This is a genomic window from Streptomyces hyderabadensis, from assembly GCF_020404845.1.
Taxonomy (GTDB): Bacteria; Actinomycetota; Actinomycetes; order Streptomycetales; family Streptomycetaceae; genus Streptomyces; species Streptomyces hyderabadensis.
Map to the genome: position 1 here is coordinate 1 of NZ_JAIOJZ010000034.1, position 56,969 is coordinate 56,969.

49 protein-coding genes (1 of these 49 running past the window's edge) are annotated in these 56,969 nt (G+C 73.1%); 25 read left to right on the forward strand and 24 right to left on the reverse strand.

The features are described 5' to 3' along the window. The first annotated feature begins 127 nt into the window (after positions 1 to 127). Entirely contained in the window at positions 128 to 1,549 is a 1,422-nt protein-coding gene (locus K7854_RS24225) for a condensation domain-containing protein (RefSeq protein ID WP_226028667.1), read from the forward strand. On the opposite strand, the gene K7854_RS24230 is transcribed toward K7854_RS24225, so the two are convergent. The 9 genes from K7854_RS24230 to hemL all read right to left on the reverse strand — a co-directional run bounded on the left by K7854_RS24230 (position 1,536) and on the right by hemL (position 14,202). Continuing rightward, positions 1,536 to 3,815, reverse strand: coding sequence for a protein kinase domain-containing protein (locus tag K7854_RS24230; protein ID WP_226028668.1), 2,280 nt, complete (start codon positions 3,813 to 3,815; stop codon positions 1,536 to 1,538). The genes K7854_RS24225 and K7854_RS24230 overlap by 14 nt on opposite strands. A gap of 58 nt (positions 3,816 to 3,873) precedes the next feature. Continuing rightward, a complete protein-coding gene (locus tag K7854_RS24235; RefSeq protein ID WP_226028669.1) occupies positions 3,874 to 5,970 on the reverse strand; it encodes a serine/threonine-protein kinase in 2,097 nt (698 codons plus the stop codon). 218 nt (positions 5,971 to 6,188) lie between these two features. Further along, positions 6,189 to 7,313, reverse strand: a complete 1,125-nt coding sequence (gene ccsB, locus K7854_RS24240) for a c-type cytochrome biogenesis protein CcsB (RefSeq protein ID WP_226028670.1) — start codon at positions 7,311 to 7,313, stop codon at positions 6,189 to 6,191. After that, positions 7,310 to 9,145 (reverse strand): cytochrome c biogenesis protein ResB, encoded by a 1,836-nt coding sequence (gene resB / locus K7854_RS24245; RefSeq protein WP_226028671.1) that lies wholly within the window; start codon positions 9,143 to 9,145, stop codon positions 7,310 to 7,312. Before resB ends, ccsB begins: the two co-directional genes overlap by 4 nt. A gap of 3 nt (positions 9,146 to 9,148) precedes the next feature. Next, on the reverse strand, positions 9,149 to 9,919 hold the full coding sequence (locus tag K7854_RS24250; RefSeq protein WP_226028672.1) for a cytochrome c biogenesis CcdA family protein: 771 nt from the start codon (positions 9,917 to 9,919) through the stop codon (positions 9,149 to 9,151). Between the two features lies 1 nt (position 9,920). After that, positions 9,921 to 10,613 (reverse strand): TlpA family protein disulfide reductase, encoded by a 693-nt coding sequence (locus tag K7854_RS24255; RefSeq protein WP_226028673.1) that lies wholly within the window; start codon positions 10,611 to 10,613, stop codon positions 9,921 to 9,923. Positions 10,614 to 10,702: 89 nt separating this feature from the next. After that, entirely contained in the window at positions 10,703 to 12,001 is a 1,299-nt protein-coding gene (locus K7854_RS24260) for a polysaccharide deacetylase family protein (protein WP_226028674.1), read from the reverse strand. 177 nt (positions 12,002 to 12,178) lie between these two features. Then, positions 12,179 to 12,889 carry a histidine phosphatase family protein gene (locus K7854_RS24265; RefSeq protein WP_226028675.1) on the reverse strand — a complete coding sequence of 237 codons (711 nt, stop codon included), beginning with the start codon at positions 12,887 to 12,889 and terminating at the stop codon, positions 12,179 to 12,181. Beyond that, entirely contained in the window at positions 12,886 to 14,202 is a 1,317-nt protein-coding gene (gene hemL, locus K7854_RS24270) for a glutamate-1-semialdehyde 2,1-aminomutase (protein ID WP_226028676.1), read from the reverse strand. The genes K7854_RS24265 and hemL overlap by 4 nt, the downstream gene beginning before the upstream one ends. Positions 14,203 to 14,520: 318 nt before the next feature. Here hemL and K7854_RS24275 point away from each other — a divergent pair, with 318 nt between their 5' ends. Then, a complete protein-coding gene (locus tag K7854_RS24275) occupies positions 14,521 to 15,147 on the forward strand; it encodes a hypothetical protein (RefSeq protein WP_226028677.1) in 627 nt (208 codons plus the stop codon). 293 nt (positions 15,148 to 15,440) lie between these two features. On the opposite strand, the gene K7854_RS24280 is transcribed toward K7854_RS24275, so the two are convergent. Beyond that, positions 15,441 to 16,352, reverse strand: coding sequence for an SDR family oxidoreductase (locus tag K7854_RS24280; protein ID WP_226028678.1), 912 nt, complete (start codon positions 16,350 to 16,352; stop codon positions 15,441 to 15,443). Between the two features lie 176 nt (positions 16,353 to 16,528). On the opposite strand from K7854_RS24280, the gene K7854_RS24285 reads away from it, so the two are divergent. Then, on the forward strand, positions 16,529 to 17,371 hold the full coding sequence (locus tag K7854_RS24285) for a MerR family transcriptional regulator (RefSeq protein WP_226028679.1): 843 nt from the start codon (positions 16,529 to 16,531) through the stop codon (positions 17,369 to 17,371). Between the two features lie 25 nt (positions 17,372 to 17,396). Here the strand turns inward: K7854_RS24285 and K7854_RS24290 are convergent, their stop codons facing one another. Beyond that, the gene (locus K7854_RS24290; RefSeq protein WP_226028680.1) at positions 17,397 to 18,797 is read right to left on the reverse strand and encodes an NAD(P)-binding domain-containing protein; all 1,401 of its coding nucleotides are present in this window, start codon (positions 18,795 to 18,797) and stop codon (positions 17,397 to 17,399) included. Between the two features lie 115 nt (positions 18,798 to 18,912). Here K7854_RS24290 and K7854_RS24295 point away from each other — a divergent pair, with 115 nt between their 5' ends. After that, positions 18,913 to 19,293: an ArsR/SmtB family transcription factor gene (locus K7854_RS24295; protein ID WP_226028681.1), complete on the forward strand. Its 381-nt coding sequence runs from the start codon at positions 18,913 to 18,915 to the stop codon at positions 19,291 to 19,293. 1 nt (position 19,294) lies between these two features. Here the strand turns inward: K7854_RS24295 and arsB are convergent, their stop codons facing one another. Together arsB and K7854_RS24305 are read right to left on the reverse strand one after the other, a co-directional pair. Continuing rightward, complete coding sequence (gene arsB / locus K7854_RS24300) at positions 19,295 to 20,428, reverse strand: ACR3 family arsenite efflux transporter (protein ID WP_226028682.1); 1,134 nt, start codon at positions 20,426 to 20,428, stop codon at positions 19,295 to 19,297. Then, positions 20,425 to 20,733, reverse strand: coding sequence for an ArsR/SmtB family transcription factor (locus K7854_RS24305; RefSeq protein WP_226028683.1), 309 nt, complete (start codon positions 20,731 to 20,733; stop codon positions 20,425 to 20,427). Before K7854_RS24305 ends, arsB begins: the two co-directional genes overlap by 4 nt. A gap of 75 nt (positions 20,734 to 20,808) precedes the next feature. Here K7854_RS24305 and K7854_RS24310 point away from each other — a divergent pair, with 75 nt between their 5' ends. The 3 genes from K7854_RS24310 (at position 20,809) to K7854_RS24320 (ending at position 23,319) form a co-directional block, all read left to right on the forward strand. Continuing rightward, positions 20,809 to 21,267: an arsenate reductase ArsC gene (locus K7854_RS24310; protein WP_226028684.1), complete on the forward strand. Its 459-nt coding sequence runs from the start codon at positions 20,809 to 20,811 to the stop codon at positions 21,265 to 21,267. A gap of 223 nt (positions 21,268 to 21,490) precedes the next feature. Then, the gene (locus K7854_RS24315) at positions 21,491 to 22,741 is read left to right on the forward strand and encodes a cation:proton antiporter (protein ID WP_226028685.1); all 1,251 of its coding nucleotides are present in this window, start codon (positions 21,491 to 21,493) and stop codon (positions 22,739 to 22,741) included. Between the two features lie 119 nt (positions 22,742 to 22,860). Next, positions 22,861 to 23,319 (forward strand): DUF4396 domain-containing protein, encoded by a 459-nt coding sequence (locus tag K7854_RS24320; protein ID WP_226028686.1) that lies wholly within the window; start codon positions 22,861 to 22,863, stop codon positions 23,317 to 23,319. A 27-nt stretch (positions 23,320 to 23,346) separates the two neighbouring features. On the opposite strand, the gene K7854_RS24325 is transcribed toward K7854_RS24320, so the two are convergent. After that, entirely contained in the window at positions 23,347 to 23,757 is a 411-nt protein-coding gene (locus K7854_RS24325) for a four-helix bundle copper-binding protein (protein ID WP_226028687.1), read from the reverse strand. A 142-nt stretch (positions 23,758 to 23,899) separates the two neighbouring features. On the opposite strand from K7854_RS24325, the gene K7854_RS24330 reads away from it, so the two are divergent. Next, positions 23,900 to 24,580, forward strand: coding sequence for a precorrin-8X methylmutase (locus K7854_RS24330; RefSeq protein WP_226028688.1), 681 nt, complete (start codon positions 23,900 to 23,902; stop codon positions 24,578 to 24,580). Between the two features lie 27 nt (positions 24,581 to 24,607). On the opposite strand, the gene K7854_RS24335 is transcribed toward K7854_RS24330, so the two are convergent. Beyond that, positions 24,608 to 25,375, reverse strand: coding sequence for a cobalt-precorrin-6A reductase (locus K7854_RS24335; protein WP_226028689.1), 768 nt, complete (start codon positions 25,373 to 25,375; stop codon positions 24,608 to 24,610). A gap of 143 nt (positions 25,376 to 25,518) precedes the next feature. Here K7854_RS24335 and K7854_RS24340 point away from each other — a divergent pair, with 143 nt between their 5' ends. The 4 genes from K7854_RS24340 (at position 25,519) to K7854_RS24355 (ending at position 31,165) form a co-directional block, all read left to right on the forward strand. Then, the gene (locus K7854_RS24340) at positions 25,519 to 27,615 is read left to right on the forward strand and encodes an ATP-binding SpoIIE family protein phosphatase (RefSeq protein WP_226028690.1); all 2,097 of its coding nucleotides are present in this window, start codon (positions 25,519 to 25,521) and stop codon (positions 27,613 to 27,615) included. A gap of 489 nt (positions 27,616 to 28,104) precedes the next feature. Continuing rightward, positions 28,105 to 28,821 (forward strand): hypothetical protein, encoded by a 717-nt coding sequence (locus tag K7854_RS24345; protein WP_226028691.1) that lies wholly within the window; start codon positions 28,105 to 28,107, stop codon positions 28,819 to 28,821. Between the two features lie 8 nt (positions 28,822 to 28,829). Further along, positions 28,830 to 30,422, forward strand: a complete 1,593-nt coding sequence (locus tag K7854_RS24350) for an AbeC-like domain-containing protein (RefSeq protein ID WP_226028692.1) — start codon at positions 28,830 to 28,832, stop codon at positions 30,420 to 30,422. Then, positions 30,419 to 31,165 carry a TIR domain-containing protein gene (locus tag K7854_RS24355; protein ID WP_226028693.1) on the forward strand — a complete coding sequence of 249 codons (747 nt, stop codon included), beginning with the start codon at positions 30,419 to 30,421 and terminating at the stop codon, positions 31,163 to 31,165. Before K7854_RS24350 ends, K7854_RS24355 begins: the two co-directional genes overlap by 4 nt. A 138-nt stretch (positions 31,166 to 31,303) precedes the next feature. Here K7854_RS24355 and K7854_RS24360 read toward each other — a convergent pair whose 3' ends face one another. Then, the gene (locus tag K7854_RS24360) at positions 31,304 to 32,140 is read right to left on the reverse strand and encodes a macro domain-containing protein (protein WP_226028694.1); all 837 of its coding nucleotides are present in this window, start codon (positions 32,138 to 32,140) and stop codon (positions 31,304 to 31,306) included. Between the two features lie 209 nt (positions 32,141 to 32,349). On the opposite strand from K7854_RS24360, the gene K7854_RS24365 reads away from it, so the two are divergent. Beyond that, positions 32,350 to 33,801 (forward strand): AfsR/SARP family transcriptional regulator, encoded by a 1,452-nt coding sequence (locus K7854_RS24365; RefSeq protein ID WP_226028695.1) that lies wholly within the window; start codon positions 32,350 to 32,352, stop codon positions 33,799 to 33,801. Between the two features lie 450 nt (positions 33,802 to 34,251). On the opposite strand, the gene K7854_RS24370 is transcribed toward K7854_RS24365, so the two are convergent. Next, positions 34,252 to 34,902, reverse strand: coding sequence for a CE1759 family FMN reductase (locus K7854_RS24370; protein ID WP_226028696.1), 651 nt, complete (start codon positions 34,900 to 34,902; stop codon positions 34,252 to 34,254). Continuing rightward, positions 34,899 to 36,002, reverse strand: coding sequence for an LLM class flavin-dependent oxidoreductase (locus K7854_RS24375; RefSeq protein WP_226028697.1), 1,104 nt, complete (start codon positions 36,000 to 36,002; stop codon positions 34,899 to 34,901). The genes K7854_RS24370 and K7854_RS24375 overlap by 4 nt, the downstream gene beginning before the upstream one ends. A gap of 118 nt (positions 36,003 to 36,120) precedes the next feature. On the opposite strand from K7854_RS24375, the gene K7854_RS24380 reads away from it, so the two are divergent. The 3 genes from K7854_RS24380 to K7854_RS24390 all read left to right on the forward strand — a co-directional run bounded on the left by K7854_RS24380 (position 36,121) and on the right by K7854_RS24390 (position 38,235). Continuing rightward, positions 36,121 to 36,459, forward strand: a complete 339-nt coding sequence (locus K7854_RS24380) for a YnfA family protein (protein WP_226028698.1) — start codon at positions 36,121 to 36,123, stop codon at positions 36,457 to 36,459. Positions 36,460 to 36,538: 79 nt separating this feature from the next. After that, positions 36,539 to 37,318, forward strand: a complete 780-nt coding sequence (locus K7854_RS24385) for an SDR family NAD(P)-dependent oxidoreductase (protein WP_226028699.1) — start codon at positions 36,539 to 36,541, stop codon at positions 37,316 to 37,318. Positions 37,319 to 37,428: 110 nt separating this feature from the next. After that, positions 37,429 to 38,235 carry an SAM-dependent methyltransferase gene (locus tag K7854_RS24390; RefSeq protein ID WP_226028700.1) on the forward strand — a complete coding sequence of 269 codons (807 nt, stop codon included), beginning with the start codon at positions 37,429 to 37,431 and terminating at the stop codon, positions 38,233 to 38,235. Positions 38,236 to 38,256: 21 nt separating this feature from the next. On the opposite strand, the gene K7854_RS24395 is transcribed toward K7854_RS24390, so the two are convergent. Beyond that, positions 38,257 to 39,450 (reverse strand): RtcB family protein, encoded by a 1,194-nt coding sequence (locus tag K7854_RS24395; RefSeq protein WP_226028701.1) that lies wholly within the window; start codon positions 39,448 to 39,450, stop codon positions 38,257 to 38,259. Between the two features lie 204 nt (positions 39,451 to 39,654). Here K7854_RS24395 and K7854_RS24400 point away from each other — a divergent pair, with 204 nt between their 5' ends. From K7854_RS24400 to K7854_RS24410, 3 genes are all read left to right on the forward strand, one after another. Beyond that, positions 39,655 to 40,530: a DUF3558 domain-containing protein gene (locus K7854_RS24400; RefSeq protein WP_226028702.1), complete on the forward strand. Its 876-nt coding sequence runs from the start codon at positions 39,655 to 39,657 to the stop codon at positions 40,528 to 40,530. A 132-nt stretch (positions 40,531 to 40,662) separates the two neighbouring features. Beyond that, positions 40,663 to 41,538, forward strand: coding sequence for a DUF3558 family protein (locus K7854_RS24405; protein ID WP_226028703.1), 876 nt, complete (start codon positions 40,663 to 40,665; stop codon positions 41,536 to 41,538). A gap of 88 nt (positions 41,539 to 41,626) precedes the next feature. Beyond that, positions 41,627 to 42,898, forward strand: a complete 1,272-nt coding sequence (locus K7854_RS24410) for a DUF2637 domain-containing protein (protein WP_226028704.1) — start codon at positions 41,627 to 41,629, stop codon at positions 42,896 to 42,898. 68 nt (positions 42,899 to 42,966) lie between these two features. Here the strand turns inward: K7854_RS24410 and lysS are convergent, their stop codons facing one another. Beyond that, on the reverse strand, positions 42,967 to 44,715 hold the full coding sequence (gene lysS, locus K7854_RS24415; protein WP_226028705.1) for a lysine--tRNA ligase: 1,749 nt from the start codon (positions 44,713 to 44,715) through the stop codon (positions 42,967 to 42,969). 173 nt (positions 44,716 to 44,888) lie between these two features. Here lysS and argS point away from each other — a divergent pair, with 173 nt between their 5' ends. Then, the gene (argS, locus tag K7854_RS24420) at positions 44,889 to 46,649 is read left to right on the forward strand and encodes an arginine--tRNA ligase (protein WP_226028706.1); all 1,761 of its coding nucleotides are present in this window, start codon (positions 44,889 to 44,891) and stop codon (positions 46,647 to 46,649) included. Between the two features lie 83 nt (positions 46,650 to 46,732). Here the strand turns inward: argS and K7854_RS24425 are convergent, their stop codons facing one another. Beyond that, positions 46,733 to 47,182: a peptidoglycan-binding domain-containing protein gene (locus K7854_RS24425; protein WP_226028707.1), complete on the reverse strand. Its 450-nt coding sequence runs from the start codon at positions 47,180 to 47,182 to the stop codon at positions 46,733 to 46,735. Between the two features lie 286 nt (positions 47,183 to 47,468). On the opposite strand from K7854_RS24425, the gene K7854_RS24430 reads away from it, so the two are divergent. From K7854_RS24430 to K7854_RS24445, 4 genes are all read left to right on the forward strand, one after another. Beyond that, positions 47,469 to 48,305 (forward strand): peptidoglycan-binding protein, encoded by an 837-nt coding sequence (locus tag K7854_RS24430; RefSeq protein ID WP_226028708.1) that lies wholly within the window; start codon positions 47,469 to 47,471, stop codon positions 48,303 to 48,305. After that, positions 48,302 to 49,183, forward strand: coding sequence for a helix-turn-helix domain-containing protein (locus tag K7854_RS24435; RefSeq protein ID WP_226028709.1), 882 nt, complete (start codon positions 48,302 to 48,304; stop codon positions 49,181 to 49,183). Before K7854_RS24430 ends, K7854_RS24435 begins: the two co-directional genes overlap by 4 nt. Before the next feature lie 120 nt (positions 49,184 to 49,303). Further along, a complete protein-coding gene (locus tag K7854_RS24440; RefSeq protein WP_226028710.1) occupies positions 49,304 to 49,888 on the forward strand; it encodes an ArsR/SmtB family transcription factor in 585 nt (194 codons plus the stop codon). Then, on the forward strand, positions 49,885 to 52,452 hold the full coding sequence (locus tag K7854_RS24445; protein ID WP_226028711.1) for an FtsX-like permease family protein: 2,568 nt from the start codon (positions 49,885 to 49,887) through the stop codon (positions 52,450 to 52,452). Before K7854_RS24440 ends, K7854_RS24445 begins: the two co-directional genes overlap by 4 nt. A 197-nt stretch (positions 52,453 to 52,649) precedes the next feature. Here K7854_RS24445 and K7854_RS24450 read toward each other — a convergent pair whose 3' ends face one another. The 3 genes from K7854_RS24450 to K7854_RS24460 form a co-directional block, all read right to left on the reverse strand. Then, on the reverse strand, positions 52,650 to 53,879 hold the full coding sequence (locus tag K7854_RS24450) for an aminotransferase-like domain-containing protein (RefSeq protein ID WP_226028712.1): 1,230 nt from the start codon (positions 53,877 to 53,879) through the stop codon (positions 52,650 to 52,652). A gap of 98 nt (positions 53,880 to 53,977) precedes the next feature. Then, positions 53,978 to 54,880, reverse strand: coding sequence for an SAM-dependent methyltransferase (locus K7854_RS24455; RefSeq protein ID WP_226028713.1), 903 nt, complete (start codon positions 54,878 to 54,880; stop codon positions 53,978 to 53,980). A gap of 108 nt (positions 54,881 to 54,988) precedes the next feature. Beyond that, positions 54,989 to 56,299, reverse strand: coding sequence for a helix-turn-helix domain-containing protein (locus K7854_RS24460; RefSeq protein ID WP_226028714.1), 1,311 nt, complete (start codon positions 56,297 to 56,299; stop codon positions 54,989 to 54,991). Between the two features lie 212 nt (positions 56,300 to 56,511). Here K7854_RS24460 and K7854_RS24465 point away from each other — a divergent pair, with 212 nt between their 5' ends. Beyond that, on the forward strand, positions 56,512 to 56,969 hold the 5' portion of the coding sequence (locus K7854_RS24465; RefSeq protein ID WP_226028715.1) for a DUF4232 domain-containing protein. 262 nt of this gene lie beyond the right edge of the window; 458 of the gene's 720 nt are visible here — the first part of the coding sequence; its start codon is at positions 56,512 to 56,514; its stop codon lies beyond the right edge, outside the window.

A 56,969-nucleotide genomic window follows, 5' to 3' on the forward strand; every position in this document is an offset into this window, starting at 1 on the left:
CGGTGGGGGCGTATCGGCGTTCGAGAGGCCATCCGTTCCGTTGAACAGTGCCGACACAGCGGGTACGCGGCCGCGCGGACGGCATTCCCTTGGTCGGGTCTGTACATCTGCGAACGGAGACCCCCTCGTGCGAATGACCGACATCCACCGCTGCGAGATCCGGCCCGGGCGCCTCGTCGAGTGGACGCTCAGTCCCGCGACGCTCGACATCGCGGCGGCGCTGCCCGAGGACGCGCGACCGCCCGCGTACATCCAGGAGTCGCACATCCGGACGGCCCGGTCGGTGCGCGAGGACGGCCTGTTCGTGCCCACCTGGCTCGGCGCGGCCTTCGACCTCCCGGGCCCGGTCGACCTCGACGTGCTCCAGGAGGCGCTGCGCGCCTGGACCCTGCGGCACGAGACGCTGCGCAGCGGCTTCCGGTGGAGCGGCGAGGGCGGCGACACGATGCGCCGGTTCACCCTCGACGCGGACGCCGTGGCCCTGCACCGCGAGGACATCGGCGACTTCCCGGACGCGACGGACCTCGCCCGGCACCTCCAGGACCGCTTCGACCGGGTCGCGGACGCGCTGCGCTGGCCCAACCTCATCTACACGGCGGTGGTCCGCGACGACGGCGTCAGCGTCTACATGGCCTTCGACCACAGCAACGTCGACGCGTACTCCATCTACCGCATCCCCGCCGAGGTCGGCGAGCTGTACGCCGCGGGCGTCGCGGGGCGGACCGTGCCGCGGCCCCGGGTCGGCTCCTACGTCGACTTCTGCGCGGCCGAGCGGGCGGACGCGGACCGGATCGACGGCGACCACGACATCGTGGCCCGCTGGCGGGAGTTCATCCGGCGCTGCGACGGACGGCTGCCGTCCTTCCCCGTCGACCTCGGGGTCCGGCCCGGCGGCAGGCTGCCCGAACAGCGGATGCTGCGCGAGCCGTTGGTGGACGCGGCCGACGCCGCCGCGTTCGAGGCGTACTGCCGTCCCTACGGCGGCAGCCTGGTCGGCGTGCTGGCCGCGACCGCGCTGATCGTGCACGAGATCGGCGGCGAACCCGTCTACCGCACCGTCGTGCCCTTCCACACCCGGTCGCGGTCGCAGTGGGCGGAGTCCGTCGGCTGGTACGTGGGCGGCGCGCCGATCGAGGTCCCGGTGGACCGGGCCCACGACTTCCCCAGCGCCCTCGGCACCGTCCGCGCCGAACTCCAGGCCAACCGGCGGCTGTCCCGCATGCCGATCGACCGGGTGCTGCGCCTGCTCGGCACCGACTTCCGGCCGACCTCGCCCGACCTGTACTCGATCGTGTCGTACGTCGACGCCCGCGACGTCCCGGGCGCGGGCCGCTGGCCGGACCAGTCGGCGTACGCGCTGCTCCGGGTCTCCTACGGCGACCAGGTGTGCGCCTGGGTGACCCGGCTGCCGGAGGGCCTGTGGTTCGCCAGCCGCTATCCGGACACCGACGTCGCCCACAAGAACCTGCGGCTGTACGTCGAACGGCTGCGGGACGTCGTCACGGGCGTCGCCCGCGGGGACTTCGGGCCGCCGCTCACCGCTCGGTGAGGGAGATCCGGCCCGCGTGCAGGCGCCCGTCGCCGCCGTCGAAGTACACCCGGTCCCCGTCGAGGGCCGCGTCGGGATCACCGGACGACAGCCGGGTCTTCGCCGTCGCTCCGGTACGGGCGTCCGCGGCGTGCAGGGCGCCGGCCTTGGTACTGAAGAGCACCGAGCCGTCCAGCAGACCGTGCAGTTCGGGATCGCGTTCGGTCTGCTCGCTCCACCGCCGCTTCCCGGAGTCGGCGTCAACCGCGTGCACGGCCCCGGTTTCGGAGTCGCTGGTGACACCGCCGAGCCCGCCGTACACGACGCCGTCCGAGACCACGAGGGGGTCGAGCCACTGCCGCAGGGACTCGGTGTCCGCGTCGTAGATCCACCGTCGTGTGCCCCGCCGGGCGTCGACGGCGTGGAGGACACCGCGGTCGTCACCGAAGTAGACCGTGCCGTCCGCGACCTCGACCGCCGACAGCTCGCCCGGGTACGGCCGACTCGTTCTGGAGCTGTAGCGCCACAGCTGCTCCCCCGTCTCCGCGTCCCAGGCGTAGAAGTAGGTGTCGTCCGGCTCCCGGACCCCGCCGTAGACGACGCCGTCCGCGACCGCGAGCGCGTCGGACAGGATCTGGTCGATCCTGTGGGTCCACTTCAGCCGCCCGGTGGCGGTGTCCACCGCCGACACGGAGTATCTGACGGGGAGTTCACTCCCCTCGGCCAGGTCGTACATGGCGCTCGCGTACACGGTGCCGTCGGCCACCACGACCCGCATGTAGAGGTCGAAATCCGCTCCGGGTGGCGTCTGCGTCTGCGCGTCCACCATCCAGACTCGCTTGCCGCTGTCCATGTCGATGCCCTGGATCGTGCCCTCCTCGTTGCTGGAGATCACCGCCAGCCCGTCGACGACGCCCGCGAAGGACGACGAGCCCGGACTGGGGTACGTCCACACGGGGTTGCCGTCCGCGGTCCTCACGGCGTGCAGCCGGCCGTCGTCGCCCTCGCCGACCAGCTTTCCGCGGGCGACCTCCGACTGTCGGAGGTCCAAGTCCGACGGCCACAGCTCCCGCACCGCCAGCTGTTTCGCGGCGGCCGTGGGGCTGCCGCTGCTCTCGGTGCCGTTGCCGCGGCCCGACGAGCCGGAGAAGGCACGCGGCAGCAGCAGGCCGGCGACGACGGCCAGGACGACGAAGGCGCCGGCCGCGGCGAGGACCGCCGTACGCCGCCGGGCCGTCCCCCGCGGCCGGGTGTCGGACGAGGGGGCCGGGGGCGGTGTGCCGAGCCGGGCCGTGGCGACGGCGGTCGGCGCCGGCCCCACCGTGACGGTCGGCAGGTCGGCGTCCGGGGGCGGCGCTGCGGTCGCCTGAGCAGGCGCCTGGGGCAGCGGCTCGGCACCCGGGGCGGCGACGTCGGCGGCGACTGGCGCGGGCAGCCAGGTACCGGCGGTGAACGTGCCCCTGGTGCCGTCGGCCGCCTCCCAGCGGCCCAGTTCCGCGACGAGTTCGGGCACCCCGGGCCGCTGCCGCGGGTCCTTGGCCAGGCACCGGGCGACGACCTCGGCGAGTCCGTCCGGCACCCGCCCCAGGTCGGGTTCCTCGTGCACGACGCGGTAGTTGACGCCGTGCGCGGGCCCGCCGCCGAACGGGCCGGTCCCGGTCGCCGCGTACGCCAGCAGCGCGCCCAGCGCGAACACGTCCCCGGGCGGCCCCACCTCGCGGCCGACCAGCTGCTCGGGCGGAAGGTAGCCGGGGCTGCCGACCACGGCGCCCGTGGTCGTGAGCTTGGTGTCGTCGGCGGCCACCGAAATGCCGAAGTCGATCACCCGGGGTCCGTCCGGCGCCAGGAGCACGTTCGACGGCTTCAGGTCGCGGTGCACCACGTCGGCCCGGTGGATCGCGTCCAGGGCCTCCGCCAGCCCGGACCCCAGGGCCCGCACGGACCGCTCGGGCCAGACTCCGTGCGCCGCGACCGCCGTGCCCAGCGCGACGCCCGGCACGTAGGCGGTGGCCAGCCACGGCAGGTCCGCGTCCGGGTCCGCGTCGACCACGGGTGCGGTGAACGGGCCCGAGACCCGCTGGGCCGCCGCCACCTCCCGCCCGAACCGCCTGCGGAAGGCGGGGTCCTCGGCCAGTTCCTCGTGCACCACCTTCACGGCGGCCGCCCGGCCGCCCGGCGAACCGGCCAGGTACACCCGGCCCATTCCGCCCGAGCCGAGCCGGGCGACGATCCGGTACGGGCCGACCCGCTCGGGATCGCCCGTCTGCAGCGGTAGGTACGCCTGCACTCCGCCATTCCTCCCTCGTGCCGGTCTCCGCGCGCCGTCCGTGCGTGCGGGGTCGGGATCAGGTCGCGGCCCGGTAGGCGGTCAGCCGGCCGTCGATCTCGGTCACCACGACGTCTCCGATGACCCGGACGTCCGTCTCGTCGCCCCCGCCCAGCGACTCCCGCCAACCGGGCTCGCCGCTGCCGGTGTCCAGGGCGGTCAGTCCGCCGTCCGAGGCGTGGACGAGGAGGGTGTCGTCCACGACGTCCAGGGACGTCACCTCGTCGGCCTCCTGTTTCCGCCGCCACCGCTGCGATCCGGTGTCCGCGTCGAAGGCGGAGATGTAGGCGTCGTTCTCGAAGTACACCGTGCCGTCGGCCACTTGAGGCATGCCGGCACCCTCGCCGAGCCTGCCGTCCCACAGCTCGCCCTGGAACGTGCGGCGCCACTCCTCCTCGCCCGAGCGCGCGTCGACGGCGTAGAGCGAGCCGTCCAGGGTGCCGAAGTAGACCTTGCCGCCCGCCACCACGAGGCCGGTCTCCGCGTCGCTCGCGGCCTGGTGGGTCCACTTCTGCTTGCGGGTCCGGAGATCGACGGCGATCAGTTTCTTCCCGCTGTGCACGAGGAGGACCTCGTCGGTGACGGCGATGTTGCTGCCGTCGGCGTTGACCCCGAATCCGTAGTCCCACAGCTTGTCCCCGGTACGGGTGTCGAGGACGTAGAAGAAGGAGACCATGTCCGCGTAGGCCACGTCGCCCACCACCACCGGCGACGGATGGAAGGTGTCGTCCATGTACCGCCAGCGGTGGTCGCCGTCGTCCGCGTCCACCGCGTACAGGTGGTCGTTGCTGCCGTAGAACAGGAGGCCGCCCGAGACGCCGGTGATCCGGATGTCGTTGCCCACGTTCTTCAGGTGGCCCGTGTCCTGGCTGACGTCGTCGACCCGTACCCGGCGGTCCCAGCGCCGCGAGCCGTCGGTGACGTCCAGGGCGGTGATCCGGTGGTTCTTCTCGTGCTCCAGGTAGAGCAGCTCCTGCGAGGACGCGGACAGCCGCTGTCCGTCGGCCAGGCTGTACGTCCAGAGCTGCTCCAGGTTGGGCGGCCGGGTGGGCCCGTCGTCGTCGGCGGCCACCCTCCACAGCACGGCGCCGGCCGCAGTGACGGCCAGTGCGGTCGCGGTGGCGAGCACCGTCCGCAGGCGGCGGCGCCGGGTGCCGGGCGGTGCCGGGGCGGGAGCGGTCTGTGTGGTGGCGTCCCCCGGGCGGGGCAGGGGCTCGGTGGGGGTATCGGCCCGCAGCCGGGCGGCCGAGTCGGCGACCGGGCCCGGCAGCCACCCGGCGGTCGTCACGTCCCCGTCCGGTGCGGGGGTCTCCGGCTCGCCCAGTTCGTCCAGCAGCCGGGCCACCGTGGGCCGCTGCGCCGGGTCCTTCGCGAGGCACCGGGCCACCACGTCCGCGAGCGCGGGGGCCAGGGCCCGCAGGTCGGGGTCCTCGTGCACGACCCGGTAGTTGACGGCGTGCGACGCGCCGCCGCCGAACGGGCCCACGCCGGCCGCCGCGTACGCCAGCACCGCCCCCAGGGCGAACACGTCACCGGCCGGTCCCGAGCCCTCGTGGCGCAGCTGCTCGGGAGGGATGAAGCCGGGGGTGCCGATCACCGTGCCGGTCTGGGTGAGCGCGGTGTCGTCGGCCGCCGCCGAGATGCCGAAGTCGATGACCCTGGGGCCGTCCGGTGCCAGCAGGACGTTGGACGGCTTCAGGTCCCGGTGCACCAGGTCCGCGGCGTGCACCGCGGCCAGTGCCTCCGCCAGGGCGGCGCCGAGGCCGCGAACCGCCACCTCCGGCCACACCCCGTGCCGGGCCACCGCCTCCTGGAGCGAGAGGCCGGGCACGTACTCGGTGGCCAGCCAGGCGGGGTCGCCCTCCGGATCGGCGTCCACCACCGCGGCGGTGAAGAATCCCGTCACCCGCCGCGCCGCCGCCACCTCCCGCACGAAGCGCCGCCTGAACCCCTCGTCCCGCAGCAGCGCCTCCCGCACCACCTTCACCGCCACCGCACGCCCGCCGGGCGAACGGGCCAGGTACACCCGGCCCATGCCGCCCTGGCCCAGCCTGGCCAGCAGCCGGTACCGCCCCACCCGTACCGGGTCCCCCGCCGTCAGTGGTACCGACGCCACCGCCCCGCCCTCCCCACGCCCGCGACCCCGCGGCCCGCCGCCTCAACGGGCCCTCCCCGCATCGGACTCCGGGTAACACCCCCACGGTTCCCACTCGGCCCACCGGCCATCCCCCGTACGGCGGACTCTCCCCGGAACCGTCACGTCCCCGGACGCCACGGCGAAAGGCCGGTTCCGGTGACCTGGGTCACGGGAACCGGCCTTCGGCCGTGCCTTGTTCAGAAGCCCACCGACTGGAGGGCGCCCAGGCCCACGTCGGCGTAGGAGTGCTTGCCGGAGACGAAGATGTTGACGCCGTAGTAGTTGAACAGCCAGCAGGCGAAGGCGACCAGGGCCAGGTAGGCGGCCTTGCGGCCCTTCCAGCCGGCCGTGGCGCGGGCGTGCAGGTAGCCGGCGTAGGCGACCCAGGTGATGAAGGACCAGGTCTCCTTGGGGTCCCAGCCCCAATAGCGGCCCCAGGCGTCGCCCGCCCAGATCGCGCCCGCGATGATCGTGAAGGTCCACAGCGGGAAGACGGCGGCGTTGACGCGGTAGGCGAACTTGTCCAGGGAGGCGGCGGCGGGCAGCCGGTCCAGGACGGAGCTGGCGAAGCGGCCGGGCGTGCCGCCGGAGGCGAGCTTGTTCTCGAAGCTGTCCTTGAAGAGGTACAGGATGGTGGCGACCGCACCGACGTAGAACACCGCGCCGCAGAAGATCGCCGTCGAGACGTGGATGTACAGCCAGTACGAGTGCAGGGCGGGCACCAGCTGGTCGCTCGCCGTGTAGAGGACGGTGACGGCGAGGCCGAGGTCGAGCAGGACCGTGGTGGTCAGGGGCAGGCCCAGCCAGCGGACGTTCTTCTTCAGGGCGAGCAGCGCGAGGTACACGCCGACGGCGACCGTGGTGAACGTGATGTTGAACTCGTACATGTTGCCCCACGGCGCCCGCTCCACCGACAGGGCGCGGGTGAGGACGCCGCCCGCCTCGACGGCGAAGGCGAGCACCGTGAGCGAGATGGCGACCCGGCCGTACAGGTCGCCCTTCTCGGTGCCGCCGTGCGCGCCGGGGCCGTCGGGCACGTCGCGGGTGCCGGTCGCGGACCGTACGACGACCTCGGGGCGCTCCAGTACGGCGGTGCCGCCGGCCTTCTTCACGGTGACGGCCGGACCCGACCTGGCGCCGGCCTTGGCCCCGGCCTTGTCGGTGGTGAGCGCGGCGGCCGTGCGGCCGACCTTGCTGCGGCTGCCGAAGAGCCACTCGGCGATGTACGCGAAGAAGGCCAGCGTGTAGACGGCCATCGAGGAGTAGATCAGCGTGTTGCTGACGTTCGCGAGATGCTCGTTGGTTGCGGCGGCGAGATTCACTTCTCAGCCCCTTCGGCAGGTACGACGTGGGTGTCGGGGGAATCGGGGGTGTCGTCGTTCTCGGGCGCGTCGGGCTCGTCGGTCGCCGCGGGGGTCTGGTCGTACAGGACCCCGGCGAGGTCGCCCAGTTCCTCGGGGACCTTCGCGGACTCGCTGCGGCCGAGGCCGGCCATCTCCACGACGGTGACGCCGTCGGCGCCGCGCACGGCCCGCACCCAGACCCGGCGGCGCCGGATGAACAGCGAGCCGGCCAGGCCGAGGATGGCGATGACGGCACCGCCGAGCGCCCAGCCGCTGCCGGGCTGCCGGGTGACCTGGAAGCCGGCCCACTCCTGGACGCCGTTGAAGGTGACCGAGCCGGCGCCGTTCGGGAGGGTCATGGTGTCGCCGACCTTGAGCTGCTGCTTGAACAGCTTTCCGTCGGAGCCCTTGAACTCCTCCAGGTTGGTCTTGTCGAGCTGGTAGACGCTCTGCGGGATGCCGGCGTCGACGCCGAGGTCGCCGTGGTAGGCGGAGAGCGCGAGCATCGGGTTGAGCAGCGCCGGGAAGCTGGAGAGCATCGTGCTGCCCTTGCCGCCGTAGGTCGGCAGGAAGAACGCGTTGAAGCCGAGCTGCTCCTTCTCGCCCTTGGCGTTGCGGTAGCCGTCCATGACCTTGACGGCGCCGGAGGAGGTGACGTTGGCGTCCAGCGGCAGCAGGGCGACCGCCTGCTTGTCCATCACCACGTCGCCCTTGGCGTCCTTGACGGTGAGGATGGGGGCGTAGCCGTGGCTGACGAGGTAGACCTTGGATCCGTCGATCTCCAGCGGCTTGTTGACCTCGATGGTCTTCGACTTCTCGGCGCCGTCGGCACCCTCGCTGTAAGTGACCTTGGCCTCGTAGACGCGCGGGGTGCCGCGGTTGGGGCCGGTCGCCTCGTAGGTGCCGTGGAAGTCCTTCAGGGTGAAGCTGAAGGGGGCCAGGTCGTGGGCGGCGTCGAAGAGGTTCCCGGACTTGAAGTCGTCGTACTGGGTGAGGGTGTTGGAGAAGCCGTCGCCCTCCAGGACCAGCTTGTTGCCCTCGTACTTGAACAGCTGGCCCCAGGCGAAGGCGATCAGCATCACGATCAGCGCGATGTGGAAGGCGAGGTTGCCGACCTCGCGCAGGTAGCCCTTCTCGGCCGCGACGGCGTCGCCGACGGCGTCCGCGCGGAAGCGGCGCTTCTTGAGCAGCTTCAGCGCGGCCTCGCGGACCTCCTCGGGCTCGGCACCGGTGCGCCAGGTGGTGTAGGCGGGCAGCCGGTCCAGGCGCCGGGGCGCGCGGGGCGGGCGGCCGCGGAGCTGGCCGACGAACTGCCAGGTGCGCGGGACGATGCAGCCGATGAGGGAAACGAACAGCAGGATGTAGATCGCGGAGAACCACACCGAGCTGTAGACGTGGAAGAGGCCGAGCTTGTCGTAGACCGGCCCGAGGATGTCGTGGTTGTCCCGGAACTCCTCGACCTTCAGGGCGTCGACGCCGTCCTGCGGGATCAGCGACCCGGGGATCGCGCCCAGGGACAGCAGCAGGAGCAGGAGCAGGGCGACCCGCATCGAGGTGAGCTGGCGCCAGAACCAGCGGGCCCAGCCGACCACGCCGAGCGAGGGGAGGTTGGGCGCCTCTTCCTTGGGGGCCGTGGACAGCTGGGAGCCGGCGGCGCCGAGGTCCTGGTCGTCGCCGGTCGGCTTGTCCGCCGGGGTCTTGGCTGTCGTGGCCTTGCCCGTCTTGGTCTTGCCTGTCTTGGTCTTGTCCGTCTTGGTCTTGCCTGTCTTGGTCTTGTCCGTCGGGGTCTTGCCCGTCGTGGTGTTGCTCATCGGTCAGATCCCCACAGTGAAGCCGTTGGACCAGGTCTGCATGTCCTGCACGATGCTGTCCCACGCGCCGGTCAGCAGCAGCAGGCCGGTCGCGATCATCATGACGCCGCCGATCCGCATCACCCAGACATAGTGGCGCTTGATCCAGCCGAAGGCGCCGAGCGCCTTGCGGAAGGCGACCGCGGCGAGCACGAAGGGCACGCCGAGGCCGACGCAGTACGCGACGGTCAGTATGGCGCCGCGGCCGGCCGTGCCCTGGTCGGCGGAGAGCGCGAGGACGGACGCGAGGGTCGGACCGATGCAGGGCGTCCAGCCGATGCCGAACAGCGCGCCCAGCAGCGGCGCGCCGACCAGGCCGGTCACGGGCCGCTTGTGGAAGCGGAACTCGCGCTGGGTGAACCAGGGCATGAGGCCGACGAAGAAGACGCCCATGAGGATCATGAGCACGCCGAGCACCTTGGTCAGGGCGCCGCGTTCCTCCTGGAGCGTGGAGCCGAAGTACCCGAAGAGCGCCCCGCTGGAGACGAAGACGGCGGTGAAGCCGAGGACGAAGAGGGAGGCTCCGGCGACCATCCGGCCGCGCCGGGCCTCGCCGAGGTCCGTGCCGGTGACGCCGGTCACGTAGGAGAGGTAGCCGGGGACGAGCGGCAGGACGCAGGGCGAGAAGAAGGAGACCAGGCCGCCGAGCAACGCGATGGGGAGGGCCACGAGGAGGGCGCCGTTCAGCACCGTGCCGTTGTAGCCCTCGGCGGCGAGGGTGGTCACTGCGGACACGTCACTTCTCCGGCTTGCCGGAGTCCGCGGACCCCTCGTCGAGGTACGGGGCGAGCATCTTGCGCAGCTTCTCCTCGCTGAGCGCCTGGAGGGTGCGCGCGGCGACCTTGCCCTCCCGGTCGATGACGAGCGTGGAGGGCACGGCCTGGGGGTTGAGGGTGCCCTTCTCGAAGCGGAGCATCAGCCTGCCCGCCGGGTCGTACAGGCTCGGGTAGGTGACGCCGTAGTCCTTCTCGAAGGCGCGGGCCGGGCCGGTGGAGGTGTCGCGGGTGTTGATGCCGACGAACTGGACGCCCTGGTCCTTGACGTCCTGGTAGACCTTCTCGAAGTTCTTGGCCTCGGCGCGGCAGGGCGGGCACCACGAGCCCCAGACGTTGAGGACGACGACCTTGCCCTTGTAGTCGGCGACGTCGACCTGTCCGCCGTCGACGGTCTTGCCGGACAGCTCGGGGGCGTCGGCGCGCTGCCCCTTCTTCGCGGTGGCGATGCCGTCGGAGCCGGTGATGAAGCCGGTCTGGCCGCCGCCGCCCGAGGTGCCGCCGGAGCTGCACGCGGACACCAGCAGCGCCGCGGCGGCCGCGCCGACGGCGGCCCGGGCGGCCCGGCTACGGACCCGGGCGCGGGCGTCGGCCGTGCGGTCGGCGGTGCGGTTCGAGCGGTTCGAGCGCAGGGGGGCGCGGCTGGCGGCACTCATGTGAAAAGTTTCGCATGTCCGTTCCGAGGATCTTGCGCACCCCCCTCGCGGTCGGAAACCCGCATTTCAGGCGCCGTTTCGGGGGCGTTTCAGGCGGCGTTCGCGGGGGCGCCCGAGGAGGCCGGGGTGTCCTTGAGGAAGGCGTTCCAGCCGCCGGCCGGCCGCTGCCCCACCTCGACGGTCCGCAGCTTGGCGAGCACCTCGGGCTTCTGCACGTCCAGCCAGTCGGTGAACTGGCGGAAGGAGACCAGCCGGATGTCCTCGCCCTTCTCCTTCTCCCGCGCGACGTGCTTGAGGACGTTCTCCACGGCGTCCATGTAGATGCCGCCGTTCCACTCCTCGAAGTGGTTGCCGATGAAGAAGGGTGCCCGGTTCGTCTCGTACGCCCGCTTGAAGCCGGATATGTACGCCTTGGTGGCCTGTTCGCGCCAGCCCGGGTAGTTGTGCGCGGGAGCCTTGGTCGAGTTGACCGACTGGTTGGCCAGGATGTTGTAGTCCATGGACAGGACCTCGAAGGAGTGGCCGGGGAACGGTATCTGCTGCAGCGGGAAGTCCCAGATCCCGTCCTTCTTCACCGGCCACACCTGACGGCCGCCCGGCGAGGAGGCGTCGTAGCGCCAGCCCAGCTCGCGGGCGGTGGGCAGCAGGTTGTCCTGGCCGAGCAGACAGGGCGTGCGGCCGCCGACGAGTTCCTTGTCGTAGTCGAAGGGCAGGGCGGGCAGGTCGGTCCAGCCGCTGTTGGTCTTCCACTCCTTGACGAAGGACTTCGCCTGGTCGATCTCGCTGCGCCACTGCGCGGGCGTCCAGTTGCCGACGCTGCCGCCGCCCGCGCAGAAGTGGCCGTTGAAGTGGGTGCCTATCTCGTGCCCGTCCAGCCAGGCGCGGCGGACGTTCTCGAGGGTGTCCTTGATGTGGGCGTCGGTGAGGTAGCCGATGTCGGAGGCGCCGCGCGGGTTGTTCGGCGGGTCGTAGCGGCGCTTCTTCGACTCGGGCAGCAGGTACAGGCCCGAGAGGAAGAAGGTCATGTGCGCGCCGTGCTCCTGGGCGAGGTCCAGGAAGCGCGGGAAGAGCCCGTTGCCGACCTCGCCCGCCCCGTCCCAGGAGAAGACGACGAACTGCGGGGGCGTCTGGCCGGGCTCCAGCGGCACGGGGGCCTCGGGCTGGTGCGGCTGCTTGCCGGTGTACGACGTGGAGCCGTCGCCGATGGGCTTCGCCGGGGGCTTGCTGCTGCCGGAGGGCGACGGTTTGCCGGCGCCTCCGGCCTGGTGCGAGCCGTCCGACGAGGGGTGGGAACCGGTGCCGCAGCCCGCGAGCCCGACCGCCGCCGCGGCCCCCGCGCCGAGTCCGAGCATCCCCCTGCGGGTGAGAGTGCGGTTGGAAGTGCGCATCGCAACCTCGTTCGTCGCGTCCTTGGTGGTCACTGGGTGAGAGGACGCGACGAACGAGCGGGTTCCGGAAATTTGTGCGGGTTGGGTAACAGTGGACAGCGGACCCACAGGAACGGTTCCGCAGTCACCAGCGGGAACGGTTCCGCGGGAACGGACCCGCGCGAGGCGGTACGTCCGTCAGGCCCCGTACGCCTTCCCCTGCCCCTTCACCGGCTTGGCCCCCGCGAGGAGGTGGGCCGGGACGAGGTCGCGGGCGGGCTCGGTGTAGCCGACGGACACGATCCGGTCGCCCCGGTAGGTGAACGTGGTCAGGGACGCCAGCGTGCACTGCCGCTTGCGCGGGTCGTGCCACAGCCGCCGCCGCTCGACGTAGGACCGCAGGATCCAGATCGGCAGCTGGTGGCTGACGACCACGGCCTCGTGCCCGCGGGCGCGGTCCCGGGCCGCGTCGATCGCGCCCTTCATCCGCACCACCTGGTCGACGTACGGCTCGCCCCAGGACGGCTTGAACGGGTTGACCACGTGCTTCCAGTTGGCGGGGCGGCGCAGGGCGCCGTCGCCGATGCCGAAGGTCTTGCCCTGGAAGACGTTGGCGGCCTCGATGAGCCGCGCGTCGGTGTCGAGGTCGAGCCCGTGCGTCTTGGCGATCGGGGTCGCCGTCTCCTGGGCCCGCTCCAGCGGGGAGGCGACGACGTAGGTCACGTCGCGGGGCGCGAGGTGCTCGGCGACCCGCTCGGCCATGCGCCGGCCCAGCTCGGAGAGGTGGTAACCGGGCAGCCGCCCGTACAGGACACCGGTGGGGTTCTCCACCTCGCCGTGCCGCATGACGTGCACGACGGTCAGCTCTTCGTCGCGGGACTCGCGGGTCTGGTTGCCGTGGTCGCTCATGCCGTCGCCTCCGCGGCCGCGCGGGCCGCCGCCGGGAGGGCGTCGGCGATGCGCTGGACGGCCCGCTCGTCGTGGGCGGTGGACACGAACCAGGACTCGAAGGAGGACGGCGGCAGGTAGACGCCGTTGGAGAGGAGGGAGTGGAAGAAGGCGGTGAACCGGAAGGACTCCTGCGCCTTGGCGTCCTCGTAGTTCCGCACCGGACCGTCGGTGAAGAACACGGAGAACATGTTGGAGGCGGTCTGGAGGGTGTGCGCGACGCCCTCCTTGCCGAGCGCCTCGGTCACCAGGCCCTGGATCTGCGCGGACACGGCGTTGACGGTGTCGTACGCCGCGTCGTCGAGGAGCCGCAGCTGGGCGAGCCCGGCGGCGGTGGCGACGGGGTTCCCGGAGAGGGTGCCTGCCTGGTAGACGGGGCCCGCCGGGGCGAGGTGCGCCATGACGTCCGCCCGCCCCCCGAACGCGGCGGCGGGGAACCCGCCCCCCATCACCTTCCCGAAGGTCATGAGGTCGGGCACGACCCCCTCCACCCCGTACCACCCGGCGCGGCTGGTCCGGAACCCGGTCATGACCTCGTCGGAGACGAACAGCGCGCCGTTGGCGGCGCAGGCGTCCTTGAGCCCCTGGTTGAACCCGGGCAGCGGCGGCACGACGCCCATGTTGCCGGGCGAGGCCTCGGTGATCACGCAGGCGATCTCGCCGGGGTGGGCGGCGAAGGCGGCGTGCACGGCCTCCAGGTCGTTGTACGGCAGCACGATCGTGTCGCTCGCCTGCGCGCCGGTGACACCGGGGGTGTCGGGCAGCGCGAAGGTGGCGACGCCGGAGCCCGCGGCGGCCAGCAGCGAGTCGACGTGACCGTGGTAACACCCGGCGAACTTGATCACCTTGGTGCGCTGCGTGAAGCCGCGGGCGAGCCGGATGGCGGACATCGTGGCCTCGGTCCCGCTCGACACGAGCCGGACCTCCTCCAGCGGCGCGACCCGCTCGACCATCGCCTCGGCGAGCGCGACCTCACCCTCGGCGGGCGTACCGAAGGACGTGCCGCGGGCCACCGCCTCCTGCACGGCGGCGACCACCGCGGGGTGCGCGTGCCCGAGGATCATCGGCCCCCAGGAGCAGACGAGGTCGACGTACTCGCGCCCGTCCGCGTCCGTCAGGTACGGCCCGGTGCCGGACACCATGAACCGGGGCGTGCCGCCGACGGCGCGGAAGGCACGCACCGGGGAGTTCACGCCGCCGGGCGTGACGGCCGCGGCGCGGTCGAACAGAGCCTGCGAGGCCGGTGCTTCGTATGGATATGCCAGTTCGCTCATGACCTGCGACTTCTCCGACCTTCTCGACCTTCTCCGACGTATCGGACCCTGCGCGGCGTCAGGTTGCCCAGGGTGACTTCGTCAAGGGTAGACAACCGCCCCGAACGCCGTGCCGTCTGCCAGACTGGAGCCCATCCACGCAGCTCACCGGGACGGCGCGGGCACGGCATCCGGCCGTCCCGCGAACGCACGACGGACATATGACGTACATATGTTTCACCGCACGTTTCGGCGAGCGGCCGTGGGGGAGGTCACTGACACGATGATCGGGTTGCGCGGCGGGGGCCACGCGTCCTAGAAAAGCAGTCGGGTGGAGATATGCATCGCGGTGGCGGACTGGGCGAGGGGACCGACGACCTGGGTCCTCGACGTGCCCGGCGGGGAAGGCACCGACGCGAGGCGGAGGAAGCGTCCGAAGCACGTCAGACACACGGCACGCCGAGCGAGCCCGACCGGCTCTCGGGGCGGACCGGCCGGCTGGGGGCGGGGAGCAGGAATGGTGGTCGGGTGGGGGTGACCTACAAGTACTTCGGCGCGCCCGACGGCGCGACCGCGGCCCGCGTCCCGATCTCGATGCGCCCCGAGGAGCTGGGCGGCGACGAGCTCGGGATGAACGGCATGTTCACCAAGATCAAGCCGGAGACCATGGCCGCCATGGTCCTCACCGGCATCGAGGGCGTCCCCCTGCACAAGGTGCCCCCGCTGGAACTGGTCGTCCTGCACCCCGACTACGCGGTCGTGAAGCTCCCGATGACCGTCGTCGACCCGCTGCGCGGAATCGGCGAGGAAGCGGTCGGCGCGGCCGCCTTCATCTGGTCCACGGTCCCGGACCGCGGCGGCCCCCGGGACGCGTTCAACGTGTACCAGCTGCTGCACGAGTGGCAGGACTTCTCGCATCGGCTGCATGAGGCGGGGCATCAGCCGTACTGCCTGGTGTGGCCCTGAGCCGGGGGGTTCCGCGGACTGTACGCTGGCTGCCTGCAGTCGGCCGTGTCAGTACAGGACCCTCAGTCCGATGACGCAGCCACGATGCTCGCAGCACGAGCAGTTTGAGCGCGGTCACCGACCCGGCGCCGGAGAGCATGGCGTACGTGACCGTCAGCACGGCTCCGATGCCCGCCCACACGGCGTTCCCGGTGCCCACCGGCAGAGTGCGCAGCGCATAGGCCCGGCCGATCACGCCGGCGGCCGGGTCGGCGAGGAACACCGGCGTCGGCGCGAGCCGAACGGCGGGCCGGTCAGTGCGTGGTGGTGATGCCGCCGGTGACGGCGATGATCTCGCCGACGGTGAAGCTGGAGTCGGCGTCGGAGGCCAGGTGCACGTACACCGGCGCGATCTCCTCCGGCTGGGCGACGCGTCCGAGCGGGCCCTCCGTGCCGAGGTGGGCGAGTCCTTCCTGCGGCATGTTCGGGTCGGCGACGTTCAGCACCGTCCAGGTGGGCCCGGGCGCGACCACGTTCGCGCGGATGCCGTCCTTGGCGAGGTGCACGGCGATGGACTGGGTGAAGTTGATCAGCGCTGCCTTGGACGCCGCATAGTCGATCATGGTGTCGCTGCCCCGGAGGGCTTCCTCCGAGGCGGTGGCGATGACCGCGTCGCCCGCCTTCAGATGCGGGCGCGCGGCCTGCACCAGGTGGTAGTAGGCGTACACGTTGACCTTGAACGACCTGTCCCAGTCCTCGAAGCTGAGCTGTGAGAGGTCGGTCTGGCTGTTCAGGTGCGCCGCGTTGTTCACCAGGATGTTCAGGCCGCCCAGCTCCCGCACCGTCCGCTCGACCGTCTCCCGGCAGAAGGCGGCGTCGGCGAGGTCGCCGGGCAGGAGCAGGCACCTCTGCCCGACGGCCTGCACGGCGTCGCGGGTCTCCGCGGCGTCCGGCTGCTCCTCGGGGAGGTACACGACGGCCACGTCCGCGCCCTCGCGGGCGTACAGCAGCGCGACGGCACGGCCGATGCCCGAGTCACCGCCGGTGATGAGCGCGACCTTGCCGCGGAGCTTGTCCGCCGCGCGGTAACGCTTCGCCTCGTAGCGCGGCCGGGGGCGCATGTCGCGCTCCAGGCCCGGGGCCTGCTGCCGCTGCTTGGGGTAGGGCGGCTTCGGCTCCGCGCCGTGCTGCGAGCCGGGGCCTTCGGTCCTGCCGTTGTCCTGCATGTTCGTGAGCCTCCTGGGGATGTGAGTCACGCTCGGCGGTCAGGTATCCCACGGGAGTTCCCGCACACCCGCCCGGGCTCGATCACGGATGCGGGGTGCGGGTGGTGGCAGTTGCACATGCCGTAGCGGCATGTGGTGTCGTCGGGGATACCACCGCACGAAGGGCGCTGTCTGCGATGTACCCCTCTGTCACGCCGCCGCGCGACGTCAGGATCGGCGATGCCGCCGCCTTCGCGGGAACCACCCCGCGGGCCATCCGTCACTACCACCAGATCGGTCTGCTGCCGGAGCCCGGGCGCGGCACGGACGGGCGCCGCCGCTACGGCTACGACGACATGATCCGGCTGTTGTGGATCCGCAAGATGTCCGAGGCCGGGATCGGGCTGAACGACATGCAGGCGGCCTTCGACGAAGCCGGCGACGTCGAGGACGTGCTGGGCCGGCTGGAGGAGACCCTGGCCGCCCGGGAGGCCGAGATCAAGCGGCAGCGGGCGGCGGTCCAGCGCCTGCGGGCCGTGGGCAGCCCGCTGGGCCTGCTCTCCCCGCTGGTCACCGACCGGCTCGGCCACCTGCCCGCCGGTGCGCTGCGCCCGTCCGACCTGGAGGCCCTGCTGGTCACGGAACGGATCTTCGGGCCGCTGGGGGCCGCGATCCAGGCCGGTGTGTTCGTCACCCTGGCGACCCATCCCGGCCTGCGGGCCGAGGCGGACCGCCTCGACGCGGCGGACGCCGCCCTCGACGACACCGTCGACCCCTTCGACCCGCGGGTCGAGGAACTCGCCGCGCGGCACTGCGCCCACCACAAGGCCCTGCTCCGGGCCATGGAGGCGGCCGGGCTGGACGAGGCCGACGAGAGGCTCTTCGAGACGTACGACGCCGAGGAGAGCGGAGAGGGGGGCGTCCGGACGAGTGCCTTCGAAGCGGTGACCAAGATGCCCTACGGGTTCTCCGCGGCACGGACGCGGTGCGTGGAACTCACCGCACGGCTCCTTGCCGGGGAGACCACCGCGGGCGACTGATCTACGACGTGGCGGCGGGACCCGCTCACGAACCGCAGCAGCCGCCGTCCGCCGGGGCCTGCCCGGCGGCCGCGTCCGGTGTCGTCGGCGCGGTGAGCCGGACGGGCCGGGGTTCCGGTGCGGCGCAGCAGCCGTCGGTGCCGGTCTGCCCGGGACCGGGCACGTCGAACAGGCCCGCGCCGCCGCAGACCCCGGTTTCGGGGAGGGTGAGTTCGACGCGGTCCGCGGAGTCGGGGTCGCCGGCGATCGCGGCGGCGACGGAACGGACCTGTTCGTAGCCGGTCATGGCCAGGAAGGTCGGGGCGCGGCCGTAGGACTTCATGCCGACCAGGTAGACGCCCTGGTCGGGGTGGGACAGCTCGCGGTGGCCGTGCGGGTACACGGTGCCGCAGGAGTGCTGGTTGGGGTCGATCAGCGGGGCGAGGGCGACGGGGGCCTGGAGGCGCTCGTCGAGGTTCAGGCGGATCTCGGAGAGGAAGGACAGGTCGGGGCGGAAGCCGGTCAGGACGACGGCCTCGTCCACCGGGTCGAGGCGGCGGCCGTCCTCGCCCACCAGCACCAGGCGGCCGTCGCCGTCGTGTTCGAACGCCTCGGTGCGGAAGCCGGTCACCGCCTCGGCGTGCCCCGCGTCGACGGCGGCCTTCGCCGCGAGGCCCAGGGCGCCGCGGGCGGGCAGCTGGTCGGCGGTGCCGCCGCCGTAGGTGGACGCGGAGACGCCCCGGCGCAGGATCCACGTGCTCTTCGTCCCCGCGCCGTCGGCGGACTCGGCCAGCTCGGCGAGGTACGCGAGGGCGGTGAAGGCGGAGGCGCCCGAGCCGATCACGGCGGTGCGCCGGCCCGCGTAACGGGCGCGGACGGCCGGGTCCGTCAGGTCCGGGACGCGGTACGTGATCCGCTCGGCCGCGGCCTTCTCGCCGAGGGCGGGCAGGCCGCTGCCGCCGGCCGGGGACGGGACGGCCCAGGTGCCGGAGGCGTCGATCACGGCGCGGGCCAGGTGCCGCTGCTCGCGGCCGTCGGCGTACTCGACGTGGACGACGAAGGGCTGCCGCCCGCGGTCGGCGTCGACGATCCGGTCGCGGCCGGCCCGGGAGACGCCGGTGACCGTGGCGCCGGTGCGGACCCGGTCGCCGAGGGCGTCCGCGAGGGGCTGCAGGTACTGCTCGGCCCAGTCACCGCCGGACGGGTACGTCGCCGGGTCGGGCCGGGTCCAGCCGGTGGGGGCCAGGAGCTTCTCGGCGGCCGGGTCGACTACCTCGCCCCAGGTGGAGAAGAGGCGTACGTGCGCCCACTCGCGGACGGCCGCGCCGGGACGCCCGCCCGCTTCCAGGACGAGGGGTTCGATGCCGCGCCCGACGAGGTGGGCGGCGGCGGCGAGGCCGACCGGACCGGCTCCGACGACGATGACGGGCAGTTGTGGGGTGCTCATCGTGCTCGGTCTCCTCAGGAGCGAAGGGGCGGCGCCCGAACCTTGATTCGACGCCTGTCAATACAGCGACACCACGGAGATTGCCACTCGTATCGACGAGTGTCAACATAGACGCATGTCGAAATCAGAGGCCGTGGAGCTGCCCCTCCGCCGGGACGGCGACGCCGTGCCCTGCTGCCCGCCGATCACCGCCGGAGAGCTGTCCCAGGCGGACGCGGAGCGGACGGCCGCCATGTTCAAGGCGCTCTCCGACCCGGTGCGGCTGCGGCTGTTCTCCAAGGTCGCCTCGCACCCGGGCGGTGAGGCCTGCGTGTGCGACATCGCCGACGTCGGCGTCTCCCAGCCGACCGTCTCGCACCACCTGAAGAAGCTGCGCGAGGCCGGGCTGCTGACCTCGGAGCGGCGCGGCACCTGGGTCTACTACCGGGTCGCGCCGTCCGTGGTGGCGGCCATGGCCGCCATGCTCGACCTGCGCGCGCCCGGCCCGCGGGCGTGAATCAGCCGCCCGGCGCGCGTCCGCCCCGCGCGCGTCCGCCCGGCCGGGCGGCCGTGAACCTCCGGCGCCACGCCAGGGAGACGTACACCAGCGCCACCAGCACCGGCACCTCGATGAGCGGGCCGACGACGCCGGAGAGGGCCTGTCCCGAGGTGACTCCGAAGGTCGCGATGGCGACCGCGATGGCCAGCTCGAAGTTGTTGCCGGCCGCCGTGAAGGCGAGCGTGGCGGTGCGGTCGTAGGCGAGGCCGATGGCCTTGCCCAGGGCGAAGGTGCCGAACCACATCACCGCGAAGTAGACCAGCAGCGGCAGCGCGATGCGGGCCACGTCGAGCGGTCGCGAGGTGATCGTCCTCCCCTGGAGGGCGAAGAGGACGACGATCGTGAAGAGCAGGCCGTACAGCGCCCAGGGGCCGATCCTGGGCAGGAACGTCCGCTCGTAGCCCGCGCGGCCCATCCGCCGCTCGCCGGCACGGCGGGTGAGGAAGCCCGCGAGCAGCGGGACGCCGAGGAAGACGACCACGTTGAGGGCGATCTTCCCCATCGAGATGTCCAGCCGCTCCCCGTCGCCGAGGCCGAGCCACCCGGGCAGCAGGTCGAGGTAGAACCAGCCGAGCAGGCCGAACGCGACGACCTGGAAGACGCTGTTGAGGGCGACGAGCACGGCGGCGGCCTCGCGGTCGCCGCAGGCGAGGTCGTTCCAGATGATCACCATGGCGATGCAGCGGGCCAGGCCGACGATGATCAGGCCGGTGCGGTACTCGGGCAGGTCGGGCAGGAAGACCCACGCCAGGGCGAACATCACCGCGGGACCCACGACCCAGTTGACGGCCAGTGAGGACACCATGAGCCTCTTGTCGCCGGTGACGGCGTCGAGCCGGTCGTAGCGGACCTTGGCCAGGACCGGGTACATCATGATCAGCAGGCCGAGCGCGATCGGCAGGGAGATCCCGCCGACCTCCACCTTCGCCAGCACGTCGTTCAGCCCCGGAACGGCCCGCCCGAGCCCGAGACCGACCGCCATGGCGGCGAGGATCCACCCGGCCAGGTACCGGTCGAGGGCGGAGAGCTTCCTGACGATCGAGCCGTCGCCGCCCTGGAGCCGCGCGGAGGTGCTGGAATCGGCCGAGGTCACGGGCACGCCCTCTTGTTCCCGGCGGCGGTACGGGCGGCGGCCGCGAGTCCGGCGAACTGCCCGGACAGGCCGGCCAGCACCTCCGGCTTCAGCCGGTAGTAGGTGTAGCGGCCGCACGGCTCGGTCTCCACCAGCCCGGCCTCGCGCAGCACCCTCATGTGGTTGGACAGGTTGGTCTGCCTGGCGCCGGTCTCCTCGACCAGGTGGGTGGTGCACAGCGTCTCGCGCGCCAGCAGGGTCACGATCCGCAGCCGGAGCGGATCGCCCAGCGCCCGGATCACATCAGGATCGACTGAAGTCAGCATGGGCTGATACTTTCACAGCACCGTTCGCCGTTGTCGGCGCACACCGATCCCACGACCGCGAGACGAGAACGCCCGATGCCCGAGTCCTCCGGCGAGAAGCCGTCCGTCCTGTTCGTCTGCGTGCACAACGCCGGCCGCTCCCAGATGGCCGCCGCCTGGCTCACCCACCTGGCCGGCGACCGCGTCGAGGTCCGCTCCGCCGGCTCCGACCCGGGTGCCGAGGTCAACCCGGCCGCCGTCGCGGCGATGGCCGAGGTCGGCATCGACATCTCCGCCGAGATCCCGAAGGTGCTCACCGCCGACGCGGTCCGCGAGTCGGACGTCTGCGTCACCATGGGCTGCGGCGACACCTGCCCGGTCTTCCCCGGCAAGCGCTACCTCGACTGGCCCCTGGCCGACCCGGCGGGCCTGGGCGTCGAGGCCGTCCGGCCCGTCCGCGACGAGATCCGGGCCCTGGTCGAGGCCCTCCTCGCCGAGATCGACGCCGGGGTGCCCTCGAAGACCCGGCCGCAGGGGCACGCAGGACGCCGCTGACCCTTGCCCCCGGCGACGGAGCCCGCGCCCACGGCACCGCCCCGCTCCTCCGTCCGGCGTACGCCCGGTAGTCCCGGTCCGCCGCGCGGGCGAGAGTGGCGGCAGGGGCCGGGTGCGGGGGCCGGCGGTCACGGGACGCCGTTCGCGAGGGAGCGTCGATGGCACGGAAGTCGGGGCACCGAGGGGGGCGTCGGGCCGTGGTCCGGCGGCCGGGGGGCGACGCGTGAGTCACCCGGGGACCCTCGTCCTGATCATGGCGGCCGCGGTCCTGGCGCCGCTCCTCGTCCACGCCACGGGGCGGCGGGTCCGGATCCCGCTGGTCATCTTCGAGATCGCCCTCGGGATCCTCATCGGTCCGGACGTGCTCGGCTGGGCCCGTACCGAGGGCGTCGTCGACACGCTCGCCGACCTCGGCCTGTCCATGCTGATCTTCCTGGCCGGCTACGAGATCGACTTCGCCGCCGTCCGCGGTGACACCCTGCGCCGCTCCCTGTGGTCCTGGCCGCTCGCCCTCGTCGCCGGGATCGCGCTGGCGCTGCTCGTCAGCGGCGGCGACGTCTTCGAGGCGTTCGTCGTCGGCACCGCCCTGACCAGCACCACGCTGGGCACCGTACTGCCGATGCTGCGCGACAGCGGTGAACTGCGCAGCCGGTTCGGGACGGTGATCTCGGCGTTCGGCGCGGTCGGCGAGTTCGGGCCGGTGATCGCCGTGGCGCTGCTGCTCAGCGGACGCCGGCCGGCCGAGTCGGCGGCGCTGCTGGCCGCGTTCGGGGCGATCACGGCCGCCGCCGTGTTCTGGGCGCTGCGCCCGAGGCCGCCCTGGTTCGCCCGGCTGACCGAGCTGACCCTGCACAGCAGCGGCCAGTTCGCGGTCCGGTTCGTGATGCTGCTGCTCGCCTGCATGCTGGGCCTCGCGGAGGTCTTCGGCCTCGACGTGCTGCTGGGCGCGTTCGCCGCCGGTGTCCTGACCCGGCTCGTCCTGCACCGGGCCGCGCCCGCGAGCAGCGGGGAGGTGCTCGGCAAGGTGGAGGCCATGGGCTTCGGCTTCCTCGTGCCCCTCTTCTACGTCGTCACCGGCATCGAGTTCGACCTGGACGCGCTGCTGCACGACCCGGGCGCACTGCTGCTGGTGCCGGGGTTCCTGCTGCTGTTCCTGCTGGTGCACGGCGGCCCGGTGTATCTGCTCGCGCCCAGGGACCTCGGCCGCCGGGACCGGGTGGCGCTGGCCCTGTTCGCCTCGACGTGCCTGCCGCTGGTCGTCGCCATCACGACCATCGGCGTCGACCAGAAGCTGATCGGCACGGACCTGGCGGCCTCGCTGGTGGGCGCCGCGATGATCTCCGTACTCGTGTTCCCGCTGGTCGCGGCGCGGGTGCGGGCGGCGGGCCGGGCGGCCGCGCCGGGCGGGAGGGGCGCACCGGCGGCCGGGGCGGGCGCACCGGTGGACGGGGCGAGGGACTCGGAGGCCTGGTGATGACCGGGGAGGGCGGGGGGTGACGTCCGGTGCGGGCGGCGATGACTGGCCCCGAAGGCGCCGACCACGGGGGTGCCAACTACTGGACTAGATACCCCTAGGGGGTATACATTCGGGGCATGGACCACAGCATGCACCAGCACGGCACGACCTGGGCGACGGCCATGCGGGCGACGCTGCACTGCCTGACCGGGTGCGCCATCGGCGAGATCCTCGGCATGGTCGTCGGCACCGCACTGGGCTGGGGCAACGCGCCGACCATGGTGCTGGCCATCGCCCTGGCCTTCGTCTTCGGCTACTCCTTCACCCTCTTCGCGGTGGTGCGCGCCGGGGTGTCCCTCAGGGCCGCGGTCAAGGTGGCGCTGGCCGCCGACACCGTCTCCATCGCCGTGATGGAGCTGGTCGACAACGGGATCGTCGCCCTCGTGCCGGGCGCGATGGACGCGCACCTGTCCGACGGGCTGTTCTGGTACGCCCTGCTCGGCGGCTTCGCGGTGGCGTTCGTGATCACCACGCCGGTCAACAAGTGGATGATCGGCCGCGGCAAGGGCCACGCCGTGGTCCACGCCTACCACTGACCGCCCGCGGCAGGCTGCTCGCCGGTCTCAGCCGAGGCCGGCGAGCAGTTCGTCGCACGCCTGCTCGCAGCTCCGGCACGCCTCGGCGCAGACCCGGCAGTGCTCGTGCATCCCGGCGTGCCGGGCGCACTCGTCGCCGCACGCCCGGCAGACGGTCACGCAGGCCTGGAGCACGGCCCGGGTCACGTTGGCGTCGTAGCCGGTGTGCCGGGACAGGACCGAGGCGGTGGCGTTGCAGACGTCGGCGCAGTCCATGTCGGTGCGGATGCACTTGGTCAGGTCGGCGACCGCGCTCTCCGACAGACACGCGTCGGCGCAGGCGGTGCACGCCTGGGCACACCTGAGGCACTCCTCGATGCACCGGGCCATGGCGTCCCGGTCCACGCCGCCCAGGTCGGCCGGGTAGGTACGGAGTAGGTCGTTCACGGTGGTGGTCATGGGGGCCGCTCCCTTCCGCTCGCACGTACGTCTCGATGCCTGCCGGGTTCACCGTGCGACGCACCACAAACCGCCGCCGGACCTCCGTGGGTAAGCTCGCCGCCGTGGCCGTCCGCCGACCGAGAGCAGCGAGAAGAACACCGTGACCCCGCACGACTCCGAGCACGCGTACGACGCCGAGCCCGCGTATGAGCACGCGTACGAGTACGAGAAGGACGGCGCGGCCATCTACCGCCAGTCCTTCGCCACCATCCGCGCGGAGGCCGACCTCTCCGGGCTGCCCGCCGACGTGGGCCGGGTCGCGGTCCGGATGATCCACGCCTGCGGCATGGTCGACCTGGCCCGCGACCTGTCCTGGTCCCCCGGCGTCGTCTCCCGCGCCCGCGAGGCCCTGCTGGCCGGTGCGCCCGTGCTGTGCGACGTGCGGATGGTGGCCAGCGGTGTGACGCGGGCGCGGCTGCCCGCGGACAACGACGTCGTGTGCACCCTGTCCGACCCCGCCGTCCCCGGGCTGGCGGCCCGGCTCGGCACCACGCGCAGCGCCGCCGCGCTGGAGCTGTGGCGCGACCGGCTGGAGGGTGCCGTGGTCGCCGTCGGCAACGCGCCCACCGCGCTCTTCCGGCTGCTGGAGATGATCGACGCGGGGGCGCCGCGCCCGGCCGCGGTCATCGGCGTACCCGTCGGCTTCGTCGGTGCCGCCGAGTCCAAGGACGCGCTGGCGGCCCACCCCTCGGGGGTGGAGCACCTCGTCGTACGGGGCCGCCGCGGGGGCAGTGCGCTCGCCGCCGCCGCGATCAACGCGATCGCCCGCGAGGAGGAGTGAGCCGCGGGACCGCGGGGCGTACGTGAGCTAACGGATCTCCGGGAGCCCCGGGTGAGCCTCGCTCACCCACCGTGCCGCCCGTTCCGGATCGGCCACCACCGGCACTCCCTCCGGCACCGGCGGTCGGCGCACCACGATCACCGGCAGCCCCGCCTCGCGGGCGGCCGTCAGTTTCGGTGCGGTGGCCGCTCCCCCGCTGTCCTTGGTGACCAGCACGTCGATCCGGTGCCGGCGCAGCAACTCGCGCTCGCCGGCGAGGGTGAAGGGGCCGCGGTCCGTGAGCACCTCCGTGCGGGGCGGGCAGGGGCCCTCGGGCGCGTCGACCGACCGTACGAGGAACCACGGGTCGGTCAGCGGGGCGAAGGCGGCCAGGCCCATGCGGCCGGTGGTCAGGAAGACCCGGCGGGCGGCGAGGTCGGGCAGCAGCGCGGCGGCTTCCGCCAGGGAACCGGCGTCGTGCCAGACGTCCCCCTCGGCCCGCCGCCAGCCGGGGCGGCGCAGCACGAGGAGGGGGACGCCGGCGGTGGCGGCGGCGTCGGCCGCGTTGCGGGTGATGGCGGCGGCGAACGGGTGCGTGGCGTCGACGAGGAGGTCCACCGCGTGCTCGCGCAGCCAGGCGGCGAGTCCCCCGGCGCCGCCGAAGCCGCCGACGCGGGTCTCGCCCGGCAGGGTTCCGGGCGCGGAGACCCGCCCGGCCAGGGAGTTCGTCACCCGGAGCCCGGCCGAGTGCCCGGCCGCCAGCAGTTCGGCCAGGCGGCGGGCCTCCGTGGTCCCGCCGAGGATCAGCACGTGCACGGCAGACTCCTCCCCTCTCCCCGTGTTTCCCGTGTTCTCACGGCCGCCCCGACTCAAGCACACCCGTCGGCCGAGTTGCCGGTCGGTGCCGATGCGAGAAGGTGAGGAAGGCAAGGGGGGCAAGGCCGCGAAGGGAGCGTGCGGTGGCAGGCGATCCCATCGGCGACGCCGCGGTGCTCAACGCGCTGTTCGCCAACTCCCCCCAGGGGCTGTTCGTCTTCGACTCCGAGCAGAAGGTCACCCGCTACAACCCGGCCGGCCGGGGCGTGCGGGGCCTCTCGGAGGAGGACGTCCTCGGACAGGGCATCGCCGACTTCGTCCCCGGGTTCGACGCGAGCGAACTCCAGGGCCTGATCGACGAGGTCCTGGCGACCGGCGAGGCGCTGCGGGGCCGCCTGGTCCGGGGCAAGTCGCCGTCCGAGCCGCACCAGGCACTGGCGGTCGAGGTGTCCCTGTTCCCGCTGCACGACCTCGACGACGGCAGATCCGGCCTGGTGGGCGTGGTCGAGGACGTGACCGAGCGGCAGGCCGCGGCGGACCGGCTCGCCGTACTCAGCGAGGTGCACGCGACCGTCGGCTCCACGCTGGACGTACGGACCACCGGCGACGAGCTGGTACGGGCGCTGGTGCCCGCCTTCGCCGACGCGGCCACCGTCGACCTGCTGGACGACGGTGCCGTCGCGGCCGAGCGCCGGCCCGGCCCCCCGCCGACACAGGTCCCGTTGCGCCGGGTGTCCTTCGCGCCGCCGTCCGCCGAGGTGAGCCGCAAGGAGGGTGACAGCCGTCCGCTGCCCTTCCCCACCCCGTACACCCAGGTCCTCAACGACATGCGGGCCCGGCTGGTCCGCGTCTCCTCCGACGATCCGTGGCTGTCCACCGACCCGGAGGGCTTCGAGCCGCTGGTCCGGACCGGCGTGCACTCCATGATCGTCGCCCCGCTGCTGGCCTGGGACACCGTGCTCGGGCTGCTGACCCTGTACCGGCACCGGAGCGACCCCTTCGAGGAGGCCGACCTGGACGTGGCCCGGCAGGCGGCGTTCACCGCGTCCGTGCACCTGGACAACGCGCACAGCTACCGGCGCGAGCACACCGTGGCGGCCGCCCTCCAGCGCAGGCTGCAGCCGGGCGCGATCCCCCGGCTCTCGGCGGTGGAGACCGCGCACGTGTACCTGCCCGAGAGCGCGGGGGGCGACTGGTTCGACGTCGTGCCCCTCTCCGGTACGCGCGTCGCCCTGGTCGTCGGGGACGTCACCGGCCACGGCATCGAGGCGGCGGCCACGATGGGCCAGCTCCGGCTGGTGCTGCGCACCCTGACCCTGCGGGACCTGGAGACGGACGAGCTGCTGACCCACCTGGACGAGGCCGCCGCCCAGCTCGCGGACGCCTCCGGGCCGGGTCCGAACCCGCCGGTGGCGACCTGCGCGGTCGCCGTCTACAACCCCGTCTCCCGGCACTGCACCATCGTCCGCGCGGGACACCCCGCCCCCGTCGTCATCGACCCCGACGGAGTCCCCCGCACCGTGGAGGTTCCGCAGGGGCCGCCGCTCGGGACCGGCGGCGGACACGTCTTCACCCCGGCCGTGCTCGAACTGGCGCCCGGCACCCTGCTGGCCCTCCACACCAACGGCCTCACCGGGGGCGACGGCGACCAGGGCGACGCCGCCCGGCGCCGCCTCGAACACATCCTGGCCTCCACCACGCGGCCGCTGCAGGAGCTGTGCGACACCGCCGTGTACCACATGGCGCCCTCCCGCCACGACGACGCCGTACTCCTGCTCGCGCGCACCCGTGCCCTGCCGCCGGAGCACGTCGCGGACTGGACGCTGCCCGCCGACGCCTCCGTGGTGGGCACTGCACGGCGGCTCGTCGACCGGCAGCTCGCCGCCTGGCACCTCGACGAGGCGGCGTACACCACCGGACTCGTCGTCAGCGAACTGGTCACCAACGCCATCCGCTACGGCAAGGGCCCGGTGCGGCTGCGGCTCATCCGGGACCGGGGCCGGCTGCTCACCGAGGTCACGGACGCCAACAGCGCCAGCCCGCACCTGCGCCGGGCCCGGGAGAACGACGAGGGCGGCCGCGGCCTGTTCATCGTGATGCGGCTCAGCACGCACTGGGGCGTCCGGCACAGCCGCCACGACAAGACCATCTGGTCCGAGCAGCGGCTGGACGGCGGGCCGGAGCGGGACGCGGCGGACCCGACGGAGGCCTTCGACCTGACGGACGAGGCGGAGCTGTGAGCGGGGGCCGGGTCTTCGGGCAGCCCATGCGCCGCTGCCGGGCCCCGGCAGCTGGGCGCGATACGGCTTCCGGACGGCGCGGCGGTGTCACGCCGCGGCACCGGCGGCGCCCGGGGCGCGGCCGGGTTCGTCGGGGCGGGGGCTGAACCGTTGGAGGGGGCGGACGAACGGACTGTGCGTCGGCATCGTCGGCATCGTCCGGCCCCCTCCGCAGTGCTCCCCGTGCGCCCATGATGCGTGACGGTGCCACCCATCCGCATTGCCGGTTTCCGGAAGCGTTCACCGGGGCTTGGATGCCGGTGCGGACCCCCCGGGGCGACCGGCGGGGCGCGCCATACCGGAAGCCGATCGGAAGCGCATCGGAACTCGAGAAATCTGGTTCCGGAAGCGCCGCCACTGGTCGGATCGGTCGATGCACATGGCACATCGGCCCACTCGGGGCGCGTGCCGTATCCGCCCGGCCGGATACCGGCGGCAATGAGGTGACAGATGAGCAGTACCCGCGTCCCGTCCGGCGCCCGGGGTTCCTACCCCGCACCGGGGCTCGCACTCACGCCCGGCCCCCTGCGCAACCAGGCCATGACCGTGATCGCGATCCCGTTCGTGCTCATAGTCGTGCTGGCCGTCGTGCTCGCCACGAACGGCCCGGACGACGGGGCACCCGCCACCGACGGGCTCTACGGCAGCGGCGCGCTGCCGGACTGGGGGTCCGGCACGACCGACGACGGCACGTCGGACGACGGCACCAGCCCCGACGGCACGTACGGCGACGACCCGTACGAGGACGACACCTACGACGGCGGCACCTACGGCGACGACCCGTACGGCGACGGCACCACGGACGACACCGCCACGGACGACGCCACCACCGACGACACGGCCACCGACGGGGCCACCGACGACGCCACGACCGACGAGACTGGCCCGGAGGCGACCGTGACGGCCTACTTCGACGCCATCAACAACCGCGACTTCGCGGCCGCGTGGGAGCTGGGCGGCAAGAACCTCGACCAGGACTACGACAGCTTCGTCGCCGGCTTCGCCACGACCCAGCGGGACGACGTCACCGTGACCGGCACGTCCGGCGACGACGTCTCGGTCACGGTCGTGGCCTGGGAGACCGACGGCACGCAGACGACGTACGAGGGCACCTACACGGTCAGCGGCGGCGTCATCACCTCGGCCGACATGCGGGAAGGGAACTGAGAGCAGCCATGACCACCCATTCCGCCCCGCCGCCCCCGGACGCGACGAGCAACGCCACCCGCCTGATGTGCGCGGGCACCTATCTCGACCCCGTCTACCGCAAGGGCGTCATCCGGGAGCTGCTGACCCACCGCTACCGGGTGGTGGCCCCCTCCTACGGCTACGACGCCGCGCCCGTCCTGGCGCACGCCCTCGCCGCCCACAACCTGCGCCGCAACCAGCTGATCGCCCTCGGGACGGGCGGGGCCGTCGTCGCGCTGCTCCTGGCCACGGACGTGCTCGGCGGCTGGACGGCCGCACTGTTCGTCTTCTGGCTGGCCTGGGCCACGATGTTCCTGCGCCGGCTGGCCATCCTGCAGACCCTCGCCGAGCACCTGGCGCCCCCGGAAGAGGGCAGCGCCGGATTCGACGGCTCCCACCCGGTCACCTCGCGCCTCACCCCGGAGCTGGTCGGCAAGATCAACCGGGAGCAGGCCTCGGACACCGTGTACTACGGCGGCTACAAGCCGTTCGTCGGCGCCGGCCACTCGATCAAGCGGTGGGCCAACGCGGAACTGCTGCTCGGCGTCCCCAAGTCCCGGGCCGGCGCGTTCGGCCAGGGCCTGCTCAACGGGCACGTCCCCGCCCAGCACGGGCCGCCGGACGACGCGGACGGGGCGGGCGGGGCCGGGCGCACGGAACGCAAGCCGATCATCCCCTTCACGGTCGAGGACATCACCACCCGGGTCTGCGAGGAGATGCTCGCGGAACTGCGCGACAAGCCCGCGCCGAGCGACCGCGTCGAACTGCTCTCCGTCGACCGGCGCCGGTTCACCAAGGCGGTGCGCACCGCCGAGGGCAGCGACCCCGTCGCCGTGCTCCTGGACACGCCCGACCCCGACCACCCCGACCACACCGCCGGACACTGGCGGGAGGACTACGACGCCCGCCGCGAGTACCTGTGCGTCCGCATCGGCGCCTGGCAGCAGGAGCTGGTCACCTCGGTGTTCATCGGGTTCGACATCAAGGGCAGCACCCTGCACACCGAGTTCTACACCTACGTGCTCGGTCCGCTGCCGGAGAGCTTCCACCTCGCCGACCGGCTGCCCGCCACGATCGACGGCAAGCTCATGTGGCGCATCGCCTGGGACGTCACCCGCAGCGCCCCCGGCGAACTCCTGCGGCTGATCGCCAACCCGCTGCGCGAGCGGCTGCCCAGCCGCTTCGGCACCGACACCGTCCGCAAGCTGGTGGGCCAGCCCGCCGACACCAGCGAGTTCCGGCTCGGCCGCTACGCCCTGACCGCGGTGGACTGCGGCGCCCTCACCAGCGTCCGCGAGCTGGCGCCCAACCACGACTTCCACCACTTCTTCCAGGAGTCGGACACGATCAAGTACATCCAGATCATCGAGCGGCACCTGCTGCAGATCGTCGGCGACTTCCTGCGCGACCACGACGTCGACACCCGTGAGCACGAGGCGAACCAGACCAACATCCTCCAGCAGAACTTCGGCGCCAACAGCACCAACAACTTCGGCGGCAACCAGAGCGTCGGCAACACCAACACCACCCAGACCTTCGGCAACAACTCCGGCGTCACCAGGGAGGCACGGCAAGGATGAGCGGGCAGCAGTTCCACGGCAACAGCTTCGGCCAGGGCAGCACCAACAACTTCGGGGGCAACCAGAGCGCCGGCAACACCGACACCACCCAGACCTTCGGCGACAACTCCCCGGTCCACGCCGCGCCGCCCGCACCGGCCGCCCCGCCCGCGCAGCCGTACGCCGACGGGTGGCGGCGCCCGGCGGCGGGACCCGGGGACGCCGAGCGGGCCCGGAGCGTCTTCGTCGTGCACGGCCGCGACGACCAGGTGCGGCGCGAGATGTACGAGCTGCTGCGCCGGCTCGACCTGCGGCCCAAGGAGTGGGAGGACCTGGTCCGGGCGACCGGCCAGGCCTCCCCCTTCCTCGGCGACGTGGTCGCCGCCGCCCCCGCGCAGGCCCAGGCGGCGCTGGTCCTGCTCACCCCGGACGACGTCGTCACCCTCCACCCCGAGCTGCGCGGCCGCAACGAACCCGACTACGAGACCCGGCCGGTGTGCCAGCCGCGCCCCAACGTCCTGATCGAGCTGGGCATGGTGCTGATGGCCTACCCGGAGCGCACGCTGATCGTCGAGGTCGGCGGTCTGCGGCCGATCGCCGACATCGCGGGCCGCAACGTCATCCGCTTCGACGGCTCCGACACGGCGCTCGGCAAGGTCGTGGAACGGCTGAAGCTGGCGGGCTGCACCGTCAACGACACCGGCTCCGACTGGCGCCAGACCTACCCCTTCCGCCACCTGTCCGCCTACCACCGCCGTCCGTAGGCGTCCCGTGCCACCGCCGGCCGTACGCGTCCGGCGGATCCGGCGCCGCTCGGGGGACCGGCGCAACCGGCCCCCGGGGCACGTCCCGTCACCGCGGTACGTGTCCCGGGGGCCGGCGCCGTCCCGGGGCGGGGGGGGTCAGCCCGCGGCGGCGGAGTCGGCCGCCGCCAGCACCCCGAGGAAGGCCGCCACCTCCCGCAGGTCGACCCGCTCCAGCTCGGCCGGGCGCAGCACGACCCGCAGTTCGCGGCAGATCACCCGCTCCCGGGAGTGGGTGATGAAGGACAGCAGTATCAGGCGCAGCAGGCTCTCCTCGTCGAGCCCGTGCAGCCGGGACAGGCCCGAGCCGATCAACGGCACGGCGACCCGGTCCAGTTGGCCGTGCCGGTAGACGGCGTCCCACACCCGGCCGAGGCTCAGCCACAGCTCCTCGGTGCTGGAGCGGGCCACGCAGTCGTTGCCCAGCCTGCTGTGCGCGACCCCGAAGACCAGCCGCGGCCGGCTGCCGAGCACCGCCACCGTGCCGACCGGATAGCGGTCGAGCTTGCCGTACGGCTTGTCGGCGCGCGTCTCCCGTGCCACCGGCAGCACCGCGCCGAGGGCGGCGTCCAGCTCGTCGTCCAGCCGCCGCACGTCACCGTCGTACCGGCGCTCCAGCAGCTGCCCCTGCACGCTGCCGCCGCTGATCACCGTGCCGTCGCGGACGTCCGTGTCGAAGGTGTCCGAGAATCCGACGACGAGGTGCGCGGACTCGTCGAAGAGGTCGCCGGGGCCGACCGTCACCGACATCCGCGGCCGGGTGAACTCCTGGCACACGGCCACCGTGGGCCTGCTGCGCACCACCGCCCAGGCCAGGCACAGCAGCACCGACCCCGCGGTCACCGGCGCCGGGCCGGGAACGGCCGCGGGCCACACCTGCCCCACGAACTGCAGCACCGCCGACACCCCGCCGAAGGCCGCCATCACGCTGCCCACGAACAGCCGCCGGGTCCGCGCGCCGCCGAACGCGCCGCGACGGCCCCCGCGGCTCAGCCGCCCGCTCCCCCGCGGCGGGCGGACGACCGGACCGGCCCCGCGCGAACCGACCGAAACCACAACTCCCCCAAACGGACAATTGATACGCTGCCGAAACCTGCCCACCGGCCACCGGCCGGGGGAGGGCGAAGCGAGTGGAGACCACTTGTATGGCGCGCATCCGTGTGAGCGTCCTGGGTCCGGCCAGGCTCGAAGTCGACGGCGTACCGGCCCGGCTGACCCCGCTGACGACACGGCTGCTGGTCCGCCTGGTGGCGGCCGACGGCGAGCCCGTCCCGGTGCGCCGGCTGCACCGGGACGTGTGGGCACTCGACGGCGAGCAGCCGCACGCGGCCCAGCGCCACCGCAACGAGGTGCAAAAACGCGTCCTCGAACTGCGCCGGGCGCTCGACCCGGCCCAGCGCGGTGACGGCGCCCGGGTGCTGCGCACCGAGCAGCTGCTGACCGGCCCGGCGCCCGAGACGGCGTACCGGCTGGTGCTGGCGCCCGACGAGCTGGACTGCGCCGAGTTCACCGAGCTGGTCGACTCGGCGCTGCTCGCGGCCCCCGTGTCGGCCGCCGACCGGCTGGCCGCGGCGCTCGCGCTGGTGCGCGGCCGCCCGCTGGCCGAGGCGGGTGACGAGGACTTCGCCCGGCCGCTGGTCCGCCGGCTCACCGCGCTGCACGAGACGGCCCGCCGCCAGCTGATCCGCAGCCGGATGGACCTGGGCCGCCACGACCTCGCGCTGCCGGTCGCCGAACGGATGGCCCGGGAGCGGCCGGACGACCAGGACGTCGCCGAACTGCTCGGCACCCTGCGGGCCCGGCTGCGCGAGCGGCACGGGCGGGAGCTGCTGCGGCAGCCGTTCCCCGGCGCCGGTGACCTCGTGGTGGTGCGCGGCGACCTGTTCGACCAGGACGACGCCAATCTGGTCGTCGGGTTCACCGACACCTTCGACACCGCCACCGAGCAGGATCTGGTGATCAGCCGGGAGAGCGTGCAGGGCCAGCTGGTGGACCGGCTGTTCGGCGGCGAGCGCAAGCTGCTGGACGACCGGATCCAGGCCGGGCTGCGGGCGTTCCGTCCGGTGCGCACCGAGCGGGTCCAGGACAAGCCGCGCGGCCGCCGGGTCCGCTATCCCCTCGGTACGACCGTCCCGCTGACGGTGGACGGCCGCCGGGTCTTCGCGGTGGCCTACTCCCGGCTCGGCAACGACCTCGTGGCCCGCTCCGGACCGGCCGACCTGCGGGCCAGCCTGGACGTCCTGTGGCCGGCCGTCGCCCGCTACGGCATGTACCGGCCGGTCGCGATCCCCCTGATCGGCTCGGGTCTCGCCCGGATCGTGGAGCTGGACCGCACCCGGCTGCTGCTCATGATCGTGGAGAGTTTCGCCGCCCACTGCCGCCGCGATCCGGCGACCGCCCCGGAGCTGCGGGTCGTGATCCGCCCGGCCGACCTGGAGCGGACCGACCTGTCGGTGCTCGGCACCTTCCTGCGCACGGCGCGGCTCCCGGGCGCCCGCACGGGCCCGGGCACCAGCGCCGACGTCGGCGCCGGCACCGGGGGCCAGGACACCGGTGCCGACGCCGGCGACAGCGGTGGGGCGTACGGCCGCCGGTGACGTCGACATGCCCCCACGGCATCAGCGATCCCGCTTCCGACACCAGTGACCCACCGCTTCCGACCCGCTTCCGGTGCGGGCTCCGGCGCTGATCGGCCCGCCCGGCGACGGGTCGGCGGCCCCGGTCGGCGGTCCAGGTCAGCGGGAAACCGTCCGGCGGGCGCCCCGGCCGGCCAGAGGACGTCGGCGGGGCCCCCGCCTCCCCGGCCGCGAGCACCACGTCCGCGGTGCCGCCGCCCCGGCCGCCGGGCGGTTCGCCGTTCCACATGGCCACCAGCCGGTCGGCGCGTTCGAGCGGCAGCGCGCCGCGGCCTCGGCGAACAGCTAGTCGGCCCCCTTGGCGATGCGGGGGATCCCGACGAGCGTCCGCCCGTCGCCCGGCCCCCGAGGCCCGGAGGGATCCCGATCAGCGTCGCCCGATCCGGTGAAGCGGGGCCGTGGGCGGCCGCCCTACGGCGCCGGGCTCGGGCCCGGGACGCCGAGGGCGGCGAGCCGCTCCGCGAAGGGGGTGACCTCCTCGAAGGAGTCCCGCTTCGGCAGCGGGCGACGCGTCGGCGAACCCGCCGGCCCCGACATCAGCGCCGCCAGCTCGGTCGCGGCCCGCTCGATGCGGGCGTCGAGCCCGTCCGCGCCCCAGTCCTCGGAGGCGGCGTACACCCCGGTGGGCACGACGACCGCCTTCAGGTAGGCGAACAGCGGCCGCAGGGCGTGGTCCAGCACCAGGGAGTGGCGGGCGGTGCCGCCGGTCGCGGCGATCAGCACCGGCTTCCCGGCGAGGGCGTCCGCGTCGGTGACACCGAGCGCGTCGAAGAACGACTTGAACAGCCCGCTGTACGACGCCGAGAACACCGGCGTGACGACGATCAGCCCGTCGGCCGCCGCGACCTCGGCGAACGCGTCCGCGAGCGCCGGGGCCGGGAAGCCGTTGGTGAAGGTGTGCGCGATCTCCACGGCGAGGTCGCGCAGCTCGATCACCCGCACCTCGGCCGGGGCGGGCTCGGGCGCGGTGGCGGCCGGGGCGGCGGCCGCGGCCAGCCGGTCGGCGAGCAGCCGGGTGGACGACGGCACGCTCAGCCCCGCGGAGACGACGACGAGCTTCATGCGTGTACTCCTTCCTCGGCCGGCGCGTCCTTCCGGGCGGCCAGCAGGGACGCGTGGGTCGGCGCGTCCGGCACGTCCGCCGGGCGGTTCTTGGCGAACTCCTCGCGCAGTACCGGCACGACCTCCTCGCCGAGCAGGTCGAGCTGCTCCAGCACGGTCTTCAGGGGCAGCCCGGCGTGGTCCATCAGGAACAGCTGGCGCTGGTAGTCACCGGCGTAGTCGCGGAAGGCGAGGGTCTTCTCGATCACCTGCTGCGGCGAGCCGACGGTCAGCGGCGTCTGCGCGGTGAAGTCCTCCAGCGACGGCCCGTGGCCGTAGACCGGCGCGTTGTCGAAGTAGGGGCGGAACTCGCGGACCGCGTCCTGGCTGTTCTTCCGCATGAACACCTGGCCGCCGAGGCCGACGATCGCCTGCTCGGGCGTGCCGTGCCCGTAGTGGGCGTACCGGGCCCGGTACAGCTCGACCATGCGCTTGGTGTGGTCGGCGGGCCAGAAGATGTTGTTGTGGAAGAAGCCGTCGCCGTAGTACGCGGCCTGCTCGGCGATCTCCGGGGAGCGGATGGAGCCGTGCCAGACGAAGGGCGCGACGCCGTCCAGCGGCCGCGGGGTGGAGGTGAAGCCCTGCAGCGGGGTGCGGAACTTGCCCTCCCAGTTCACCACGTCCTCGCGCCACAGCCGGTGCAGCAGGTTGTAGTTCTCGACGGCGAGGTTGATGCCCTCGCGGATGTCCTTGCCGAACCAGGGGTAGACCGGGCCGGTGTTGCCGCGCCCCATCATCAGGTCCACCCGGCCGTCGGCCAGGTGCTGGAGCATCGCGAAGTCCTCGGCGATCTTCACCGGGTCATTCGTGGTGATCAGCGTGGTGGAGGTGGACAGCACCAGCCGCTCGGTGCGGGCCGCGACGTAGCCGAGCATGGTCGTCGGCGACGAGGGCACGAAGGGCGGGTTGTGGTGCTCACCGGTGGCGAAGACGTCGAGCCCGACCTCCTCGGCCTTGAGCGCGATGGCGACCATGGCCTTGATGCGCTCACGCTCGGTCGGCGTACGGCCCGTGGTCGGGTCGGGCGTGACGTCGCCGACGGTGAAGATGCCGAACTGCATGATCGCTCAACCTCCAGGTTGTTGACGGTTCAACTATACCCGTGGAACGGAGCACCGCAGGCCGTTATTCCGCAGGTCCGCCGCCCGGCACGGAGGCCGTGCGTGCGAAGCTGCCCGCATGCTCGTGCTGCGCTCCGCCGCCCTCTTCGTCGTCGCCGCCCTGTTCGAGATCGGCGGCGCCTGGCTGGTGTGGCAGGGGGTGCGCGAGCAGCGCGGCTGGCTGTGGGCGGCGGGCGGGGTCCTGGCCCTCGGCGCCTACGGCTTCGTCGCCACCTTCCAGCCCGGCGCCCACTTCGGCCGCGTCCTCGCCGGGTACGGCGGGATCTTCGTGGCCGGCTCGATCCTGTGGGGCGTGGTCGCCGACGGCTACCGCCCGGACCGCTGGGACGTCGCGGGGGCGCTGGTCTGCCTGGCCGGGATGGCCGTGATCATGTGGGCCCCGCGCAACGGCGGCTGACCCCGAGGGCCGGCCCGCACGCTGACTACCCTGGGCGGCGACCGTCCGCACCGCCCTCCGTACGCACCAGGAGCAGCCCATGACCACCGCAGCCGCCCCGTCCGCCGCCTCCCGAATCGCCGTCGTCACCGGTGCGAGCAGCGGCATCGGCGCCGCCACGGCCCGGCAGCTCGCCGCGGCCGGTTACCGGGTGGTCCTCACCGCGCGCCGCAAGGACCGCATCGAGGCGCTCGCGGAGGAGATCGAGGCGGCCGGCCACAAGGCGACGGCGTACCCCCTGGACGTCACGGACCGCGAGGCGGTCGACGAGTTCGCGACCGCGTTCCGGACGGTCGGCGTCCTCGTCAACAACGCGGGCGGCGCGCTGGGCGCCGACCCGGTGGCCACCGGCGACCCGGACGACTGGCGCCGCATGTACGAGACGAACGTCATCGGCACCCTCCACCTCACCCAGGCGCTGCTCCCCAAGCTGGAGGCGAGCGGCGACGGCACGGTGGTCGTCGTCTCCTCCACCGCGGGCTTCGCCACCTACGAGGGCGGCGCGGGCTACGTCGCCGCCAAGCACGCCGAGCACGTCCTCGCCGAGACCCTCCGCCTGGAGATCGTGGGCCGCCCGGTCCGCGTCGTCGAGATCGCGCCCGGCATGGTCAAGACCGACGAGTTCGCCCTGACCCGCTTCGGCGGCGACGAGGCGAAGGCGGCCAAGGTCTACGCCGGGGTCCCGGCCCCGCTGACCGCCGACGACGTCGCCGACACCATCACCTGGGCGGTCACCCGCCCCGCCCACGTCAACATCGACCTCCTGGTCGTCCGCCCCCGCGCCCAGGCCTCGAACACGAAGGTGCACCGGGAGGGCTGACGGAGGCGGGTGACCCGCGGGAGTGAAGTGATACGAGGGTCAATTCCCGTGCGTATCATGCGGGTTCGATCGAACTCAGCGAATTTCTCGTGGGACAGGAGTCAAGCGACATGGTGATGCCCTCCTCGGGGCCGGTCCCGCCCACACCGGAGATCAACACCGCCGTACCGCACTCGGCGCGGATGTGGAACTACTGGCTGGGCGGCAAGGACAACTACCTGGCCGATCAGGAGGCCGCCGAGCAGTTCCAGGCGGCCTTCCCCCAGATCGCCGAGAACGCCCGCGCCTTCCGGGCGTTCCTGGGCCGTGGTGTCACCTACCTCGCGGCTCAGGCGGGGATACGGCAGTTCGTGGACGTCGGTACCGGCCTGCCCACCGAGAACAACACCCACGAGCTGGCCCAGCGGGTGGCGCCGGAGTGCCGCATCGTCTACGTCGACAACGATCCGCTGGTCCTGGCCCACGCCCGGGCCCTCCTGGTCGGCGCCCCCGAGGGTGCCACCGACTACCTCCACGCGGACCTGCACGAACCCGAGGCCATCCTGGAGGCCGCCCGCCGGACCCTCGACTTCGAGCAGCCGGTCGCAGTCATTCTCAGCGGCATCCTCGGCCACGTGATGGACGACGACGAGGCCCGCGACCTGGTCCGCCGCCTGCTCGCCCCGCTCCCGTCCGGCAGCCACCTGCTGATCTGCGACGGCACCGACACCAACGAGGAGCTCCGCTCCGCCCAGCAGGAGCACAACGACCGCACCCCGGTCCAGTACCGCCTGCGCACCCCCGAGGGCATCGCCTCCTTCTTCGACGGCCTCGACCTCGTCGCCCCCGGCGTCGCCTCGTGCACCCAGTGGCGCCCGGAACCCGGCGCCCCGGCCCCGCACGTCGACTCCTACGGGGCCGTCGGACGCAAGCCCTAGCCCGGCCTCAGGCGTCCTCGGTCAGCCCTTCACGCAGACGACCTGCTTCAGCTTCGCCACGACCTCCACCAGGTCGCGCTGCTGGTCGATGACCTGGTCGATCGGCTTGTAGGCAGCCGGGATCTCGTCCACGACGCCCGAGTCCTTGCGGCACTCCACGCCCCGCGTCTGCTCCTCCAGGTCCTTGGTGGAGAAGCGCCGCTTGGCGGCGTTCCGGCTCATCCGCCGGCCGGCTCCGTGGGAGGCGGAGTTGAAGGACTCGGCGTTCCCGAGGCCCTTCACGATGTACGACCCCGTCCCCATGGAGCCGGGAATGATCCCGTAGTCACCGGAGCCCGCGCGGATCGCGCCCTTGCGGGTCACCAGCAGGTCCATCCCGTCGTACCGCTCCTCGGCGACGTAGTTGTGGTGCGCGCTGATCTCCGGCTCGAAGACCGGCCTGGCCTTCTTGAACTCCTTGCGGACGACGTCCTTCAGGAGCGCCATCATGAGCGTGCGGTTGTACTTCGCGTACTCCTGCGCCCAGAACAGGTCGTTGCGGTACGCCGCCATCTGCGGGGTGTCCGCGACGAACACCGCGAGGTCGCGGTCGATCAGGCCCTGGTTGTGCGGAAGCTTCTGGGCGACGCCGATGTGGTGCTCGGCCAGCTCCTTGCCGATGTTGCGGGAACCGGAGTGCAGCATCAGCCAGACGGAACCGGTGGTGTCCGTGCAGACCTCGACGAAGTGGTTTCCGGACCCGAGCGTCCCCATCTGCTTCCCGGCCCGCTCGTGACGGAACTTGACCGCCTCGGCCACCCCGTCGAACCGCCCCCAGAAGTCGTCCCACCCGGCCGTCGCCAGGCCGTGGAAGCGGCCCGGGTCGAGCGGGCTGTCGTGCATGCCGCGTCCGACCGGGATCGCCTGTTCGATCTTCGAGCGGAGCCGGGACAGGTCGCCCGGCAGGTCGTTCGCCGTCAGGGACGTCTTCACCGCCGACATTCCGCAGCCGATGTCGACCCCCACCGCCGCCGGGCACACCGCGCCCTGCATGGCGATCACGGAGCCGACCGTGGCGCCCTTGCCGTAGTGCACGTCCGGCATGACCGCCAGGCCCTTGATCCACGGCAGGGTGGCGACGTTGCGCAGCTGCTGGAGCGCGCCCTCCTCGACCGTCGCCGGGTCGGTCCACATCCGGATCGGCACCTTCGCGCCCGGCATCTCCACGTACGACATATCGTCCTCATTCCCCCGGAAAACAAACAGAAGTCTCAAAGCGCAAAACCGGCGCCAAGGGCAGCCAAAGGGACGGCTGACCGGCGTTCACGGCGGCGCGTGCGATACACATTGTCTCCAGCGGACGCCCCCGCGCGGCAAGCGAATAACCAGCGGGGACACTGGAGTACCGACCACAGCCACACCGTCGAGAGGAGCCGCACCGTGCAGCGGAAGGCCTACGTACCCGGCGTCGCCGCCCTCCTGGCGGCGTTGCTGGCCGGCTGCACCGGCGGCTCGGACGGCGGCGCCACCGCGGACAACTCGAACCCGGGCGAACCCGGTGTCGCGACCGAGGCCGCCGAGCCCGGCAAGTACCGCACCCTCCCGGAGCCGTGCGGCGCGGTCGGCCGCAAGGCGCTCGACTCGCTGCTGCCCGGCATCGAGGAGATCGCCGACGAGCAGCAGCGGGAGAAGGCGTACGCGGGCGAGCCGACGCTCGCCTACGACACCGACCGCAAGGTCGGCTGCCGGTGGAAGGTGGAGTCGGCCGAGGCCACCGACCACCTCTTCGTCGACTTCGAGCGGGTGGTGTCCTACGACGGCTCCGTGAGCGACGACAGCGAGGCCGAGCAGTTGTTCGCCCAACAGGTGGAGGCCGCCGACCTGCCCGAACCGGTCGTCTCGGAGTCCGGGTCGGCCGACGACTCCCCGTCCGGCAGCCCGTCGGGGTCCGCCGGGGACTCCGGGGAGCCGGCCACCGGGGCGGGCGGTACGCCCTCGTCGTCGTCCTCGGCCTCCTCTTCCTCGTCCTCTTCCTCTTCCTCGTCGAGCGCGTCCCCCGACGCGACGCCCACCGACGTCCAGCCCCGGCTCCTGGACGATCTGGGCGACGAGGCGTTCCTGGACGACGCGCTCAGCAGTTCCGGCTCGACGGCGAAGCGGCGCACGGTGACTGTGGCGTTCCGCACGTCGAACGTCATGGTGACCATCGAGTACGCGGAGCAGTCGGCGACGCTCGGCGTCGTGCCGGACAGCGAGGAAATGCAGGACAAGGCGCGGAAACTGGCGTCCCAGCTGGCGGATTCCCTGGGCGGCTGAACCCGTCCCGGTCCTCCCCGCGCCCGCGCGGGGAGCACCGGAACCGGGACCGCACGATTTCTTCACCGCGTACCGTGGCCCCTCGGACCCGTTCCGAACGCAGGAACCACGAGTGCCATGAGTGAAGGAACCATGCAGCTACGAGCCCAGCGTGACCAGCGAGACCCGCAAGCGAAGCGAGCGAAGCGACTCACCCGCGTCCTTGTCGGCGCGGCCGCCGTACCCGTGATGCTGGTGGCAGCCGGCTGCTCCTCGGACTCCGGCTCCGACGACGGCAAGGACAAGGCCGCGCAGGAGTCCGCCGCGTCGAAGTCCGCGAGCCCGTCCCCGACGGTGCAGGCGGCGGCGTTCCGGAAGCTTCCGGAGCCGTGCTCGGTGGTGACGAAGAAGACGCTGGACGACCTGGTGCCGAAGGGCGACTCCGGCAAGGAGGGCGCGTCCAACGACACGGCGATGCGGGCCAGTTGCTCCTGGGACAGCCTCGACGACAACGGGGTGAAGGGGTCCCAGTTCCGCTGGCTGAGCGTGTCGATGCTGCGCTTCGAGTCGGACGTGACGCGCGGCGCGGGCGACAAGCTGGCGCGTGACTACTACCAGAAGCAGCTGACGGACGCGCAGACCGCGGAGGGCGCGAAGAGCGTCAAGACCACGCCGGTGAGCGGCACGGGCGACGAGGCCGCGGTGGTGCGCTACGACCTGAAGAAGAAGGAAGGCACCTTCAAGCAGCAGACGGTCGTGGCACGCGTGGAGAACGTCGTCGTCACGGTCGACTTCAACGGCGCGGGCCTGGCGGGCGACAAGACCCCGGACGCCGACGACCTGGTGAAGGACGCGCAGAAGGCCGCCAAGGAGGCGGTGGCCGCGGTGACGAAGGCCAACGGCGCGGCCGCCGGCGGCAAGCCGAGCGGTACGCCGTCGCCCTCCGGGTCGTCCTCCGGGTCGTCCTCCGAAAAGCCGTCGGAGGATTCCACGCAGTCGTCCTCGAAGGCGCCCGCCAAGGACAGCTGACGGTCTCTTCGACCCACCGGCCACCCGTCCCCCGCACACATGTGCCACTCTGTTGCGCGCAACAACACGCAATGGGAGGGGAGTACGGGTGGCCGGCCCACTTCAGCTGACACGGACGCACCGGGTCCTCATCGGCATGGTCGTCTTCGGTGCCGTCATCATCGCGGGCATCGGCTTCGCGGGTTCGTACGCGGCGGTGCGCGAGCTGGCCCTGAAGAAGGGCTTCGGGAACTTCAGCTACGTCTTCCCGATCGGCATCGACGCGGGCATCTGCGTGCTGCTCGCCCTGGACCTGCTGCTGACCTGGATCCGCATCCCCTTCCCGCTGCTGCGGCAGACGGCGTGGCTGCTGACGGCGGCGACGATCGCGTTCAACGGCGCGGCGGCCTGGCCCGACCCGCTGGGCGTGGGCATGCACGGCGTGATCCCGGTCCTGTTCGTGGTGTCGGTGGAGGCCGCCCGGCACGCGATCGGGCGGATCGCCGACATCACCGCCGACAAGCACATGGAGGGCGTCCGGCTCACCCGCTGGCTGCTCTCGCCGGTGCCGACGTTCCTGCTGTGGCGGCGTATGAAGCTGTGGGAGCTGCGCTCCTACGAGCAGGTGATCAAGCTGGAGCAGGAGCGGCTGGTCTACCAGGCCCGGCTGCGTTCGCGGTTCGGCCGCGCCTGGCGCCGCAAGGCGCCCGTGGAGTCCCTGATGCCGCTGCGGCTGGCCCGCTACGGCGTCCCGCTGGCGCAGACCGCCCCCTCCGGGCTGGCGGCTGCGGGTATCGAGCCCGCCCTGCTCCCACCCGCCCCGCGGCCCCAGGAGCCGACCCCGCAGGCGGCGCCCCCGGCCGAGCAGCGGGCCGAGCTGGTCGGCGCGCCGGACGCGGAGCCGGAGCGGGCGGACGGGCCGACGGTGGACCAGAACCCGTGGCTGCACGCCCGGGACCCGCAGTCGGTCGAGTACCACGGTGACTACGACCCGACGTACGACCCGGACCAGTACGCCCAGTGGGAGGCGGAGCAGCGGCAGGCCGACCAGTACCGGCAGCAGTTCGAGGAGGAGCCGCCCGCGCAGGAGCCCGCTCCGGAGGAGACCGGCAGCTTCCCCATACCGGTCGGCCCGCACCGCACCCGTGAGCTGGGTGAGGGCGGCGGCACGCCGGAGCCCGAGGGCCCGGGCGAGGACGACTACTACCAGGTCTTCAAGCAGTCGCTCAACAGCGGCAGCGGCTACCCGACCCCGCGGGAGTTCGCCTTCGACGTCGAGGCGACGTACGGCGTCTCCCTCCTGGACGCCGAGGCCAAGCGCATGGTCCTGCGGTTCCAGGAGCGCCACGGCGCGGAGCTGGAGGACGAGCACATCGCCTGACGGCGCCGCGTACGGCGAAGGGGGCGCCCGGTGTGGACCGGGCGCCCCCTTCGCCGTTGTGGCGGGTCCTACTCCCCGAGCAGGGTCCGCACCCGGTCCTGCCCCACCGCGAGCAGCAGCGTGGGCAGGCGCGGGCCGGTGTCGCGGCCGACGAGCAGGTGGTACAGCAGCGCGAAGAACGTCCGCTGGGCGGTCTTGATCTCCGGCGGCAGTTCCTTGGGCGTGGCGTCGGCGGGGAAGCCCGCCTGCACCTTGGGCACGCCGTAGACGTGGTGGGTGAGCCCGTCCAGGGACCAGTGGTCGGCCAGTCCGTCGAGCAGCAGCCGCAGCGACTGCCGGCTCGGCTCGTCGAGGGACTTGAGCAGCTCGGCGTCCGGCTCCCGGCGCACGATGGTGCGCTGGTCGGCGGGGACGTGGGTGTTGATCCACGCCTCGGCCTTGTCGTAGCGCGGCCGGGCCTCGTCCAGCGCCGCGATCGGGTTCGCCGGGTCCAGCTCGCCGAGGATGCGCAGCGCCTGGTCCTCGTGTCCGGCGGTGATGTCGGCCACGGAGGCCAGCGTCCGGTACGGCAGCGGCCTGGGCGTGCGGGGCAGCTCACCGGCGGCGGTGCGCACCGCGCGGGAGTGCGCGGCGGCGTCGGCGGGCAGGGCCGAGCCGTCGGCGACCTTGGCGTCGAGGCGGTCCCACTCGTCGTAGAGCCGCTGGATCTCCTGGTCGAAGGCGATCTTGAAGGACTGGTTGGGCCGGCGGCGGGCGTACAGCCAGCGCAGCAGCTGCGGCTCCATGATCTGGAGCGCGTCGGCCGGGGTGGGCACGCCGCCCTTGGAGGAGGACATCTTGGCCATGCCGCTGATGCCGACGAAGGCGTACATCGGGCCGATCGGCTGCTTGCCGCCGAAGATCCCGACGATCTGCCCGCCGACCTGGAACGACGACCCGGGCGAGGAGTGGTCCACGCCGCTGGGCTCGAAGACGACCCCCTCGTAGGCCCAGCGCATCGGCCAGTCGACCTTCCAGACCAGCTTGCCGCGGTTGAACTCGCTCAGCCGCACGGTCTCGGAGAAGCCGCAGGCGGTGCAGGCGTAGGTCAGCTCGGTCGAGTCGTCGTCGTAGGCGGTGACCGTGGTCAGGTCCTTCTCGCAGTTGCCGCAGTACGGCTTGTACGGGAAGTATCCGGCGGTGCCGGAGCTGCCGTCGTCCTCGGCGGCGGCGCCGGAGCCCTCGGCGGCCTCCAGCTCGGCCTCGTCGACGGGCTTCTGCGACTTCTGCGGCTTCTTCGCGGGCGCCTTCTTGGTGCGGTACTGGTCGAGGATCGCGTCGATGTCCCGCCGGTGCTTCATGGCGTGCAGGATCTGCTCGCGGTAGACACCGGAGGTGTACTGCTCGGTCTGGCTGATCCCGTCGAACTCGACGCCCAGCTCGGCGAGCGAGGCGGTCATCGCGGCCTTGAAGTGCTCGGCCCAGTTCGGGTGCGGGGAGCCCTCGGGGGCCGGGACGGAGGTCAGCGGCTTGCCGATGTGCTCGGCCCAGGTCTCGTCGACGCCCGCGACACCGGCCGGCACCTTGCGGTAGCGGTCGTAGTCGTCCCAGGAGATCAGGTGCCGGACCCGGTGGCCCCGGCGGCGCACCTCGTCGGCGACCAGGTGCGGGGTCATGACCTCGCGGAGGTTGCCCAGGTGGATGGGGCCGGAGGGCGACAGACCGGACGCGACGACCACAGGTTTGCCCGGGGCCCGACGCTCCGACTCCTCGATGACCTCATCCGCGAAACGGGAGACCCAGTCGGTGGTCTCGGTGCTCTGAGCCACGATCGGCACGTCCTCTTTCCTGGAACCTCCCCGGAACCGCTCCGGGGACAGCCGGTACGGTCGCCCGGCTGACCGGTCCATTCTCCCAGCCCGGCCCGCATCCGCGAAAACCGCTTTTCACCGCATGGGATACTCGGTTTCTGTACTACTTCCACGAACCCGAGCAGAACGGCAGCCACTCCATGGCCTCGGTCACGTCCCTCACCCACTCCGTCCAGCAGCAGCTCGCGTCCGCCCTCACGGCCACCCGGCCGGAGGCCGCCGGCGCCGACCCGCTGCTGCGACGCAGTGACCGGGCGGACTACCAGGCCAACGGCATCCTCGCGCTGGCCAAGAAGGCGAAGGCGAACCCTCGGGAGCTGGCCGCCGAGGTCGTCGCCCGCATCACCACCGGTGACGAGCTGATCAAGGACGTCGAGGTCTCCGGACCCGGCTTCCTCAACATCACCGTCGCCGACCGGGCGATCACCGCCAACCTCGCCGCGCGGCTCGCGGACGGCGAGCGCCTCGGCGTGCCGCTGAAGCAGGACGCGGGCACCACGGTCGTCGACTACGCCCAGCCGAACGTGGCGAAGGAGATGCACGTCGGCCACCTGCGGTCGGCGGTGATCGGCGACGCGCTGCGCGGCATGCTCGACTTCACCGGCGAGAAGACGATCGGCCGGCACCACATCGGTGACTGGGGCACCCAGTTCGGCATGCTCATCCAGTACCTGTTCGAGCACCCGGGCGAGCTGGCCCCGGCCGGGGAGGTCGACGGCGAGCAGGCCATGTCGAACCTGAACCGGGTGTACAAGGCGTCGCGGGCGCTCTTCGACGCGGACGAGGAGTTCAAGGAGCGGGCCCGCAAGCGGGTCGTCGCCCTCCAGTCCGGCGACAAGGAGACGCTGGAGCTGTGGCAGCAGTTCGTGGACGAGTCGAAGGTCTACTTCTACTCCGTCTTCGACAAGCTCGACATGGAGATCCGCGACGAGGAGATCGTCGGCGAGTCCGCGTACAACGACGGCATGCCGGAGACCGCCCGCCTCCTGGAGGAGATGGGTGTCGCGGTGCGCTCCGAGGGCGCGCTCGTGGTGTTCTTCGACGAGATCCGCGGCAAGGACGACCAGCCGGTCCCGCTGATCGTGCAGAAGGCGGACGGCGGCTTCGGCTATGCGGCCTCCGACCTGACCGCGATCCGCAACCGGGTCCAGGACCTGGCCGCCACCACGCTGCTGTACGTGGTCGACGTGCGCCAGTCGCTGCACTTCAGGATGGTCTTCGAGACCGCCCGCCGGGCCGGCTGGCTGAACGACGACGTCACCGCGCACAACATGGCGTACGGCACGGTGCTCGGCGCGGACGGCAAGCCCTTCAAGACGCGTGCGGGCGAGACCGTGCGGCTGGAGGACCTGCTGGACGAGGCCGTGCAGCGGGCGGCGGAGGTCGTGCGGGAGAAGGCGCGGGACCTCACCGAGGACGAGATCCAGGAGCGGGCGGCGCAGGTCGGCATCGGGGCCGTGAAGTACGCGGACCTGTCGACGTCGCCGAACCGCGACTACAAGTTCGACCTGGACCAGATGGTCTCGCTCAACGGCGACACGTCCGTCTACCTCCAGTACGCCTACGCCCGGATCCGGTCCATCCTCCGCAAGGCCGGCGAGGTGGGCCCCGCCGCCCACCCGGAGCTGGCGCTGCACGAGGCGGAGCGCGCGCTGGGCCTGCACCTGGACGCGTTCGGGGACACGGTCTTCGAGGCGGCCGCGGAGTACGCCCCGCACAAGCTCGCCGCGTACCTGTACCAGCTGGCGTCGCTGTACACGACGTTCTACGACAAGTGCCCGGTGCTGAAGGCCGAGACGCCGGAGCAGGTGGAGAACCGCCTGTTCCTGTGCGACCTCACGGCCCGCACCCTGCACCGGGGCATGGCCCTGCTGGGCATCCGGACGCCCGAGCGGCTCTGAGCGCCTCGGCGACCCGGCACGCGGCCCGTCCTCTCCCCCGAGGGAGGACGGGCCGCGGCGTGTGTGCGGTTCGTCGGGTCCGGTCAGCAGGTCTCGTTGAACTCCCAGAACGCCGCCTTGGTCTTCGGCCCGGCGATCCCGTCAGCCGTACCGGCGTTGTAGCCGCGGGAGTTCAGGTAGCGCTGCAGTCCCCGGATCGTCTTGGGGCCGACGATCCCGTCGATCTCGTCCTTGGGGTAGAGCCCCTCGGACGCGAACATGCGCTGCGCCGCCTTCCAGCTGTTGGTGCCCAGCAGCCCGTCGGCCGAGCCGGGGTTGTGCCCCATGAACTCGAGGTAGCACTGCCAGTTCCTGGCGTGCCTGGTGTCCAGCCCCAGGTTGTTCACGGCCAGCACGGACACCGCCTCCGCGCTCGCCGCCCGCTGCCGGGCCGGCTCCGGCGCGGCCGTCGCGGTGCCCGCCGCCGCCAGTGAGCCGACGGCGATCCCGGCCGTGGTGGCCACACTCACGAGTGCCCTGGTCAAAGCTCGCATGGTTCCCCTCCGATGCGTTCGCGGTGCTGTCGAGGACGATCCTGCGGTCCCGGCGGCGCGCTCGGCGACGGCCGCACCGCACCTGGCGGACTCGCGGGACGTCCCGCCCCGCGACCTGCGGGGACGCCGCCCGCCGAGACGGCGCCACGGGACGGCCGGGGCGGGCGGTGGCCGATTCCGTACGGGTGCGGGAACCGATGCCCGACGGGTGTCGTGGTCGCTGATGCAGAATGAGGCCGGGGGAACGGGAACCTGGACCAGCGAGCCCGGACGCGAGTGGGGGAACATGTCGCGTTGGAAAGAGCTGCCCGCCGAACTCGACCCGCGCGTCCACCAGTTGGTGGTGCGATTACGGCGGCTGAAGGACCACGGCGGACTGAGCATGCGGCAGCTGGCCGCGAAGACGGGGTACAGCGCGAAGTCCTGGGAGCGCTATCTCGGCGGGCGGTCGCTGCCGCCCCGGGAGGCCGTCGAGGCGATGGCCCGGATCGTCGGTGAGGAGCCGACCCGGCTGCTCGCGCTGCACGAGGTCGCCGCCGAGCGCTGGGCGCGGACCCGCGGGGGCGTCCTCGCCGAGCCGGACGGCACGGCAGCCGCCGGGCGGGAGGGCGCGGCGGCCGTGACCCCGGCCGGGGGCGAGCGGACCGGAGGGCGGTGGCCGCGCGGTGCCGTGGTGGCGGGGGCGGTGGCCCTCGTCCTGGCCGTCTCCGCCGCCGTCCTGCTGGCGGTGCGGCTCCCCGGCGGCTCCGACGCCGACCCGGGTGCCGGGGGCGGCGACCGGGCGAACGGTACGACGACGGCCACGCCCGCCCCGGCCACCGCGTCGGCGTCCCGCTCGCCGGTCACCTACACCTGCCGGATCACCCGGACCGACGGCCGCTGGTACGCGGGCAACAGCCGTACCCGGGACGCCATCGTGGCCTACGGCGAGGCGGGCCCCGAGGTCGCCGAGGTGCAGTGCCTGCTGGCGCGGGCGGGGCTCTCGCCGGGGGAGGTCGACGGGATCTTCGGCCCGATGACGCAGCGCGCGGTCAAGCGGGTGCAGAAGCGGCACGGGCTCGTCGTGGACGGCATCGTCGGCCCGCACACCTGGAAGGCACTGCGGGGGAAGGCGCCGAAGTGACGCCGGAACACGACCGGCTGACCACGGCGCTGCGGGAGTTGCGCACGCGTACGGGCCTGAGCCTGGCGGCGCTGGCGGAGCGCACCACGTACAGCAAGTCGTCCTGGGAGCGCTACCTCAACGGCAAGACGGTGCCGCCGCGCCGGGCCGTGCGGGACCTGTGCCGGCTGGCGCGGGAGCCGGAGGGGCGGCTGCTGGCGCTGTGGGAGATCGCCGAGTCGGAGTGGAGCGGACGCGGGGCGCGGCCCGCCCCGGCCCCGCCGGAGGCCGCCCCCGCGGGCCCCTCCCCTCCGCAACCGCCGCCCGAGCCGCCGCCGTCCCGGGGCCCGGCCGGGCCGCGCCTGGGCCGCGGACGCCTGCTGGTGGTGCTGGCGTCGGTGTGTGCGGTCACCGCGGGGGGTGTCGGCTCGGCGCTCCTGCTGCTGCCGCACCGGCCGGGCGACCGGGGCGCCCACGGGCCGCCGTCCGCCGCGCCGTCCGTACCCGGCCCCCGCTGCCGGGGCGCCGCCTGCGAGGGCCAGGACCCGATGCACATGTACTGCGGCTCGGGACCCGACACCCTCACCACCGAACGCACCGCCACCGGCGCCCGGGTGGAGCTGCGCTACAGCCCCGCGTGCCAGGCCGGATGGGCCAGGATGTGGGGGACGCGGGTCGGGGACCGGCTGGAGGTGACGGCGGGCGGCCCGACCCGGCGCGCGGAGATCGCGGACGAGGTCGACGCGGAGTCCTACGTCTACACGGTCATGACCGCGGCCCGCCCCGGGAGCGTCGTCCGGGCCTGCTTCCGGCCCGCCTCGGCCGACGGCGAACGGGAGTGCGTCGACGCCCGCGTGGGCGCCGCCGACCCGACCACCCGGTCGCCGTCGCCCCGGTAGCGCCGGGGCCCGGGAGCGGTCCGCCGTCCGCGGCACCGGTTGCGGGGTGGGGACAACCCCCGGTGCGGACACCGGTCCACCGCAGTGCACAGACACCTGTGCACAGACGACTGTGGACGCATGCCCGAGGAACCCGAAGCACTCGCCCCCGCCGCGCTCAAGGCGCTCGCGCACCCGCGCCGACAGCGGGTGCTGCACCACCTGAGCCTGCACGGACCGGCCACGTCGGCGACCCTGGCCCGCTCGCTCGGCCTGAACACCGGGGCGACCAGCTACCACCTGCGTGAGCTGGCCAGATACGGCTTCGTGGAGGAGACGGAGCGCGGCGGCGGCCGGGAGCGCTGGTGGCGTGCCGTGCCCCGCGACCGCCGCTTCCCGCCCCGCAGCCGCCAGAGCCCCGAGACCCGGCAGGTCATGGACGAGCTGAACCGGCACGCGTACGCCGCCGACCTGGAACTCTTCGAGCGGCTGCAACGGACCGCACCCGACGACCCGTGGGCCGACGCCTACCCCTACTCGCGCGGCACGATCCGGCTCACGCTCCCCGAACTCCACGCCTTCTTCGAGGAGTACATCGCCCTCCTCAACCGCTACAAGCGGCCCGCGGACCAGACCCCGCCCGGCGCCCGCACGCTGCTCACCCGGTTCCTCGCCTTCCCCGTCCCGGAGCCGGACACCGACAGAAGAGAGGCCGACCCCTCATGATGCTGCGCTACGCCCTGAAGACCGTGCGCGCCCGCAAGGCCGGCTTCCTCGGCGCCTTCCTCGCCCTGATGTGCGCGGCCGCGCTGATCACCGCGTGCGGCACGCTGCTGGAGACCGGACTGCGCGGCACCGTTCGCACCGAGCGGTACACCGCGGCCCCGGTGCTGGTCTCCGCCGACCAGAACGTCCACCAGAGGACCGTCAAGCACAAGAAGGGCAAGACCAAGGTCAAGCACAAGGCCAAGCCCGTCGCCGAGCGGGCCTGGCTCGCCGCCTCCCTCGCGGACACCCTCGCGGGCACGCCCGGCGTCGCCCGGGTGATCCCCGAACTGACCTTCCCGGCCACGCCCTTGACCAGCACCGACACCGGCGGCGGCACCGGCGCGGACGGCCGGGCCGGCTACGGGCACGCCTGGGAGTCCGCCGCGCTGACGCCGTACCGGCTCACCTCCGGCACCGCCCCCGAGGCCGCCGGCGACGTGGTCGTCGACCAGCACCTCGCCGCCCGCGCCCGGCTCGCCCCCGGCGACCGCCTCACCGTCCAGTCGACGCGGGCCCCGCGTACCTACCGGGTCTCCGGGATCGCCGCTCCGGGTCCGGACGTGGTCCACCAGACCTCCCTCTTCTTCTCCGCCGCCGAGGCCCGCCGGCTCGCCGGCCACCCGGGGCAGGTCACCGCCTTCGGAGTGGTCCCCGAGCCGGGCACCGCCCCGGAGCGGCTGCGGCACGACCTCACCGCGGCGCTGCGCGACACCGGCGGCGCCGGAACCGGTACCGGCGCCCGGGTCACCACCGGCGACGCCCGCGGCCCGGTGGAGTTCCTGGACGCCGCCGCGGCCCGCACCAAGCTGGTCAGCATGGGCGGCGCGATGGGCGGCACCTCGCTGCTCGTGGCGGTCCTCGTGGTCGTCGGGACCTTCGCGCTCACCGTCCAGCAGCGCCACCGGGAACTGGCCCTGCTGCGTGCCGTCGCCGCCACCCCGGGGCAGATCCGCCGGCTGCTCGGGCGGGAGGCGCTGATCGTCGGCGCCGCCGCCGGCACCGTCGGCGCCCTGCTGGGACTCCCGCTGGGCGGGCTGCTGTTCGACAGGTTCGTGGCGCTGGGCGCCGTACCCGCCACGCTCCGACACACCACCGGCTTCGTCCCGCCGCTCGCCGCCGTCGCCGCGACCCTCCTCGGTGCCTGGGCCGCCGCGCGGATCGCCTCCCGCCGGGTCGTCCGGATCCGTCCCGCGGAGGCGCTCGCCGAGGCCCGCGCCGAAAGCCCCCGGACCTCGTGGGGCCGCCTGCTCGCCGGGCTGGTGCTGCTCGCCGGTGGCGTCGTGCTGGTGGTGGTGCTCGGCACGCTGCGCACCGAGCCCGCCTCGACACCGGTCACCTTCCTCGCTGTCGTCGTCCTGTCGACCGCCGTCGCCCTGCTCGGGCCGCTGCTGGTCAGGGCGGCGGCCCTGCTGCTGGCGGGACCGCTGCGGCTGACCGGCCACGGCGGCAGGCTCGCCACCGCCAACCTGCGCGCGGGCGCCGCCCGCGCGGCCTCCGTGGTCACCCCGCTGACGCTGCTGGTCGGCATGGCCTGCACCGTGCTGTTCGCGCAGCCCACCCTCGGCGACGCGGCCCGCGCCCAGGCCCGCGAGGGGGTGCGCGCCGACTGGGTCGTCGCCTCCCAGGGGCCCGGCGTCCCGGCCGAGGCGGCACACCGGCTGCGCTCGGGCGGGGACGCGGTGACCGAGGTGGTCCGCACCACCGTCCGGGTCGGCCTCGACAAGTACGCCGCGCAGGGCGTCACGCCCGCCGGCCTCACCCGCACCTGGGACCCGGACGTGGTCGCCGGTTCGCTCGACGGCCTCACGGAGCGCACCGTCGCCGTCAGCGAACTGGCCGCGGACCAGCTCGGCCTGGCCCCGGGCGACGCCCTGAAGCTCACGCTCGGCGACGGCACGCCCGTCGAGGTCACGGTCGCCGCCGTCTACGCCAGGGGCCTGGGCTTCGGCGACCTCACCTTCGCGCACGGCCTGGTCGCGGCTCACGTCGACAATCCGCTGGCCGCCACCCTCCTGGTCGGCACGGACCGGGCCCGCGACGACCTGGCCGCCGCGCTGCGGGGGTTCCCCGGGCTCACCGTCCTCACCCCGGCCGCCGCGGACTCCCTCCAGGCCGAGCGGCAACAGGCCAATGCCGAGGTGAACCTCCTCGCCATGGGCCTCGTCCTCGCCTTCACCGCGATCGCGGTCGTCAACACGCTCGCCATGTCGGTCTCCGAGCGCGTCCGCGAGTTCGCGCTGCTGCGCCTCGCGGGCGCCACCCGCCGCCAGGTGCTGCGCATGCTGCGCACCGAGGCGCTGTCGCTGCTCCTGCTCGCCACCGCGCTCGGCAGCGCCATCGCCCTGTCCGTCCTGACCGCGTTCAGCGTCGGCATGACCGGCCGGGCGGCACCGGCCGTCCTCCCGCTCGTCTACGTGGCGGTGGTCGCCGGGGCCGGGCTCCTCACCCTGGTCGCGACCGCCCTGCCCGGCCGGGTGGCCCTGCGGGTCCGGGCGGTGACGGTCGCGACGGCCAGGGAGTGACCCGGCGGGGGGACCCGGCAGGGGTGACCCGTCAGGGGTGACCCGGCAGGAGTGACCCGGCAGGAGTGACCCGGCAGGAGTGACCCGGCAGGAGTGACCCGGCAGGAGTGACCCGGCAGGAGTGACCCGGCAGGAGTGACCCGGCAGGAGTGACCCGGCAGGAGTGACCCGGCAGGGGTGACCCGGCCGGTGCCGGTCTAACGCGCGGCCCGCAGCCCCTGCCCGAGCCGCCGCAGCCCCTCCGCGATCTCGTCCGGGGTCTGCGTGACGAAGCACAGCCGCAGCGTGGCGCGGTCCGGGTCCCCGGCGTGGAAGGGCGCGCCGGGGACGTACGCCACGTCGTGCCGGACCACCTCGGGGAGCAGGGCGGTGGTGTCGTACCCGTCGGGCAGCCGGGCCCACAGGAACATGCCGCCCTCGGGCCGGGTCCACACCGACCCCGCCGGGAGCGCGTCCGCGAGGCCCGCGAGCATGGCGTCCCGGCGCTCCGCGTAGACGGCGGCGACCCGGGCGACATGGGCGTCCAGGTCCCGGTCGGCCAGGTAGCGGGCGGCGGCGAGCTGGTTGACGGTCGGGGTGTGCAGGTCGGCGGCCTGCTTGGCGACCGCGCAGGCCCGGAGCAGCCCGGCGGGCGCCCGCAGCCAGCCCAGGCGCAGGCCGGGGGCCATGACCTTGGAGAAGGAGCCGAGCAGCACGGTCCGGTCCCGGGCCCCCTCGCAGGAGGCGATCCAGGGCACCCGCTCGCCCTCGAAGCGCAGCTCGCCGTACGGATCGTCCTCGACGATCCACAGGCCGCACCGGCCCGCGACCTCGGCGACGGCGGCGCGGCGCGCGGCGGGCAGGGTGCGGCCGGTCGGGTTGGAGAAGGTGGGGACCGTGTAGAGCAGCTTCGGCCGCTCGCGCACCACCAGTTCCTCCAGGGCCCCGGGGTCGATCCCGTCCTCGTCCCCGGGCACGGCCAGCACCCGGGCGCCCGCGAAGCCGAAGGCCTGGAGGGCGGCCAGGTAGCAGGGGCGCTCGACGAGGACGGTGTCGCCGGGTTCGAGCAGGGCGGTGGCGAGCAGCGACAGGGCCTGCTGGGAGCCGGTGGTGACGAGGATGTCGTCGGCGCCGGTGGCCAGACCGCGCGCCGAGGTGCGGGCGGCCAGCGCGGCCCGCAGGGTGGGCTCGCCCTCGGTCGTGGAGTACTGCAGGGCCCGCGCGGGCGTCTCGGCGAGGACGTCCCGGTACGCGGCGGCGATGCCCTCCGCGTCGAACAGTTCCGGGGCCGGCAGCCCGCCCGCGAAGTTGATCACCTCGGGGCGGGCGGTGACGGCGAGGATGTCGCGTACGGGCGAACCGCCGATCGACCGGGCCCGCGCGGCGAGCGGCGGCAGCGGAGCGCTGGTGGCGGGGGCGGAGGCGGACGCGGTCTCAGTCACGGTCATGCGCGCAGCCTAGGCAGGTACGTGCCGCCTACAAGGAACTTTCCGCGATCCGGACACCACCCGCGCGACCGGGCCCACCGCCCCCGTGCACCGAGCCGTCAGCCCTTGACCCCCAGCCCGCCGTAGACGTTGATGTCCGCGTCCGTGACGTCGTTGATGTCCTTGTACCGGACCTTCTCGATCTCGTCGAGCCCGGCGAGGTACGACTCCTCCGGCTGCTCCGGCACCGGTGCCGCGTGGTCCGGCCGCCAGTGGTGCACCGGGACGACCCCCGGCTCGGCCAGCTCCAGACCGGTCTCGGTGAAGAAGCGCTCGACGTCCTTGCGGGAGCGCAGCACGAAGGTGAACCCCCGCTCCGTGTACGTCCGCTGGACCGCGCGGATGTTCTCCGGGTTGAGGTCCTCCGTGAGGTGGCTGAGGACGAGCCGGCTGCCGGCGGGCAGCGCGTCCATCAGCTCGCGGACGATCGGGTACGCCTCCTCGTCCTCGACGAAGTGCAGGATGGCGACCAGGCAGAGCGCGACGGGACGGCTGAAGTCCAGGGTTCCGGCGGCCTGTTCGAGGATCCGCGCCGGGCTCTTCAGGTCGGCGTCGATGTAGTCCGTGCGCCCCTCGGGCCCGCTGGTGAGCAGGGCACGGGCGTGGGCGAGCACGACGGGGTCGTTGTCGACGTAGACGACCCGCGACTCGGGGGCGATGCCCTGGGCGATCTGGTGCACGTTCTCGGCGGTGGGCAGCCCGGTGCCGATGTCCAGGAACTGCCGGATGCCGTCCTCGCGGGCCAGCGCGGTCACCGAACGCCGCAGGAAGTCGCGGTTGTGCCGTACGTCGAGGTAGCCGCGCGGGTTGGCGGCGAGCCCGGCGGCCGCGGCGTTCAGGTCGGCGGGGTAGTGGTCCTTGCCGCCGAGGAAGACGTCGTAGACCCGCGCCGGGTGCGCCTTGCTGCTGTCGATCCTCCTCCGCAGCTCCGCGGGGTCCTGGCTGAGGGCGTCACCGGGCATGCGCGTCCCACCTTTCGGATGTCGCCTGACGATGCGAACCGGTTGTGTCGTCAACAACCTATCCCCCGGGCGCACTTGCCGCCGTCCGATGCCCGCGCCCGGCCCGCCTCAGCCGCCCTCGACCAGCTCCCAGGCGTCGCCGCCGAGGGGGTACGCGTAGTACGAGTCGTCCCGGGAGGCGCTGGTGCGGAACGGCTTGCCGTGGTCGTCGACGCGCAGCGTGCCGTGCCGGCCGCCGCTGGACCACTCCAGCTCCAGGTACCAGCTGACGTCGTGCTCGCTGGTGTGCGCGTTGACGTAGAAGACCTCCGGGTCGGATTCGCTGACGCTGTACGGGAAGTCCCGCTGGCCGCCGATCGGCGCGGCCGTCGGGGTGCCGAGGTCCAGCGAGACGTCGAACGCCTTGGTGTTCACCTGGCCGCCGCAGCCGACGCCCATCGCGTACTGGTTCCAGTCCAGCGCCGGACCGCTGCTCACCACCCGCACGTGCAGGTCCTTCAGGACCACCGTCTCCGGACCGGTGCCCTGCACGGTGAGGACGGCCGTCTGCCGGTTCGCGGACACCGCGTTGAGGGGAGTGGCCCAGCCGACGGCGTCCTGCTGGGGCGGGGGCTTGGACACGTTCTTCGGGCTGCGGTCGATGAGGAAGGAGTGCTCGCAGGGCACGTCCCAGTAGTACGGGGTGGTGGAGACGGTGAGCAGGGGCCCGGCCGGGGGTGCCTCGCGGCTCGGCGCGGCGGTGGCCGCACGCGACGGCGACGCGTCGGGGGACTCGGAGCCGGACGCGGAGGCGGACGGGGAGGGCGTGGTGGCGCTCGCGCTCGGCGAACCCGGACCGGTCGCGGTCGCCGACACCGGCGCGGAGGTCTGCGCCACGGCCCCGGCCGGACCGTGCCGGCCGTCGTCGTCCGGGCTCGACACGAGGTTGGCCACGAGCGCCACGGCGGCGCTGACGGCGACGACGCCGGTCGCGGCGTAGAGCGCGGCGCGCGGGACCCGGCGGCGGGCCGGAGCGGAGGCGTCGGGGGCGGGCTGGGTGCTGACCGGTACGGGGGTGGTCTCCGGGGCGGGCGGGACCTCCGACGGTGCCGTCGCCGACGCGGTGCCGTCCGCGGCCGCACGCTCGGCGCCCTCGCTCCCCTCGCTCCCGTCGGCCCCCTCGGTCTCGTCCTTCTTCACGCCGCGCAGCGCGTCCGCACGGATCCAGCGGCGGTGGAGTTCGAGCAGTTCCTCGGGGGTCGCCCGGCACACGCGGGCGAGGCGTTCGACGGGCGCGAACTCGACCGGGACGACCTCCCCGCTGACGTACCTGTGCAGGGTCGAGCCGCTCATGTGCAGCCGCTTGCCGAGTGCCCCGTAACTGAGCCCGGACCGCTCCTTCAGCTCCCGAAGCAGTGCCGCGAAGTCGTCCCCCGCCACCGTTCCTCCCTCTCCTCGCATCCCCGTACCGCATCCCAGAGGGACGCCGTTCTCGCAGGTCAGAGCGTTCCGGGCGTCCCATCGTCCCGCATGCTCCCCCATCGCTGGCGGCCGGGACGATCAGGACCGCAAGCTGTGGTCATCCAAGCAGCCGCTCCCGCCGAACGGTCGAGCGGCTCGCCCCAACTCTCGCATCCCCAGGGGGACCTGCCATGTCCGCACGCCGCATCACCCGTACCCGCCTGTTCGCCGCCACCACGGTCGCGCTGGCCGCACTCTCCCTGACGGCCTGCGAGGGCGACGAACTCACCGGCTCCCCCGCGCCCGAATCCACCGCCTCCGCACCGGCGGACGGGAACAGCGCCCGGCCGGCGGGCGGCGCGAAGGGCGACGCCGGGAAGACGGAGGACACGGGGACGGCCGGCTCGACCGGATCGACCGGTTCCGCCGGCAACGACAAGGCATCCGGCTCCGAAGCCGGCACCGGCTCCGGCTCCGACGGCTCGGAGGGCTCCGACTCTGACCTCCCCGGCAAGTGCTCCGCGTCCGACGTACGGATCACCGCGGCGAACGCCCCCCGCCCGATCAACCACCTGCTGCTGACCGCCACCAACACCGGCTCGAAGACGTGCGCGCTGCCGCAGTACCCGGCGGCCCGGTTCGGCGAGGC

Coding starts and splice junctions, on each gene's coding strand:
- resB (WP_226028671.1), bottom strand. CDS start 9,145: ATGAGCAACACCACGACGGGCAAGACCCCGACGGACAAGACCAAGACA.
- K7854_RS24255 (WP_226028673.1), bottom strand. CDS start 10,613: ATGAGTGCCGCCAGCCGCGCCCCCCTGCGCTCGAACCGCTCGAACCGC.
- K7854_RS24260 (WP_226028674.1), bottom strand. CDS start 12,001: ATGCGCACTTCCAACCGCACTCTCACCCGCAGGGGGATGCTCGGACTC.
- K7854_RS24265 (WP_226028675.1), bottom strand. CDS start 12,889: ATGAGCGACCACGGCAACCAGACCCGCGAGTCCCGCGACGAAGAGCTG.
- hemL (WP_226028676.1), bottom strand. CDS start 14,202: ATGAGCGAACTGGCATATCCATACGAAGCACCGGCCTCGCAGGCTCTG.
- K7854_RS24275 (WP_226028677.1), top strand. CDS start 14,521: ATGCATCGCGGTGGCGGACTGGGCGAGGGGACCGACGACCTGGGTCCT.
- K7854_RS24280 (WP_226028678.1), bottom strand. CDS start 16,352: ATGCAGGACAACGGCAGGACCGAAGGCCCCGGCTCGCAGCACGGCGCG.
- K7854_RS24285 (WP_226028679.1), top strand. CDS start 16,529: ATGTACCCCTCTGTCACGCCGCCGCGCGACGTCAGGATCGGCGATGCC.
- K7854_RS24290 (WP_226028680.1), bottom strand. CDS start 18,797: ATGAGCACCCCACAACTGCCCGTCATCGTCGTCGGAGCCGGTCCGGTC.
- K7854_RS24295 (WP_226028681.1), top strand. CDS start 18,913: ATGTCGAAATCAGAGGCCGTGGAGCTGCCCCTCCGCCGGGACGGCGAC.
- K7854_RS24305 (WP_226028683.1), bottom strand. CDS start 20,733: ATGCTGACTTCAGTCGATCCTGATGTGATCCGGGCGCTGGGCGATCCG.
- K7854_RS24310 (WP_226028684.1), top strand. CDS start 20,809: ATGCCCGAGTCCTCCGGCGAGAAGCCGTCCGTCCTGTTCGTCTGCGTG.
- K7854_RS24320 (WP_226028686.1), top strand. CDS start 22,861: ATGGACCACAGCATGCACCAGCACGGCACGACCTGGGCGACGGCCATG.
- K7854_RS24325 (WP_226028687.1), bottom strand. CDS start 23,757: ATGACCACCACCGTGAACGACCTACTCCGTACCTACCCGGCCGACCTG.
- K7854_RS24345 (WP_226028691.1), top strand. CDS start 28,105: ATGAGCAGTACCCGCGTCCCGTCCGGCGCCCGGGGTTCCTACCCCGCA.
- K7854_RS24350 (WP_226028692.1), top strand. CDS start 28,830: ATGACCACCCATTCCGCCCCGCCGCCCCCGGACGCGACGAGCAACGCC.
- K7854_RS24355 (WP_226028693.1), top strand. CDS start 30,419: ATGAGCGGGCAGCAGTTCCACGGCAACAGCTTCGGCCAGGGCAGCACC.
- K7854_RS24365 (WP_226028695.1), top strand. CDS start 32,350: ATGGCGCGCATCCGTGTGAGCGTCCTGGGTCCGGCCAGGCTCGAAGTC.
- K7854_RS24370 (WP_226028696.1), bottom strand. CDS start 34,902: ATGAAGCTCGTCGTCGTCTCCGCGGGGCTGAGCGTGCCGTCGTCCACC.
- K7854_RS24375 (WP_226028697.1), bottom strand. CDS start 36,002: ATGCAGTTCGGCATCTTCACCGTCGGCGACGTCACGCCCGACCCGACC.
- K7854_RS24380 (WP_226028698.1), top strand. CDS start 36,121: ATGCTCGTGCTGCGCTCCGCCGCCCTCTTCGTCGTCGCCGCCCTGTTC.
- K7854_RS24385 (WP_226028699.1), top strand. CDS start 36,539: ATGACCACCGCAGCCGCCCCGTCCGCCGCCTCCCGAATCGCCGTCGTC.
- K7854_RS24390 (WP_226028700.1), top strand. CDS start 37,429: ATGGTGATGCCCTCCTCGGGGCCGGTCCCGCCCACACCGGAGATCAAC.
- K7854_RS24395 (WP_226028701.1), bottom strand. CDS start 39,450: ATGTCGTACGTGGAGATGCCGGGCGCGAAGGTGCCGATCCGGATGTGG.
- K7854_RS24405 (WP_226028703.1), top strand. CDS start 40,663: ATGCAGCTACGAGCCCAGCGTGACCAGCGAGACCCGCAAGCGAAGCGA.
- argS (WP_226028706.1), top strand. CDS start 44,889: ATGGCCTCGGTCACGTCCCTCACCCACTCCGTCCAGCAGCAGCTCGCG.
- K7854_RS24425 (WP_226028707.1), bottom strand. CDS start 47,182: ATGCGAGCTTTGACCAGGGCACTCGTGAGTGTGGCCACCACGGCCGGG.
- K7854_RS24430 (WP_226028708.1), top strand. CDS start 47,469: ATGTCGCGTTGGAAAGAGCTGCCCGCCGAACTCGACCCGCGCGTCCAC.
- K7854_RS24440 (WP_226028710.1), top strand. CDS start 49,304: ATGCCCGAGGAACCCGAAGCACTCGCCCCCGCCGCGCTCAAGGCGCTC.
- K7854_RS24445 (WP_226028711.1), top strand. CDS start 49,885: ATGATGCTGCGCTACGCCCTGAAGACCGTGCGCGCCCGCAAGGCCGGC.
- K7854_RS24450 (WP_226028712.1), bottom strand. CDS start 53,879: ATGACCGTGACTGAGACCGCGTCCGCCTCCGCCCCCGCCACCAGCGCT.
- K7854_RS24455 (WP_226028713.1), bottom strand. CDS start 54,880: ATGCCCGGTGACGCCCTCAGCCAGGACCCCGCGGAGCTGCGGAGGAGG.